Origin of the sequence: Rhodomicrobium udaipurense JA643, from assembly GCF_000636015.1 — a bacterium.
Taxonomy (GTDB): Bacteria; Pseudomonadota; Alphaproteobacteria; order Rhizobiales; family Rhodomicrobiaceae; genus Rhodomicrobium; species Rhodomicrobium udaipurense.
Genome location: NZ_JFZJ01000006.1, coordinates 1 through 56,039, shown reverse-complemented (window position 1 = coordinate 56,039; position 56,039 = coordinate 1). Strand labels below are relative to the sequence as shown.

The following is a 56,039-nucleotide window of genomic DNA, read 5'->3' as shown; positions in this document are numbered from 1 at the left end:
GTGCAGGCCACACAGAGGACACCCTGATCGACATAGGCGCGCGCCATCTCGAAAGAGACCCTCATATTGGGCGATCCATCGTCGATTCCGGGCAGCAGATGGCTATGGAGATCGAACATTTCGGTAAGCGCTCGTGACGATTTGCAGAAACTTTGTCAAAAACTTCAAAAGCACTTTAGCAATTTCAGGTTTCCATTCAAGCAGGATGAAACACCTGCGCCATAATGGAGATAAAAATCCCCAAGGAAAATAAGCCAGCACAACCTCTGCGCGAGCCGTCGACGTCTCAGTTATGCCTTAGTTCTGAATTCGCCGAAGCTTTGCATTGACCTAAGTTATGCCCAAACTTGCGCCAGCAAACGCAGGCTTAGATTTGTTTTAAATATCAAAGACGATAGTATTCTGGATTTCGCTTGCAGAGCATCCGGCGAGTAAGCCACGCTCGCCCTCGAACGCGCCACGCTCCGTCTCAGTCTCCGGAGATGAAATACAAGCGTTTACGGCGTCCGCCGAGCCGTGAAGTCACGAAACACCTCGAGCGTCTCGGCGCTCACATGATGCTCGATGCCTTCAGCGTCGCGGCGCGCCGTCTCCGGCGAAATGCCGAGCGCGAACCATCAGCCGTTTCAGCATCTTTGCAACCGTTGGCTGCGCAACACCGAGACGCTCGGCAATATCCACCTGGCGCGCTTCGCCCCGCGCGGCGATCAGATCGTCGATCAGCTCGACGTAATCTTCCACGATCTCAAGTCTATGCGCGCGCCGCGTCTCACGAAAGCTCGCGGACTGGAGATCGGCGTCGATAAGGGGATTGCAGTTTGTGTTCTGTGAGGTCATGGCGGTGAAGCAAAAAATGCGGATCTGTTCATCCTAGAACGGCGATCGGTTCCGAACGCGTGGCTCTACCGCACCGTTACCGCGTTCGTGCGCCGCGGCCAGAGCGGAACCCTCTGCCTCACCGGAAATTGTTCTCCGCGAGCGATCAAGAGCCTTGCGTGCTGACGCGGGTTTATTATAGCATAGGCTATACTTCATAGGGAGGTAAATGAATGGCTTCCGACGCGTCTTTTCCCATTGATAATGTCCCCGCCGCTGGCGGCATGTCGCATGCGGCGTTGCGGGACGCCATCGCGGGAAGGCGCGGCAGGATCGTCACCGGATGGATGTTCACTGGCCCCGCCGTCGTGGCCTCTATCGCCTATATCGACCCCGGCAACTTCGCGACCAACATCCAGGCGGGCGCGAAATACGGCTACACGCTCCTGTGGGTGGTGCTCTCGGCCAACCTCATCGCGATGCTGTTTCAGGCGATGTCCGCGAAGCTCGGCATCGTCACAGGCCGCAACCTCGCCGAACTAGCGCGCGAGCGCTTTCCGTGGCCGCTCGCCCTTGTCATGTGGATCGTGAGCGAAATCGCCGCCATCGCGACCGACCTCGCCGAATTCCTTGGCGGCGCGATCGGCTTCTCGCTGCTGTTCGGCATGTCGCTCATCACCGGGATGGCCGCAACCGCCGTCATCACCTACGGCATTCTGATGTTCAACGGGGAGCGATTCCGGCGCATCGAACTCGTCGTCGGCTTGTTCGTCGCCGTGATCGGCGTCTGCTACGTCGTCGAACTGTTCATCGCGCCGGTGAACTGGGGCGGCGCTATGGCTGGCCTCGTCACGCCGCAGATCGCGGACGCGGACGCGCTCTTGATCGCGGTCGGCATCGTCGGCGCGACCGTCATGCCGCATGCGATCTACCTGCACTCCGCCTTGACGCAGTCGCGCGGGATGCTCAACTCCGACGCCGAGCGCGAACGCGTGCTGCGCTTCTCCAACCGTGAAGTCATCATCGCCCTCGCCCTCGCCGGCGTCGTGAACATGGCTATGGTGATCATGGCGGCGGCGGCCTTCAACGCGGGCAATCCCGAGGTCGCCGAGATCGAGACGGCCTATCACATGCTGACGCCGCTCCTCGGCGGCGCGGCGGCGACCGCTTTCCTCATCTCGCTGCTCGCTTCCGGCGTCTCAAGCTCGGTCGTCGGCACCATGGCCGGACAGGTCATCATGCAGGGCTTTTTCCGCCGCCGCATCCCGATCTGGCTGCGCCGCCTCGTGACCATGGTCCCTGCGTTCGCCATCGTCGCCATGGGCGTCGGCGCGACCGAGGCGCTCGTGATAAGCCAGGTGGTGCTGAGCCTCGCGCTCCCCTTCCCCATGATCGCGCTCATTGTGCTGTCGAGCGACCGCACGCTGATGGGCCGTTTCGCCAACGGCCGCCTGACGAAGATCGCGGCGCTTGTTGGCGCTGCCGTGATCCTCGTGTTGAACGCGGTGCTGCTTTACCAGACCGCTTTTGGAGGTTGATCGCGGTTTCGTGCCCCCTACGGAAGAAAGGCTTGACGAATCCCGGCCCCTCCGTTGTCTATAGGCGTGCGGCGCGTCCCCGCCGGGGCGCGCTTGCGCTTTCCGCGCGTGTAGCTCAGCGGTAGAGCATCCCGTTTACACCGGGACGGTCGGGAGTTCGATCCTCTCCGCGCGCACCAAAGCGCTTTTTAACATTGATTTATCAGGTTTTAGACGGTGGGACAGCGATCATCATTTTTGCCCCTTGCATGCGCCGTATGCTTCGCCCGCTTGGCTTTTCGCCCTCACACAACTTGCCCTTTGCGGAGTGACTGTCATGATCGTGCTTCTGACGCAGTGCTTTCCGCCCGACATCGGCGGGATCGAGACGTTGATGGGGCAGTTCGCGCGGGCGCTGCATGAGGCGGGGGAGCCGGTCACCGTGCTGGCCGATCGAATCCGCAGCGGCGCGCCCGAACCTCGCTGGCCGTTCGAGGTGAAGCGCTTCGGCGGCCCGCGCCCGTGGCGGCGCTGGCGAAAATCCCGAGCGCTGGCAGCGATGGGAAACCCCGAAATCATTGCCGACAGCTGGAAGTCTCTGGAGGCGCTGCCGGACCGCTCCGTCGCGGCGTTCGTGTTCGCGCATGGTAACGAGGCACTTCGACGCGACGGAAAACGGGGCGAGCGCCTGCGCGGCGCCTTGGCCAGTGCGCGCACCGTTGCGGCCAATTCCCGCTACACCGCCGGGCTCCTCGCGGGGCTACATCCCGATATTCAGGTCGTGAACCTCCCCGTTCGGCGCCATGTCCCGACGAATGAGGTCGCCCGACACGGAAATCACATCGTCAGCGTCGGTCGGCTTGAGCCGCGCAAGGGTATGGACATGGTGATCCGGGCGCTGCCCGACCTGCCGCAGGCCCGCTACACCGTGATAGGCGATGGTGCCGACCGGCCGCGGCTGGAAAGTCTCGCTAGCGAACTTGGCGTTCAGGACCGCGTCGTATTCGCGGGCGCGGCGGACGAGGCACGCAAGTCGGACCTATTGTCGGCCGCCGACATTTTCGCCATGCCCGCAAGACGCGAAGCCGCCTCAGTCGAAGGATACGGGCTTGTCTATCTTGAAGCGGCCTAGTTTTCGCTGCCGAGCATAGCGGGACTCGAAGGTGGCGCATCCGACGCCGTGCTCGACGGGCAGACGGGGCTTCTGGTGGACGGTGCTGACGCCCATTCGGTACGCGACGCGCTGGCGCGTCTTGTCGACGATGCGCCGTTGCGGACAGCGCTTGGAAATGCCGCCCGCAAAAGGGTCGAAACGCTTACTTGGGAAGCCGTTCTTCCCCGATATCTCGCGCTTTTGCGCGCAGCCCCGGCTTGCGCAATATAGCTAAGCGGCGGCGGCGCGGCGGGCGGGTGCGCCGTCGAGCATGGAAAGCACCACATCGGCCGCTTTCGCGCTCGGCGTGCCTTGCGCCAGGAACATGCGCTCGCGGATCTTCGCCAGCGCCGCAAGCTGCGCCTGCCGCTCCGGCGTGTCGCCGCTGAGCAGCGGCGCGAGCGCGTCGGCGAGTTTCGGCGCGGTGCAGTCCTCCTGAAGAAGCTCGGGAAAGGCATTTTCGCCGAGCACGAGGTTCGCCAGCACCACCGAATGAACCTTGAGAAGGAAGCGGAGCCGCGCGGCGAACGGATCGACGCGATAGGCGACGACCATCGGTGTGCCCGCAACGCCGAGTTCCAGCGTCACCGTGCCGGACGCCGCGAGCGCTGCGTCGGCGAGCCGGAACGCGGTGAACTTGTCCTCGTCGCCTTCGAGCAGGTGCGGCTTGTTCGGCCAGTCCGCGATGGCTTCCTCGACCATGCCCCGGACATGCGGCACGGCAGGCAGCAGCATCGAGAACGGCCCGATCTTCTGGCCGAGCGCAAGCACCGTTTCGCCGAAGGGCTGCATCAGGCGCGACACCTCGGATGTGCGGCTACCCGGCAGTACGAGCAGCACGGGGCGACCCGGCGCGATGCCAAGCCGCGCGCGAAAACCCGTCGCGTCGAGGCTGTCGATCCACGGCGCGCGCTCGATCAGCGGATGGCCCACATAGCTGCACGGCGGCCCGCCAAGCCGCTCATGCGCGGCAGGCTCGAACGGCAGCAGCGCAAGCAGATGATCCACGTAGGGCCGCATCTTCTTCGCGCGGCCGGGCCGCCACGCCCACACGCTCGGACTGACATAATCCACGATCGGGATATCGGGCCGCTGGCGGCGGATGCGCTTCGCAATGGGATGGGTGAATTCCGGGCTGTCGACGATGATGACGGCATGCGGATTATAGGCGAGCGCCGCGTCCACCGCGCGCCAGACGCGCCGCACGAGCTTCGGCAGTCGCGCGAGGATCGCGGCCGGTCCCATCACGGCGACGTCCGACAGCGGGAAGATCGAGGCGAGCCCCGCCGCGTGCATCTTGTCGCCGCCGACGCCCGCGAACTCGAACGCGTCTGCGCCCGCCTGCGCCTTCAGCGCTTCCATGAGCTTCGCGCCCAGCACGTCGCCCGAGTGCTCGCCCGCGACGATAAAGATGCGCCTTGCCTCAGCCATGAGTCCTCCGGTCAGCCTAGTGTCACCCTATGGCGGTGATTTCGGGCTGTCATGTGGCAAGCGGCGCAGCCCACAAGGAAGCGGCGTCGCCCACAGGGGAACTGCTCCCACACGAAGGGAGGCGGCGCAGCCGACAAGAGAGCCGCGCCGCCCTCGCGACCTCAGTCCGCAACCTCCGCTTTCGCAAGTTCCACGTCGAGCCACTCCATCGCATCCACCGGCGCAAAGCGCGCCGCCTGCTCGTAATGCTGCGTCGCCTCGCCGAGCTTCGCCTTGCCGAACAGCATCGCGAGCCCGTTCGCACACTCGATATGCGCGACGGCGTAGTCGGGCGCGAGCTTCAGCGCGGCCTCATAATGCTCAAGCGCGGCCTCCTTGGTCGCGCCGAATGTGAGGCGCGCCGCCATGCCGCCGACCTTGTTCACGACGTTCGCGTGGAAGGCGCCGAGCGCGATATGCGCATCCGCGTGCTTCGGCTCGATCTCAAGGGCACGTTCGAGCGCCGCCTTGATCTTGCCGCCATGGCCTTCCGCCAGCGCCTTCGCCACCGAGATGCCCTGACTGTAGCGGCCGAGCGCCTGCGCGTAGAGATACCAGCCGTTCGCGAGGTCCGGCGCGGCCTTCTGGAGGTTCTCGGCGCGATGGACCACATCGAGAAACAGCGCGAGCTTTGCGTCGTGCTCGTGTTCGAGATAGGTGGCCTGAATATTCGCCGCCTTGTTCGCGACGTTCGCGCCGATGAGACCGAGCGACCCGCCGAGAAGGAACGCGTCCTCGAAATCGCCGCGATGATACGCCCGCCACGCATCCTGAAGAATCGCCGCCGTGTCGCCCGCGTCGCCATCCGGCGCAAGCGCGGCATGGGCCTTCACGAAAGCCGCGTCCGGGAACGGCTCGCGGTCGCCGCGATGCAGCCGCGCCCAGTTCTTTTTCAGCAACTGACCGGAATACTCGAATGTTTCACCTTCGTACCGCTTCCACTTTGTTTTCTTCGCCATCATTTTTGTTTCCTCCCTTTTTTATATAGTGCCCAGAAAGCTTGTCGAAATGAGCGCGCTCCTCTTCGCGCAAATATGGAGCGGCGAGCGAAAGACACCGCGCGACACCCTTGGCAAGAGTGTCGCCGTCCGGCTCGGCGCGCGGGTTGAGAACGAGGGCGTGACACAGCCACCACGTCGCGACGAACGCCATGCGCTCAGCCAGCGCACGCGTCTCGGCGGCATCGACGACGAGCGCGCCGGTCGCCGCAAGGCCGCTGAGCAGCGCTTCCGCCGTGCGCGTCTGCTCCTCGATCACGCGACGGATCTGCTTTTCGATGAGGCGGTGACGGGACAGCAGCTCGATCAGGTCGCGATAAAGGAAGCGGTGCCGAAGGATCGTCTCGAAGGTGAGATGCAGGAAAAGCCAGAGGTCGTCCGCCTCGACAGTGCGGCCACCCGGCAGCGCGAACGTTGCTTCGATCTCGACGAGAAAATCCTGCACCAGCTCGTCGACGATCCTGTCTTTCGACGGGTAATGATAGTGCAGATTGCCATGGCTGATGCCGACGTCGGCGGCGATGGCGGATAGCGTCACGTTCGGCTCGCCGAAGCGGTTGAAAAGCAGAAGCGCGGCGTTGCGGATGCGCTCGCGCGTCTGGCGTTTCGGCTTGTGCTCCATCGCGGGCCGCCCCTAAGGCCCATCCGCGGCGCGCAGCGCGGGTTCCAGCCTCGCCAGCGCGTCGGACAGTTCCTGCAAGGCCGTGCCGAGGCATCTGCTGCTGTCCTCCGGCGGCAGAAGCGTGAGGCTCGTGTCGCGTAGCACCGCCTCGTTCAGCGAAAGACCATGCCTTGCGAGGATCGGCTTTAACCTGGAGGCGCGGGCGCGAAGATCGGCGCGAGTTTGCTGATAGGCGTGCTCGCACAGTCGCCGCCGATCCGCATAGCTGAAGACGTTCGTGAAGAAGATCATCGCGTCGTCGCGGCGCGGCTCGAACAGCACGATGTCGGCTTCGGGATACTCATGCCGGTAGCGGTCCATGCCGACCTTCATGCGCGAATAGATCAGCGAGCGGATGGTCTGCGACATGACGGTGACGAAGCCGCCCTCCGCGAGACTCTTGATGTCGACATCCGGGTGCGGATCGTCTGCCTTGAACGGCACGAGCGGATTGATCGCGAAAAGCAGGCGCACGCCATCCCTGAGCGCGGCTGAGGCGTGCAGCGTCTTTTGCAACGCGCCATCGACGTAGTATCGGCCATCGATCAGGACCGGCGGAAAGAAGCCCGGCAGCGCCGCGCTCGCCTCCACGGCGCTCGAAATGCGCACGTGATCGAAACCCTCAGCGCCGAAGGTAACGAGTTCGGACCGGTCGAGATCGGTGGCGACGATATAAAGCTTGCGCTTCAAATCGCGGAAGTCGTCCGTGTGGCCGGGAGCGGCGGCGAGCCTTTGCAGGTAATCGCGGATGGGTTTGCTGTCGAAAAGCCCGCCCGGCAGCGCCTGCGAAAGCCGAAGAAACGACTCGAGCACGCTGCGCCGGTTCGTGCCGCGCACGTAATTCGCGATCGCCGATGCGAAAAGCGGCGGGAGCATCGCGATGCGCTTTGCATACTCGCCGAACGCCGGTTTCATGAGCACTTCGGGCTCGAAAGGGTCGTCGGCCCGATCCGTCTCGATGAAAAGCTCATGCATCTCGCGCGGCGTCATGCCGTTCGCCAGCCCGGCCGCGAAGAATGCGCCCGCGCTGACCCCGACATAGGCGTCGCACTCGGTGAGGCGCAGGCCGCAGAGCGCCTCGTCGAGCGCTACCAGCGCGCCGACTTCATAAATGCCGCCGAGGGGGCCTCCGCCCGCAAGCGCCACCCCCGTCCGCGGCGGCCCGGCGCGGACGTTTCGGGTTTTAACGACCATGGCGCATCAAGAATGCGCGCGCGTCGATGCCTTTTTGGTGGCTGGCTTCTCGGCATCCTCGGCGACGGTCTTGCCGCTGCTTTCCGCCTCCTCGTCGAGTTTCGCCGAGAGCTTTTCAGCCACCTTCGTGAGTTCGTGCACACGCTTCGAGAGCGCGTCGATGTCGTTCTTCGTCGGAACGTCGAGGCTGTGAAGCGCGCGGGCGACGCGGTCGACGAACACCTGTTCGAGCTTGTCCCAGGTGCCGGTCGCCTTGGTCTTCACGTCGGAAATGGCTTCCTGCGCCTGCTTCGACGTGCGGTTCTGCACCGCCTCGCCTTCCTTCACGAGCGCTTCAAAAAGCTTGCCGCCTTCTTCCTGCGCCTTGGCGAAGGCACCGAGGCCCGCAAGCCAGATGTTCGCGGCGGAATCACGGATCGTTTGAACGAGGTGGGTATCGCTGCCTTCACCGGCGAGTTCGTTGAGTTTCTTTCCCATTTTATCCTCCCATTCCCTTCGCTATGCGAATGGTTTTATGTATTCGTATTTATAATCTGCGCGGCCTGAAAGTCGATTGACCTCAATCAAACCATTCTAGGCTGTTCTGCCTAATCACTTAGTGGGACGGGCGACGGCGGGAAACATGCCGCGCCCGAGGGAGGGATCCATGATCTATTTCGTTACGGGTGCGAGCGGCTTCATCGGCAAGCGGCTCGTCAAGGCGTTGTTGTCCCGGACCGACGCGACCGTCTACTTCCTGATGCGAAGCCCGGATCCGGCGCGGGCCGATGCCCTGCGCAAATACTGGGGCGTGACGGCGAAACGCGCCATCGCGGTGCAGGGCGATCTGCTGAAAGCCGACCTCGGCGTGTCGGCGAAGAACGCGCATGCGCTGAAGGGCAAGGTAGACCACGTCTTCCATCTCGCCGCCGTCTACGATCTCGACGCCGACGCCGAAATCGAGATGCGCACCAACATCGAGGGCACGCGCAACGCTGTCCGCTTCGCGGAGACGATCGGCGCGCGGCACTTCCATCACATGAGTTCCATCGCCGCCGCAGGGCTCTATGAGGGCACGTTCCGCGAGGACATGTTCGAGGAGGCGCGCGGACTGGAGCATCCCTATTACGCCAGCAAGCATGAATCCGAAGGCGTCGTGTGCCGCGAATGCTCGGTGCCGTGGCGCGTCTACCGGCCGGGCATCGTGGTGGGCGATTCGAAGACCGGCGAAATGGACAAGATCGACGGGCCCTACTACTTCTTCGGCCTCATCAAGAAGATCCGGGGCGCGGTGCCGCCGTGGATGCCGCTCGTCGGCCTCGAAGGCGGGCGTATCAACATCGTGCCCGTCGATTTCGTCGTCGCAGCCCTCGACCATATCGCGCACCAGCCGGGCCTCGACGGCCGCGCCTTCCACCTCACCGACCCGCATCCGCATCGCGTCGGCGACGTGATGAACATCTTCGCCCATGCGGGACACGCGCCCGACATCAGCATGCGCGTCAATGTGGGGCTGCTGCGCCTCGTGCCGCCGGGGCTCAAGGCGGGGCTGTCGTCGATGCCGGTGCTGCGCCGTCTGCAAGCCGCGCTTCGCAAGGAACTCGCGCTGCCGAAGGACGTCTTCACCTTCCTCAATTACCCGACGCGGTTCGATTCGAGCGAGACTCAGGCGATCCTCGAACCGGCGGGCATCACGGTGCCGCGCCTCAACGATTACGCCGCCGCGATCTGGGATTACTGGGAGCGCAAGCTCGATCCCGATCTCATGACGGCGAAGACGCTGCGCAAGAAGCTGGCGGGCAAAGTGGTGCTCATCACCGGCGGCTCGTCCGGCATCGGCAAGGCCACGGCGATGAAGCTAGCGAGCGCGGGCGCAACCGTGCTGATCGTGGCGCGCGATCCTCTGAAGCTCGAAGCCGCGCGCGAGGAAGCCGCCGCGAAAGGGCTCGCGCTCCACACCTACGCCGCCGACGTGACGCAAGCCGATCAATGCGACGCGCTGGTGAAGCAGGTGCTCGGCGAGCATGGCGGCGTTGACGTGCTCATCAACAACGCGGGCCGCTCGATCCGCCGCGCCGTGGCAGACTCCTACGACCGCATGCACGATTTCGAGCGCACGATGCAGGTGAATTACTTCGGTGCGGTGCGGCTGACGCTCGGCCTCTTGCCGTCGATGGTCGAGAAGGGCGAAGCGCACATCATCAACATCTCGTCCATCGGTGTGCTGACGAGTGCGCCGCGTTTCTCGGCCTATATCGCGTCCAAGGCTGCGCTCGAAGCGTGGACGCGTGCGGCGGCGGCCGAGTATTTCGAGAAGGGCGTGCATTTCACAGTGGTGAACTTCCCGCTCGTGCGCACGCCGATGATCTCACCGACGAAGATCTACGACCACGCCGCCGTGCTGACGCCGGATCAGGCGGCGGAAATGCTGGCCGAGGCGATCCTGCACCGCCCGGCGCGCGTCGCCACCGGCCTCGGCGTGTTCGGCGGCCTTGTCGGCGCGACCGCACCCCGGCTCGGCCTTCTGGTCAACAGCGTGCTGTTCCAGCTCTTCCCCGACACGGCGGCGAAAGGAAATGGCGCCGCCGCCGACCGCGCGCCGGAACAGCACCTCACCGCCGAGCAGGTCGCGTTCTCGACGCTATTCCCCGGCGTTCATGTGTGAGGCGGCGGCAGCTTACCGATAGAACTTCCACATGCGCTGCATCGTCTTCGCGATCTCCTCGCCGGGCGGCTCAAACGGCTGGAGGTTGATGCGGATGATGCCGTCGTGCCCCATCTTCCACGGCAAGCGCATGAGAAGCCGCCAGATCGGCAGCCGCCGCCAGTCCGCGATGAGCGCGCGGCCGAGCGGCTCCCGCAGCTTGATGTGCAGTTCCTCCATGTCGAGCGTGCGCACGGAAAATGACACGAACGTCAATTCGTCGATCGAGCGCCAGGAGATGAGGCCGAGGCCGTCGACGAAAAGGCCGTACTGGTTTCCGCCGAGGCGAGGACGCTTCTCCGTGAACGGAAAGAAGTAATACGCCGAGCAGCCCGCAAGGATAGCCGTGATCGACAGAAGTTCGTAGCCCCACGTCAGCCACGCGGCGAACGTGGCCGCCGAAATGAAAGCAAGCACGTGGAAGCGCGGCACCTCGGACCGCGAGTAAGGCAGAATGAAACCGTCCTGCAAATAGTCTGGAAGGTCTGGCCGCCGCGCCATGAGCACACCCGTTTGACAACGACTGGAGAATTATCGCTTTTGATGGGCTCAAAAGCGCGCTCCAAAATCTTGTTTGAGCATGAATTATCGCAAAACCGGCGTCCGCCGTTGCGGATCATGCTCTAGTGGTCCGATACCGACATTGCATCCGTTTGCAGCACGCTCGCGAGCAATTTCGGAATCCAAAAGGGCCACTCAACTATGAGTCTAGTGGAGCTTTGAAATTGAAATTCGAGCGAGATCTCGCAGCAATCGGGAGTCAAATGTCAAACTCGCTCCACCAGACGACAGGTCAACGGCGCGAGACGCGAGGCCGTCGCAGCGGCCGAAACGGCCGTCACGCATTCCACCGGATCGTGCCGCCCAAATTAACGCGATCTTAACGCACCGGAGGCGCTGCGGGAAGCAGATAGATACATCCCGCGGACGCCGCGCCACGCCATCCGCGCAGCAGGCGTTACCGGCCGGTCTGCGCGCGATGCCTGAGCCAGTGGTCCGCCAGAACCATAGCCATCATCGCTTCACCGACCGGCACCGCGCGGATGCCGACGCAAGGATCGTGCCGCCCCTTGGTGAGGATCTCGGCGTCGTGCCCCTGCGCGTCGATGGTGCGGCGCGGCGTGAGGATCGAAGACGTCGGTTTCACGGCGAAACGCGCGACGATGGGCTGCCCCGTCGAGATGCCGCCGAGGATGCCGCCCGCGTGGTTCGACAGGAAAACCGGCTGGCCGTCTGGACCGATGCGCATTTCATCGGCATTATCCTCGCCCGAAAGTGCGGCAGATGCGAACCCCTCGCCGATTTCCACGCCCTTCACGGCGTTTATGCTCATGAATGCGGCGGCGATATCCTGATCGAGCTTGCCGTAGAGCGGCGCGCCAAGACCGGCTGGCGCGCCTTCCGCGACCACTTCGACCACCGCGCCGCACGACGAGCCCGCCTTCCGCACGCCATCGAGATAGACCGTCCAGCGCTCGACGATGCTCGCGTCCGGCGCGAAAAACGGATTGCGCTCGACCTCGGCCCAATCCCAGCGCGCGCGGTCGATCTGTTCCGCGCCGACCTGCACGAGCGCGCCGCGAATGACAATGCCCGGCACGACTTTCCGCGCGACTGCGCCCGCCGCGACCCGCATCGCCGTCTCGCGCGCGGACGAGCGGCCGCCACCGCGATAGTCGCGGATGCCGTATTTCTCGACATAGGTGAAGTCCGCATGGCCGGGACGAAACTTGTCCTTGATGTCGGAATAGTCCTTCGAGCGCTGATCGGTGTTCTGGATTTCGAGCGCGATAGGCGTGCCCGTCGTGACCTGCACGCCCGCCTCGTTCGGGAAAACGCCCGAGAGGATGCGCACGCGGTCCTCTTCCTGCCGCTGCGTGGTGAAGCGCGACTGGCCGGGTCGCCGCTTGTCGAGGAACGGCTGGATGTCGGACTCGGTCAGCGGAATGCCGGGCGGGCAGCCGTCGATCACGCAGCCGATGGCGGGGCCGTGGCTCTCGCCCCACGTGGTCACGCGAAACATATGGCCGAAGGTGTTATAGGACATGTGGCGTTTGCCTTCTGGGTCCAAACCCGGATTGCCCGGTTGGTGCGATAAACTTGAAGCGCCAGACCTTCCCTGAACATAACGAAGATTGGGAGCGGAAAGTAGCACCCTCGCAGCGCCTTTCGGCTTGGGCTTGCTTGTCAGACTATGAGGTGTTGCTTCGACGACAGCTACTGAGCCGCTTCCGTAGGCGTAGGTTGATCGGCATCTTCCATGCTTCTAAGGAACGCTTTGACGCCCTTTATTGATACCTTCGCTTCCGGGCTTAAGCTATCCCACCAGAACTTCTTCGGTGGGATCAAGCCAGCCCATTTAAGAAGGTTCTCTGTTAGGCTGTACCCCTCTGGCGCAAAAAAGCCTGCGTTTCGGCAGACGTCATCTGATTTGTATTTAAGTGATCGTGCCGTCTTTAGTTCGTCGAGTTCCATGTCTTTGTCGTATTCTGACCGAGAGTACCCGAACTCCAAGCAAGGAGGAGCTATGTAGGTCTTCGTCTTGTGATCCAATAAAACGAACGCATCCCCAGGGGTTGGAACATAAGACTTTACTTGAAAACCAAAAATCGCAAGCGCAGCAATTACGACGCAGCACAAAGCCAACGTGTTTCCAATTTTGCTCAATGAAACATTCATATTGAGCCCCAAAGTAAGACCATTTATCAAGTTTGAAATAACCTTCAGCGATCAGACACTCGAACACAATCCGACGAATCGCCTCAACGTCGGACGCCTTGCGCCAGCTCGCCGCCGCTCAAAGCCAATGCAGCGCGCCGCCCTCGATCAGCAACACCTTGTCCTGCGGGACATCGAGCTTATGCATGTCGACTGGGCCGAGCTTCATAAAGTGCGCGCGCACGACGCGGCTCGTGCCGCCATGCGCGACGACCACCGTATCGCGCTTTATTTCCGCGAGCCACGACAGCACTTGCGCCGTGTAGTTGCGAAACGACTGCCCGCCGGGCGGGGCCTTGTTCCAGCGATCCGCCTCGACGCTCGCATGCAGATCCTTCGCAATCGCGTCGATCTCCTCGCGGTTCATGCCTTCCCATTCGCCGAAGCTGATCTCCTTCAGGCGATCGTCCGTCTGGTATCCGGCTGTGGGAAGCCCCATCGCGGCGCGCATGATTTCCATCGTCTGACGCGTTCGAAGCAGCGGACTGGAGATGAAATCGAGTCGCGTCTTGTCGCTGATCAGCTCGTTGAGCACGCCGCCGTTTCGCAGCGCCTGCACGCGACCGGTCGCGTTGATCGGGATGTCGAGCCAACCCTGCACGCGGCGCGCGGCATTATAATCGGTCTGACCGTGACGAATGAAATATATGAGGGGCATGTCTCGCTGTCAGCGCTTGCAGGACAGGCTGACGCGGGCCTGCGCTTCGTTGAGGTTCGTTTCCATCAGGTTGATCTCGCATTCGACATCCTGACTGCGGAAGACCTTCCGCTCGCCGAACGCCAGGCCGAAGCCCTGCCGGTTCACCGCCACCTTCACCTGCTTCGGCCCGATGGCCTGAAGCGCGAGGCGCACGCCGATTTCGTCATACTGCTTTTCCTGATCCTTCTTCAGCATGACGTTGTCGTAGAACACAACGGCGGCCGGTTCCTGACGCGTGCTCGGCGAAACCGAAATAGCGGCGGCCGCGGGTGCGCTCACCGTCTGCGCCACCGGTGAGGAAGAAGCAGGCGCGGAGTAAGACGCAAGTTGCGTCTGGCATTTGCCGAACTGCTCCGTCGCGGCGAGGAGAAGCTGCCGGATCTGCGCGAGATCGGCGCCATCGGAAGTTGCGCCGCCGCTCTGACCGCTCGCGAGCCGGGCCTTCAGCGATTCGATCGACGCCTGAAGAATCTTGATCTGGTCCACCACGGAAACCTGCGGCTTGGCCGCCTGCGCGCTGATCGTGGCCGAAATCGCGCGAACCTCCTCCACGAGAGCCTTGGGCGTTTTCGGCTCCGCGTTCTGAAGCGAAGCAAAACCCGTGCGGACTTCCTCGACTACCCTTTTCGTGCCGCTGTCCTGCGCCTGAACCGCCGTGCTCAGCGAGCGGATTTCATCCACAAGAGCTTTCGGCGCTTTCGGCTCCTGCTTGTCCATCTTGAGGGCAAGGCCGCGAACCTGCTCGCGGATATCCGTCAGCGTGTCGGAATAGTCTGGCGCTGGCGCCACGGCACGCTCAAGCGCGGGAGCTGCGGCAACCGCATGAACCTTGGAGACGTCGGCCTTAACGCCGTCGAGCTGGCGGGACAGGGCGCGGATTTCGTCGATGACGGGCTTGGCCGTTGCGGAAGCGTCCGCCGCCGGGGCCGCGACGGGCTTGGGCTGTTCGGCGGCGAGCGCTTCGATCCTCGCGGACAAGGCGCGGATCTCATCGGTGACGGGCTTCAACGAAACCGGCGCGCCGCCCGAACCGCTCGCAACCGAAACCGGCGCGTCAGCGAGATAGGTCTTGATTTCGGCGAGGTTGCCGCGACCAGCGGAATAGCCAGCGTAGAAGCCAGCCGCGCCCGCCGTGACAAGCGAAATGACAGCGGATGCCGCCACCAGGGTCAGCGCCTTGAACGGTTCCATACTCACCTCGCGCCACATCGGCGGTCGCGCCCGCCGCAAAGCCAGTTTTACTGAAGCCTAGCTATTGGACTGAATCACGGCGATATCGGGAGCATCCTCCGCTTTCATGCCAACGACGTGATAGCCCGCGTCGACATGATGCACCTCTCCCGTTACCCCTTTGCTGAGATCGGACAGCAAATAGAGCCCCGCGCCGCCGACATCCTCAATGGAAACCGTCCGGCGAAGCGGCGAATTGTATTCGTTCCACTTCAGGATATAGCGGAAGTCGGCGATGCCCGATGCGGCGAGCGTCTTGATCGGCCCGGCCGAGATCGCGTTCACGCGGATCTTCTGGCGGCCGAGATCTTCCGCAAGGTAGCGCACGCTCGCTTCGAGCGCGGCCTTCGCCACGCCCATCACATTGTAATGCGGCATGACCTTTTCGGCACCGTAATAGGTGAGCGTAAGGAGTGAGCCACCGTTCGTCATCAGCTTCTCGGCGCGCTTCGCAATCGCCGTGAATGAGTAACACGAGATCAGCAGCGTCTTCGAAAAATTGTCAGCCGTCGTATCGACATAGCGGCCATCGAGTTCTTCCTTGTTGGAATAGGCGACAGCGTGCACGACGAAATCGAGGCTACCCCAATCTGCCTTCAGCGTTTCGAAAACCGCATCGACCGACGCGTCGTCCGTCACGTCGCACGGCAGGACGTGCTTCACGCCGACTTCAGCCGCCAGCGGCTCGACGCGCTTCTTCAACGCATCGCCCTGATAGGTAAACGCCAGTTCCGCGCCCTGGTCCGCCGCAGCCTTGGCGATCCCCCAGGCAATGGACCGATTGTTCGCGATGCCCATGATCAGGCCGCGTTTTCCGCTCATCAAAGGTGCTGTCTGGACCACGTTCGTTCCCCGATATTAACGGTGACGCATCCTACACATTAAGCCGCTCGCGTAAAGTGATAGCTTGGTGGGTGCGGACGCGATAAGTTCGGCCGTCGTTGACGCGGCGCGGGCGAGTTCGCTTGCGTGTTTACACGCCGGGCTCCAAGCGAGGCGCGTCTGCGACCAACCCCGGACCCGAAAAATGACCTCGACGACTGACGGCGATTTCACGCAGGCGAGCGATCCCCTGCCTCTCTTCGATGCATGGTTCAAGGAAGCCGAGCGGAGCGAACCGAACGATCCCAACGCAATGACCGTCGCCACCGCCGACCCGAGCGGCATGCCGAACGCGCGGATGGTGTTGCTGAAGAGCGTCGATGAGCGCGGCTTCGTGTTCTACACGAATTTCGAGAGCACAAAGGGGCGCGAGCTTCTCTTGAATCCGCAAGCGGCGCTACTTTTCCACTGGAAATCGCTGCGCCGTCAGGTGCGTGTGCGCGGCACGGTCGAACAGGTGAGCGCGGAAGAGGCCGACGCCTACTATGCCTCGCGTCCGCTTGGCAGCCGCATCGGCGCATGGGCGAGCAAACAGTCGCGACCGCTCGAAAGCCGCGCGGCGCTCGGCGAGGCCGTCAAGCATTTCGGGAAGCTGTTCGCCGGGATCGAGCCGAAGCGGCCGCCCTACTGGTCCGGCTTCCGCGTGGTGCCGCAGGAGATCGAGTTCTGGCACGACCGCCAATATCGCCTCCACGATCGCATCGTGTTCCGACGGGAGGGGCGCGACGCAGCCTGGACGAGGACGCAGCTTTTCCCGTAGGGGGTCGTCAATTCCGACCAACTTAAAGCTTGACGCAAGTTTGGCGCACATCCGTCCTTGATTCGTTCCGCAGAACGATCCGACAACATGGCTGCTATTTCGAGGTATATGCCGAACCAGCTTGCTTGCGAGCCTGAGAAAACGGAACGCAAATGTTGGAAACAAGCCGCTAGCATGGGTTATAAGGAGGCGGCGCGTCGTCGCGCCATCCGCAGTTGAGAGCATTTTTTCGATGAAAGTTACGCAGTCGTTCCGGTTCGAGGCGGCACACCGCCTGCCCTTCGTAAAGGACACCCATCCTTGCCGCCGGGTGCACGGACACTCCTATCGGGTCGAGCTTCAGCTCGAAGGGCCGGTCGATCCGGAAACCGGGTTCGTCGTCGACTTTTTCGACATCGAGGCGGCGTTCGGCCCGCTGCTCAAGCGGCTCGACCATTATTATCTGAATGAAGTCGAAGGGCTGGAAAACCCCACCGCCGAGAACATCGCCGCGTGGATCTGGGACCGCGTGAAGGACGCGCTGCCGCAACTCACCGCCGTGCGCGTTTACGAAACGCCGGAATGCTGGGCGGAATATAACGGCGCATAGCACGCGCCCGCGTGTCGTCGCCTGCGGGCGGTGCGATAACCGGCCTCACGTTGCGCGCTGACGTTGATTTTTGCATTTCGCGCACCGTCTTGCTATACCGTGATGCAGCTGTCACCAAACCGTCATCGCGGCCGTTTCCCATGCAAGAAGCTCCGAGAAAACAGAACGATATCGGCGGTTCGCCCGCTGGTGTGATCGAGTTTACCGGCCGTGAGTCGCTGCCTTGGCAAGATCGCGTCGAGGCGCTGCTCACGCTCGTACAACATCCCGCGCGCGGACTGTTCACGCCGGACGACATGCGCCGACGCATCGACAACGCCGCCGCCGAGGGCGCGACCTATCATGAGCGCGCGGTCGTGGCGTTGGCGAATGCGCTGCTCGAACGCGGTGTCGTCACGGGCGACCAACTGGCGGATGCGCTGGAAGCAGTCTCGAAACAGGGGCGGCCATGAGCGAGACGACCATGAGCCAGACGACCACCACCGATAACGAAGTCCCTTCCGACGCCTCGGGAGAAGCGGAGACACCGGCGGTGCTTGTGCCCGTCGCGCCTTCGATGCTGCCGGTCATCAAGGGCAACGAGCCGCGCTTCGGCACCGGCGACACCGTCCATGTGCGCCGCGTGATCGGTCCTGCCTATACACGCACGCCGCGTTACGTGATGGGCGCCAAGGGGACCATCTCGCGCCCGCTCGGCGAGTTCCTCAACCCCGACGACATCGCCTATGGCCGCTTCACGCCGAAGAAGATGCTCTATCGGGTGCGGTTCCGGCAGGTCGACCTGTGGCCCGACTACAAGGGCCCGCCGAACGACACTCTCGAAATCGAGCTGTTCGAGCACTGGCTGACGCTCAATCCGAAAGACAAGACCGATGATCAACTTCCTTGGTATCGTAGGGTTGCGCCGGGTCGGCGGAAGCGCCGCGCCTGAGGGTTCTACATCGCGCGCGATTGCGAAAACGCCGACAGTTGCCCCGCTCGGCTATTATGAAGCGCTCGAAGCGGCGTTGAGCGAGTTGCTCATCGCGAAGGGCCTGATCAAGGCTGTCGACATCCAGCGCGCCGTCGAAGCGTTCGACGCAGGCTCACCCGCCTATGGCGCGCGGCTCATCGCCCGCGCCTGGGTCGATCCCGGCTTCAAGTCGCGGCTTTTCGAGAACGCCAACCTCGCCGCGCGCGAGCTCGACTGCGACGCGGGGCCGGGGCGGCTCATCGTCGTGGAAAACACGCCGCATCTGCATAATCTCGTCGTGTCCTCGCTCGGCGTATCCTTCGCGCGCGCACTGCTTGGCCGTGCGCCTGCGTGGTACGAGAGCGCCGCCTACAGAAGCCGCGCCGTGCGTGAGCCGCGCCAGGTGCTCGCCGAATTCGGCACGGACATCCCGAGCTATGTCGAGGTGCGCGTCCATGATGCGGCGGCGGACCACGTCTACCTTGTGATGCCGATGCGGCCCGCCGGAAGCGAAGCCTTTCTGGAAGAAGACCTTGCCGCCCTCGTCACGCGCGAAAGCATGATCGGCGTGCAGGTGCCGCGCCTGCCCGGCCTGTTGCCGAATGAAGGTGCCGCGTCGCAACCCGAGGCTTGACGCAGGTTTCAGGCGCGCTCGGTCACTGACGCTGGTACGCTCCGCCAACGCTTGTTAGCTGTTTCGTTGCTGGGGCGGCATCGCATCAAAAGAGCGCACCAAGTCTTTGTTTTCGCATGATCTTATCGCTGAACGTGGGTCCGCTTGGACGGATCTTATTCTAGCACTTGCGGAGAAAACGTCGATCGTCTCGGCTGTCGCATTCGTCACCCCGCACAAAAAAGCAACGGCAACCGCAAGCGCGCCCAACACCGTCGCGCTTATCTTCGGATAAGGCATCGTTCGCGGAAGAAATGCATTTCATGAAAGTGTTCCCCAAACCCGGGCGGCTTCCAATCAGCCTATCCAAACCGGGTCCAACCACGCACCACGCGATCGGATGACATCGGCGCGTGGTAGAAGCAGCTTAAACCCTCCTAGACCGTTTCCGCCTCGGTATGCGAACGGAATCGCTCCGCCATTAAGCCGAAGCGATCCCGTTCCGCGCCAAGATTTTGATTTAGGCCCCGCGCCTCGTGACGCACGCAGGCCCCGCGTTACAGCACCAGCGCCTGCGCGATTTCCTCGGCCTTGCGGTTGGCGGCAGCGATGTCGCCTTCGATCTTTCGTTCTTCGGTCGAAAACGCCGCAAGCCGATCTTCCTGTGTCTTCAGGAGATCGAGATAGCGGCGGCCGAGATCGGTCCCCTGCCCTACACTCGCGAGATTCTTGCGGATGCGGTCCTGATCGTCGCTGATCTTCTTGCGCTCGCCGTCGATTTCGTCCTTGCGGTTGTTCAGCTTCGCAAGGGTGTCGACGACAACGCCGAGCTTCGCAACCGTGTCTTTCAGCGCGGGCGAAGCATTTTCCAGCCCGGAAAGCGTCGCCGCGATCTCGTCGGGCGAAAGCGACGTGAGCACGATGTTTTCAAGGTCCACGCGCTCGCGCGAGAGCGCCGTCCGCGTCGTCTTGCCTGCGGGAGCGTTCACCTTCTGGCGAAGCCGCGTCGCAGTTTCCTCGATATCCTTCGTATCGGCCAGCGGCTTCCACCCATCGGCGCGCGGCTCGTCGATGATCAACTCGCGGTCTTCGGTGGCGGGCGGCGTGATTTCGTAGTCGATGGCCCAGCGCGATTTGGTCGTCAGCGTCAGCGTGCCGCCGACCGCCTTGCCGAGACGCGCACGCGTCACGCCATGGTCGATGCGGCGAATGTCGGTGCGACCGTCGAGCGCGAAGGTCACGAAGCACGTCGCCCCTTTCGGCAGAAGCGGAAGCTGCGCATCGCCCGCGAAGTTCGCCGCGCCGTCGCCGCCCGTCTCGAACGCGGTGATGATGCCGCCCGGCAGCGCCGAAGCGCCGTCATTCGTGAGGCGCACCGCCGCCAGCGGATGACGCTCGTTCGTGTCCCGCTGATAGATGAAGGTGCGGGATGCGCTGACATCCGCATCGACGAATGGCACCATCAGCGTCGAGCCGGAGGCAAGCGTCACCTTGCCGGGGAAACGATAAAGCACCTGCGTGGCGGCTTCCTCGGCTTCGGGTGCCTGCGCGGCCGAGCCCATGGTGTGGGGGACGTAAAGGTCCGCCTCGCCATCGGCTTTCTCCATGGCGGCCATCGGCGCGGGCGCGGCGCGCAAACGCGGGGCAGCGGCCCCACCGGCGCGCCATTCCTTCCGCGCCTCGGCCTCGTCCTTCTTGGGCACGATGCGCACCCCGGCCGTGACCGGAATTTCCGGCCGGTCCACAAACACGGCGGTGTAGAGCTGCTGCTTCAGCGCGACCGGGTTGCCTGACACGAGGGTCAGTTCCACGTCCTTCCAGTCGCCGCCGGTGAGATTTTCGAGCACGCCCCAGCCTTGCAGGCGCGCCTTGCCGCCGTCTTTCGAGAGCACGAGTCGATAAGCCGTCTTCCACACCGGCGCGGCCACCACATAGCTGAACGCGGCCGCCTTCGCGTCGCCGGTCAGCGAGATCGAAAGCGTGCGCAGATCCTTGGCGCGGTTGCCCGCGAGACCGGTCAGCGCCTTGTCCACCTGGGCACGCGTGGCGGGATCGGCGAAGCGCAGCGCGGTGAGGTCTTCAAGGATCGCCTGAACCATACCTTTGGGCGTCAGCAGCGTGAGACGATGGCGTTTGACGACGCCGCCATTATTCGGAAGCTGTGCCGTCTCGTCTTCGACGCGAAAGATGCGGCCCGTGGCGTTTACACTGCCTTCGATCTCCACCTCAGCGCCGACGAGCGCGTTGAGGAGCGCGGCTTGCGACGCGAGTGCGGACTGATCGAACGGGAGGTCGCGGAAGAGTTCGGCGAGCGGCGTCTTGCCGGGGAGACTTACGGCGCCAAGCGTACCCGGTGCGGCGAACAGGGTGAGGCTCTTCAAAACGTCGTCGACCTGGTCGACACGGACGGGCAGCGACAAGGCCGCGCCCGGAGCCACCTCGCCCGCATGGGTGAATTGAGCGAGCCCGCTCGAAGACAGCACGACGCGTTTCAAGGGCAGTTCCGACGCTTCCGCCATGGTGGAAAGTCCTGCAAAAATTGCTGCTACGATTATCGGTTTCATGGTTTCGATCCAGGCAATTGCAGTGATGAACACGCTGGCAAAATGCTCCGCGAAAAGGGTGCGACTGCGGCGAAACAGCGGAACGTAGGGGTCTTTTGGTGACGCTCGGCGGGGGCGCGCGGGCAAAGATACCTCAGGCGCGCCGTTACAGCGTCGGGTTGCCGCGCGATGAGCTGCGACCCTTCTCGACAGCAGGCGACGAAACAGGCCGCAAAAAAGGCGCGGAGATCGTTCCGACCCCGCGCCCGAAATATCCGCCTACCAACTGGAGAGCGCCGAGCCGCATGGCTCCGCGTCGTTCTAACCGCCGAGCCGCCCACTGATATGCGACAGCACGAAATAGATGCGGCCCTCTTCCGAAGCCAGCCTCGACTGCACGCTTCCACCGCGCGGGTCGCTGCGGCTCAGATCCTGTAGCATCTTCTCGAAGTCGCCGAGGTAGCGCTCGACGATGGAGCGGAAAGTCTTGTCTGTCTCGTAGCGCCGCAGAACGCGGTCTACAACACCCTGCGACTGACGGCTGTAAAAGCCGCGTTGCTTGAGGATCTCAACTTCGCCACGCTTCAGGCGCTGCCAAACTTCCATTACGCGCCGCTCGTCGATGCACGCCGCGATGTCGCCCATCGTGAAGTCTGTACCGAAATCTCCCGCTTGAGGAGCGGCGGCGGGACGCGGTGCGAAGGAACCGGGAAGCCCAGCCTGTTCGTCCTTGTCGAAGAAGCTGCCGTCGTCTTCAGAGGCACGGGCGAGCAAATCGCCGAGGCTCCAGTTGCCGCGCCGCTCTGCCGCAGGAGGCTCCTGATAGACAGTCTGGACGGGCTGCGGTTGCGGCTGGGGAGGGACGGGAACGGGATCGGGCAGAGCCTGGCGCGCTGGCGGCTGCTCGGGCCAAAGCGCCTTTTCAGACGGCGGCTGACCGAAGTCGTATCCCTGACGCTGCGCTCCGAACGAAGGATCCTGCTGCTGCGGCGGAAGTTGCTGCTGCTGAACCGGCTCGCGCCTGTCGGGCGTGGAGACCGCGCTTGAATAGGCATGGCGGTTGGCGAGATCGGAAAGCGCGTCAAGCGCCGAAAGCTGATCCTGAAGAGCCCGCCGCATCGCGCCCGCGCTCTGCTTCGCCGTCTCCGGCAAGCCCTTCGCGTGTCGCTGAAGCTCGTTCTGTGCCGTTTCGAGATCGACGGTTGCGCGCCGCGTATTATCGCGAACCACGCGGGTCGTGTCGGAGAACTTGGAAGACAGAGCGGTAAGCTGGCTCGAAACCTGATCCGAGAGCGACGTGAAGTTGGCCTGCAACTCGGACACGGCCTTCTGAGTGTGCTCCTGAGCATCGACGCGGAGCCGCTCGATTTCGCGGATAGCCACCTGAGACTTTTCGGCCGAATCCTTGGCCAGAAGCTCGGTCACCTTGCGCGCGCGTAGCTCGGCCTGACTGAGAGACTGCTCCAACATGTTGGAATAGCTGTTCATCATGCGGTCGAGTTCGGTCGCGCGGGTGGACAGCGTCTCCATCAACTTTGTGAAGGCGACCTGCCGGTGCTCCATCATCGTGTCGACCTTTGCGTTCGACATTTCGAAGGTGCGTGACGCTGTGGCGAGTGCGTTGCCCTGGTCCTCGAAGCGCTTCGTGAGGCCGCCGAGCTGCGACACGAGGTTCGCGGACACTTCCTTGAGGACGCGCGCCTGATTGGTCAGAGCTTCGGAGCCGCTGTTCGATCGGACCGCCAGTTCCTCGACCGCGCGCTGGATATTGACGGAGCTCGACGTGACCGCGCGCTCAATGGACGACGCCTGCCGCGCGAGCATGTGCTCCATCGACCCGGAGTGCTTGTCCAGCGTCTCGCGGATATTCGTCGAATGCTTCCCGACCGACGTTTCGAGCGCCTGCGTACGTGCCGCGAGCGCCTGGTCGAGCTGCTTGGCGCGCTCCGACAGGTTGACTTCGAAATTGTGCGTACGGCGGGAAAGGATCGTTTCAAGCCCCTGAATGCGCTCGGCCAGCGTCGTGTCGATCGAGCGCGAATGCTCGCTCAGCACGGTCTGAAGCACGGAGGTCTTGTCGGTAAGCGTGGCGTCGAGAGACTGGGTCTTCTCGGCAAGCGCCGTTTCGAGCGCGGCAAGGTTCCGCGTCGCGCCGTCGATGATGCCGCTAAGGCGCGTCTGTTCAGTGCCTAGCTTTTCGAGGAGCACGGGAATTTCTCGCCCCACGCGCTCGCTCATGCCGATGACCGACGTCACGAGGCTGTTGCCCTTGGCGGAAATCGCGGCTGCCGTGCGGTCAGACGTCTCCTGAATGGCGCGCGTGACTTCGAGGCTCGAAACGCGCAGCGCTTCCGCGGCCTGCGCGCCATGCTTCGTAAGCTGGTCGGTGATCCGTGCGCCGCGTTCCGCGAGCTTTTCGTCGATAGCCACGCCCGCAGCCGTCACAGCGGCGGTGATCTTCTGGCCTCGGGTCGCGAACGCCTCCGACATCGTGTTGCTGGCGTGGCCGAGCGACTGCGTCGCCTTTTCGCTCGCGGCGGTTATCTCGCGAGTCACTTGCGTGCCGATGCCGCGCAACGCCTCGCTGACGCGTTCGCTGTTGTTCGCCAGCGCCTCGCGTTCGCTCGCAAGCTCGTTGATGAGATTGCGGATGCGGTTTTCGTTCTCGGTGTAGGAACGTTCGAGCGCCGCGACTTCATTATGAACGAGGGCTTCCAGTTCGCCGGCACGACCGAGCGCCCGGGAAATGGCGTCGTTCATTGCCGCGACCTGACGACGGACCGTCTGGCCCAGCGACGCAACCGATTGCTCCGCCATGCGGTCGGGCTCGGCGAGGCGCACCGCGACCTCGGTCATCGCCGACGACATGAGGCGCAGTTCCTGCGCGCGCCAGACGAGGATGGCAAGGAACCAGAACAGGGCGATCGGGATGACGACCGTGGCGACCACGCCGAAGACGGCCGGGTTCGCGATCATGTCCGCCGTGGTTTCCGCGCCGTCGAAGCTCTTCTGGAAAACGGCCCACGACACGAGCATGCCAAGCGCGAACCAGACGCCCGACGCGACAAGCGCGATCAGGAAGGGGGAACGCGAAGGCCTCTGTTGCAAGGCGTAGATGAGGCCGCCGATGGACGGCATGTCGTCGTTCGCCGGACGAGCGGCGACCCGCTTCGCGCCGCCCGAGCGGGCGGGTGCGTTGGACGAGATGTGGACGGTATTGTCCTCTGAATCCGGCGGCATGCGGCGCGGCTGGCCACCGCGCGGGCCAGGCTGCTGACCATCGCGGTTCGCGGGCGGACGAGCGTCCTGCCCTCGGGCAGCCGGATTTTTTTCGGGAGCGTTGCCGCCGGAGACCTTTTCTTTCGCCTCGTCCTCAGGCTTGAGGTCGATCGGCGTCTGAGAGATCGCTTGTTTTTGACTCATCAGGCCGTCCTGACAGCATGTAGTGTGAACGAGATTCCGCCTGCGTCGTAAAAAACACATCTTACGACGCTACGCATCGACTCCAGGCAGATCGTCATAGCCCCTCAAAAACCGCTTCGATAAACGTCACGAAATTCCCATCCGATAGCATGGCTAGCGGACTTTTGAGGCTAAAAAAAGATTACCCGAAGACACACATTTTTAATGAAACATCCAAACTTTTCCACTGAAACAACGCGTATTTAACCAGTGTCATAGTGCGATTCGATCCGCGATGATGAAGGCAGAAGCGGCTCGTGCCAGAAAACCACAGGTTTTTTTTCCGTGAAGGACAACCTCTGCCCTTGAGCGGGCTATCCAGTCTCAATCGCGCAACCGCTCGATTGGCTCCCGTGAATCTTTACCCATCTTTCCTACACACAAGAACACGCCAAGGGATTGCGGGCATGATCAAGGTCACGTTCATCGAACATAACGGAACGGTTCATACGGTCGACGGCGAGCCGGGCCAGACGCTGATGGAGACGGCGGTCAAGCATGCCGTCCCCGGTATCGTGGCCGAATGCGGGGGCGCGTGTTCCTGTGCCACCTGTCACGTCTATGTCGACGACACCTGGAAGGAAAAGACGGGCGCGCCCTCCGAGATGGAAGAGGATATGCTAGACTTCGCGTTCGACGTGCGGGCATCGAGCCGCCTCAGCTGCCAGATCCGGCTCAAGCCTGAGCTTGACGGACTCGTCGTGCGCATTCCAGAATTCCAGAACTGATGCAGGCGGGACTGCATGTTGTCGTGCTCCAAGGCGCATACGTTCGCTTGATGGCGCGCGGCAACGTGGAGCAATTATATGCGCCAGAGCACTAGGAGAGAATGGCCTTGGATATGATTGTCGGGTCGGGCGTCGATGGCGCACCGGCGGAAATCGAGACGGATGCGCTCATCATCGGTGCCGGGCCGGTCGGCCTTTTCGCCGTGTTCGAACTCGGACTCGTCGACATCAAGGCGCATGTGATCGACATCCTCGACAAGCCCGGCGGCCAGTGCGCGGAGCTTTACCCCGAGAAGCCGATCTACGATATCCCCGCGCATCCGACGATCACCGGGCAGGCGCTCACGGACCGGCTGCTCGAACAGGCACGGCCGTTTGAACCCACGTTCCATTTCGGGCAGCGCGTCGAGTCGCTGAAGAAGGTCGACGGCGGCTTCGAGGTGGAAACCGATCTCGGCACACGTTTTCGCGCGAAGGTGGTTGTGGTGGCGGCGGGCGGCGGATCGTTCACGCCGAAGCGCCCGCCTCTCGCGGGGATCGAGGGCTTCGAGGGCGCATCGGTTTTTTACGCGGTTCGCAAGATCGACGCATTCCGCGACAAGGCGGTTCTGATCGTCGGCGGGGGCGATTCGGCGCTCGACTGGACGCTGAACCTTCAGCCGATCGCCAAGAGCGTGACACTGATCCATCGCCGCGACGAGTTTCGCGCCGCGCCCGATTCGGTGAACAAGCTGCGCGAGCTTCTCTCGGATGGCTCGGTGCGTTTCATTCAGGGTCAGCTTACGAAGCTGAACGGCGATAGCGGTGCGCTGCGTTCGGTTACGATTCGCGGGCCCGTCGGCGGCCTGGACCTGGAATACGAGGTCGAGGCCGAACGGCTCCTGCCGTTCTTCGGGCTGACGATGAAGCTCGGCCCCATCGCAAACTGGGGGCTCAATCTCAACGAAAACCAGATCGCCGTCGATACGGCGCGGTTCGAGACGTCGGAGCCGGGCATCTTCGCCATCGGCGACATCAACACCTATCCCGGCAAGCTGAAGCTCATCCTGTCGGGCTTTCACGAGGCCGCGCTCATGGCACAGGCCGCGCAGAAGATCGTCTATCCGGGCAAGCGCTCGGTCTTTCAATACACGACATCGTCGTCGAGCCTCCAGCGGAAGCTCGGCGTCATATGAAAATCCCGCGAGTCGCCTCGCGGGATTGTTCAGATCGCATTAGCTCCGAACGCCGAAGCCTATTTACCCGCCTCGATTTCGGCGAGCGCCTGCCCCGTCAGTTCGAGGAGCTTGCGACGAAGCTCCTTGTCGTCGACGGCGACGCCCTTCGCCTTGAAGTCCGTCAGAACTTTCGCGATCACATCCTCGTCGCCCGGCTCAAGAAAGTCGGAGCGGATCACATCCTTGACGTATGCGTCGGCGTCGGGGCCAGAAAGCCCCAGCTTTTCCGCCGCCCAGACGCCGAGATAGCGATTCCGCCGGGCCGTCGCCGTGAAGCGCAGATTCTCGTCGCGGGCGAATTTTGCCTCGAAAGCATTTTCGCGGTCGTCGAATGTCGTCATGGTCGGAGCCTCCCTCGGCCACATTTTGCGAGGCCCTTTAACAGAGGCGCCCGCGAAGCCATCTTTGATGAATGCCTTGCGTGAATACTGTAGCATGGATAGCGTTCGCTGGCTCGAAGTCAACATGGCCACCCGCGGAATTTGGAATCGATCTGGATTTGGGACGCGCGGCGCGTTTTCCCAGCCGTTTTCGTGTGGACGCGTGACAACGCACCAAATATGCGCTTGTAGTACCGAAATGACATCCGCCCTGATAATTTCCTTCACGAGAAGGGGGTCTCCCATGAATAACCGCCGCCGCCGCATCTACGAGGGAAAGGCGAAGGTTCTTTATGAAGGACCGGAACCCGGCACCCTCATCCAGCACTTCAAAGACGACGCCACCGCGTTCAACGCCCAGAAGCATGAGCGCTTCGAAGGCAAGGGCGTGCTGAACAATCGGATTTCCGAGTATATTTTCAGCCGCTTGAACGAGATCGGCGTGCCGACGCACTTCATCCGTCGCCTCAATATGCGCGAGCAGTTGATCCGCGAAGTGGAGATCATCCCGCTCGAAGTCGTGGTGCGCAACGTCGTCGCGGGGTCGCTTGGCACGCGCCTCGGCCTCGAAGAGGGCATGCAGCTTCCGCGCTCCATCATCGAGTTCTATTACAAGGCCGACAAGCTGAACGACCCGATGGTGACGGAAGAGCACATCACCGCGTTCGGCTGGGCCGCGCCGCAGGAAATCGACGAGATGATGGCGCTCGCGCTGCGAATCAACGATTTCCTCTCCGGTCTGTTCCTCGGCATCGGCATTCGGCTTGTCGACTTCAAGGTCGAGTTCGGCCGCATTTACGATCCCGACGGGCAGGTTCGCATCGTACTCGCCGACGAGATCAGCCCCGATTGCTGCCGCCTCTGGGACATCGAGACGAAGGACAGGCTCGACAAGGACCGCTTCCGCCGCGACATGGGCGGGCTTCTCGAAGCCTACTCCGAGGTTGCAAGGCGGCTCGGCATCCTGGTCGACAACCCCGCGCCGAAGCCGTCAGGCCCGGTGCTGGTGCAATCGAAATAGCTGGTGCAGTGATTTGACATTTGAGCTTGGGTCGCGACGATGCCACTCGCTCAGATGTCAAATTCCTCCACTAGAATCGAAAAGTCGCTCGTGGTGCCGGTGAGACCGACGATTGCTCACAAGGTGCCGCGAGCTTAAACAAATGTCGGAATCGGACCAGACTCGAAGACCATGGCGGAGACGAGAATGAAGGCGCGCATCACCGTAACCCTCAAGAACGGAGTGCTCGACCCGCAAGGGCGCGCCATCGCGAACGCGCTTCACTCGCTGGGCTTTGGCGGCGTCGAGGACGTGCGCCAGGGCAAGCTTATCGAGGTGGAACTGAAGGCGGCGGACGAGACGTCGGCGAAGACCGAGCTTGACGCCATGTGCCGCCAGCTTCTCGCGAACCCGGTCATCGAAAACTACAGGGTCGAGCTTCTATGAAGGCCGCCGTCATCGTATTCCCCGGTTCGAACTGCGATCGCGACGCCGCCGTCACGCTTGAAGCCGTAACGGGCGTCAAGCCCGCGATGATCTGGCACGGCGACGAGGCCCTGCCGAAGGTTGACCTCATCGTGTTGCCGGGCGGCTTCTCCTACGGCGACTATCTCCGCTCGGGTGCGATGGCCGCACAGTCGCCCATCGTGCGCGCGGTGAAGGCCGAAGCGGAGCGCGGCGTCGCCGTGCTCGGCATCTGCAACGGGTTCCAGATCCTCACGGAGACGGGGCTTCTGCCCGGCGCGCTGATGCGCAACAGCGGCCTCAACTTCATCTGCCGCGACGTGGACCTGACGGTGGAACGCGCGGACACGGCATTCACGAACGCCTACACGCAAGGCGAACGCGTTACGATCCCCATCGCACACAAGGACGGCTCCTATTTCGCGGATGACGAGACGCTGGACAGGATCGAGGGCGAAGGACAGGTCGTTTTCCGCTATGCGACCGCTGAAGGCGGAAGCGGGAATCCGAACGGCTCCCGCCGCGACATCGCTGGCCTTATCGACCGCACCGGGCGTATCATGGGGCTCATGCCACACCCGGAACGCGCCGCCGATGCAGCGCTGGGCGGAATCGATGGGCGCCGCCTGTTCGAATCGCTTACACGGACTTTGAACTAGCGGTCCGATTTCGAAATTTACAAACGGCAGCACAGAGTTCGAGAGCAAACGTCGGAATCGAAGGACCGCCAGCAAGAATTTGTTTCTCGTGGAGCTTTGAAATTGACATTTGAGCGCGAGCGTGTGGCAGGCTGGACTCAAACGTCAAATTCGCTCCACCAGCGAGCCAGAACTTTTGCGTCTCCAAGGTCAACCGCTCCAGCGAAAGGATCGCCATCATGAGTTTCGACGACGAAGTTGATGAAGTGAAGCGCGAGATGCAGACCGCAAAGCTCGACCCCGAGGCTCGCCGCGAGACCGCCGCGAAGCTCGTCGAGCGCCTGAACGAGCAGATCGCCTCGAAGCGGCTGGACTTCGTCCTCGCCGAAGCCGAGGGCGACCCCATCGTGCAGATCAAGTACAAGCCGGACAGCGAGACGCTCGCCAACGTCTATATCCACGAGGACGGCAGCATCACCTTCCAGGCTGCGGGTGCCTCCGAAGACGCGGACGACGATGACGACGATTCGGGCTACTTCCCGAGCTATGTCGAATATATGGACGAGGAGGAATTCCTCGAAGATGCGTACGACATGCTGAAGGTCGGCGTCGCGGAATATGAACTCGACCGCGAGCAGCGCGCCGTTTGAGCCTTCGCGCGCGGATCGTCTCATTCATGGCCGGGGTTCGCCCCGGCCATGCGTTCCAACCTTGATCGTCCGGGCGAATGCGTCAGGGCGCATCGGGGTTTTGCCGATCAGCGTGTTCGCACTCGATAAATCGGGTTAGGTGCGCGTTGATCTCTGTTTGAAGAAACGACCTCGCCTCAAACCGGGCATGCCCGCCCAGCGGGGAGATGGGTCGCGCCGTTAAAGCGGCCCGCGTACAGGATCATCTCGATGCCCGCCACCGATACCTCCGTCATCGCCACCGAAGAACTGGCCGCCGCCCACCGCATGGGCGCCGAGGAGTTCCGCCTCGCCTGCGAGAAGCTCGGCCGCGCGCCGAACCTCACCGAGCTCGGCATCATCTCGGTGATGTGGTCGGAGCATTGCTCCTACAAATCGTCGCGCGTGTGGCTGAAGAAGCTGCCGACAACCGGGCCGCATGTCATCTGCGGACCGGGCGAAAACGCGGGCGTGATCGACATCGGCGACGAGCAGGCGATCATCTTCAAAATGGAAAGCCACAACCACCCGTCCTTCATCGAGCCCTATCAGGGGGCGGCGACGGGCGTCGGCGGCATCATGCGCGACGTGTTCACCATGGGCGCGCGGCCCATCGCGCTGCTGAACGCGCTGCGCTTCGGCGAGCCGGACCACCCGAAGACGCGCCATCTCGTGGCGGGCGTCGTGGCCGGTATCGGCGACTACGGCAACTGCATGGGCGTGCCGACCGTTGGCGGCGAGACGAATTTCGACGCGCGCTACAACGGCAACATCCTCGTCAACGCGATGTGTGTCGGGCTGGCGGACGCGAACCGCATCTTCTATTCGGCGGCGGCGGGCGCGGGCAACCCGGTCGTGTATGTCGGCTCGAAGACAGGCCGCGACGGCATCCATGGCGCGACCATGGCCTCCGCCGAGTTCGACGACAATTCACAGGAGCAGCGCCCGACCGTGCAGGTCGGCGATCCATTCGCCGAGAAGTTGCTGCTCGAAGCCTGCCTCGAACTCATGGCCGAAGACGCGATCCTCGCCATTCAGGACATGGGCGCGGCTGGCCTCACCTCATCGTCCGTCGAGATGGCGGCGAAGGGGGGCTCCGGCATCGAACTGAATCTCGACCTCGTACCGCAGCGCGAGGAAGGCATGACGGCCTACGAGATGATGCTGTCGGAAAGCCAGGAGCGCATGCTGATGGTGCTTCGCCCCGGCTCGGAGCCGCTGGCGGAGCGCATCTTCCGGAAATGGGAACTCGACTTCGCTGTGATCGGCACGACGACCGACACCGGCCACCTCGTGCTGCGCCACAAGGGCGCGCTGGTCGCCGACCTGCCAACCGGCATCCTCGCGGACGAAGCGCCGATGTATAATCGCCCCATCGCGCCGAAGCCTGTGCCCGCCGTCGTGTCCGCGGAGGACGTGCCCGCGCCGAACAGCCTCGGCGACGCGCTTACCGCGCTCATCGGTTCGCCGCACCTCGCGTCGCGCCGCTGGATCTGGGAGCAGTACGACCACATGGTCATGGACGACACCGTCGTGCGTCCCGGCTCGGACGCGGCCGTGGTGCGCATTCACGGCACGAACAAGGCCGTCGCGCTTACGACCGACGTCACGCCGCGCTACTGCTACGCGGACCCGTTCGAAGGCGGCAAGCAGGCCGTCGCGGAGACGTGGCGCAATATCACCGCAGCGGGCGGCAAGCCGCTTGCCATCACCGACTGCATGAATTTCGGCAACCCCGAGCGCCCGGAGATCATGGCCGAGTTTGCCCGCGCTATCGAGGGCATGGGCGAAGCCTGCCTCGCGCTCGAATACCCGGTCGTGTCGGGCAATGTCTCGCTCTACAATGAAACGAACGGCGAAGGCATCCTGCCCACGCCCGCGATTGGTGGCGTCGGCCTCATCGCCGATGTGTCGCGCGTGGCGACGGTTGCGCTGAAGCCCGGCGACGATATCGTGGTGCTGATAGGCGCGGAAACCGGCCATCTCGGGCAGTCGCTCTATCAGAAACAGGCGACAGGCCGCGTCGAAGGCGCGCCGCCGCCGGTCGATCTTGCCGCCGAAAAGAAGGCAGGCGATTTCGTGCGCCGCCTCATCGAGGCAGGCATCACGGGGACGGTGCACGATATTTCGGACGGCGGCATTCTCGTCGCGCTGGCTGAGATGGCAATCGCCGGCACGCGCGGGCTCACCTTTGCCCCGGCTGACGGTCTCGCACCGCATGCGGCCGCTTTCGGTGAGGAGCAGGGCCGCTATCTCGTCGGGGTGTCGCGCGATGAAGCGGCGCGAGTGCTCGACGAGGCGAAGGCTGGCAGCATACCCGGTCGCATCGTGGCGGAAGTCGGCGGCGATGCCATCGTGATCGGCGGCGAAAAGCCACTCCCGGTCGGCGAGCTTCGGCGCGCGCATGAGGACTGGTTCCCCGCGTTCATGGGCGGCAAGCGCTAGCGCGGCGGACTTTTGCGGGGAACCACCGGGCGGGGATCGAGCCACGCGATGCAATCCCGCGGGATTGCCTCCAACCCGGCGAGCCAGTTTGGCCTACTGGTGCCAGTGAATTTTACATTTGATTCACGCCCGCTGGTGGCACCGCAAGTTGCCAATGCTCTTGAGGCGCATACATTTGCCAGGAGTGTGCAGCAAATGTGGAGCAAACGTATGCGCCAGAGCACCGGACATCATTCAATCCGAACGGGCTTTGCAGAGTTAGCGCCGAATGACGACCGTGGCCGGGTCGCTGCGCCGTTCCCACTTCACGCGCTCAAGTTCGGGTGTGCTGGCCTCTTCCAGCGGGTAGCCGACACAGAAATAGCCGATGAATTGCCAGTGCGGCGGCACTTCGAGGTCGCGCGCCACGCGGACGGGATCGAGGATCGACACCCAGCCCATGCCGATGCCTTCGGCGCGCGCGGCAAGCCACAGCGTATGCATCGCGCTGACGACCGAATACGCGACCGTTTCCGGCATGGTGCGGCGGCCAACGGTGCGGCCTTTCTCCGGGTCCGGCTCGGCGAAGGCGGCGAGTTGCACGGGGGCCTCGCGAATGCCCTCAAGCTTCAGCGAGGCGTAAAGCGATGCGTTGTCGCCCGTGTAGGACGACAGCGCCTCAGCGTTCGCATCCTCGAAATTGGCGGCGATCAGCCTGCGCTTCTCGGCACTTTCCACGAGGACGAAGCGCCACGGCTCGCTGAGGCCGACGGAAGGCGCAAGACAGGCGAGACGCAACAGACGCTCCATCGCGCCATCGGGGAGCGGGTCGGTCCGGAAGCGCCGCACATCGCGCCGCCACACAATGAGATCCTCAAGCGTTGCGCGAAAGCCCTGGTCGAAAACCGGAGGCGCGCCCATGTCCGTCCGCATGTCCCTCACTTCTCCAAACGCGTCAGGATCGGGCTCACGTCGTAGCCCGCTTCAGCCGCCGTTTGCACGATATCCTGTGCGGAACGCCTCCCAGCTTGGGAAAGGGACCAGAGCAACGTGGCGCGTGTGCCGGAGCGGCAGAAAGCCAGCGTCTTGCCCTTGCTTTCATCGAGCGCCTTGCCGAAAGCCGCTGCGTCCGCATCCGTGATCGCGCTCGGGCTTGTGATCGGGATATGGATGGCCTTCATGCCGTTCGCCTCGGCGGCCTTCTTTATTTCGGCGAATGTCGGTTGATCGGGCGCCTCGCCATCGGGCCGGTTCGAGATGATGGTGGTAATGCCTTGCGCGGCGTAGGCCGGGATGTCGTCCAGCCGGATTTGCGGCGCGACGGAGAGTGTCTTCGTCAGCGGTCTCGCGGGGATGGACGCGCTCTTCTCCGCGATGAAATGAACGTCGGACGGACGCGCCAGGTCGGGCTGAGTTGCGGTCGCAAGCAGATAGATCCCTAAACAGGCCTCACAGATCATCGGCGTACTCCCTTTGCGATGCGGTCAGCTTTATATAGCGCTCTTTCGAGACGCAGCCACCGTGCAAACGGCGACCATCTGGCGCGGATCGGGGCCGAAGCCCCGTCTCTGTGCCGCATCCCAAGGCTGGCCGTCTAGCCTTGCGAGCATCGCCCGCTTCTCGAACCTACTTTTCGAGGCGCTGATAGACCGGGCTGATGTCGTATCCGGCGCGCATGGCCGTCAGCGCGATCTGCTGCGCGGGGATTTTGCCTGCCTGCGAGAGCGACCAGATGAATGTGCTTCGCGTGCCGGAGCGACAGAAGGCGAGCACGGGCTTTTCCGCCTCGGCCAGTTCCTTTTCGAAGATCTCGGCATCGGCGTCGCTGATCGCGTTGGCCGCGCGGATTGGGTGATAGATCGTCTTGATGCCGTTCTCCCGGGCGACCTTGTCGATTTCGATGAAGGTCGGCTGACCGGGCGACTCGTTGTCCGGACGGTTGCAGATGATCGTCTTTATCCCTTTTGACGCGATTTCGGGAATATCCGACGGCTCGATCTGGCCCGCGACATCAAGATCATCCGTGAGCTTGTGAAGTTCCATGCAACTTTATTCCTTTCATCCATCGGATTTACGATCGAAAGGAAAACATATGCTTCGCCTTTGCAGATCTCAACTGCTTTGAAGCCGTCCAAAGACGAATATCGGTGATCGCAAATTGATGCGTTGCGCCGTCTCGCGACAGCGGTCGCGATGGCCTTGGGAAATGACAGGCGCCGCTCCATTTTACAGAATGCCGCGGGGATGCTAAACCGCAGGAAATTCCACGCAAAACGGCAGCGCCGGATCTGATCCCCGGCGCGCAAGGATTCATAGATGGCCATTATCCGGCAGAAGACGGGGCTTACCTTCGACGACGTGCTTTTGCGTCCCGGACATTCCGAGGTGCTGCCCTCCGAGACGGACGTCACGACTTTTCTCACGCCCACAATCAAGCTCACCATCCCGATCATCTCTTCCGCCATGGACACCGTGACCGAGGGGCCGCTCGCCATCGCAATGGCGCAGGCCGGCGGCATTGGCGTTATCCACCGAAATCTCAAGCCCGAAGAACAGGCGCAGCATATCCGCCAGGTGAAGAAGTTCGAGAGCGGCATGGTGGTGAACCCCGTCACTATCGAGCCGACTGCCACGCTGAAGGACGCCCTCGAACTGATGAAGGCGCACGGCATCTCCGGCATTCCGGTGGTCGAAGGCGTCGCGAACGGCAATGGCGCGCCCGAAGGCAAACTCGTCGGCATCCTCACCAACCGCGACGTGCGCTTCGCGAGCAACCCTTCGCAGCCCATCCACGAGCTGATGACGAAGGAAGACCTCATCACAGTGAGGGACGGCATACCGCGCGATGAGGCGAAGCTCCTGCTTCATAAATACCGCATCGAAAAGCTGATCGTTGTCGATGACAAATACCGCTGCATCGGCCTCATCACCGTGAAGGACATCGAGAAGGCCGAGCGCTACCCCTACGCCAGCAAGGACGAGCAGGGCCGCCTTCGCGTGGCGGCGGCGTCATCGGTCGGCGAAGACGGCTTCGCGCGGAGCGAAATCCTCATCGACGCGGGCGTGGACGTGCTTGTGATCGACACGGCGCACGGCCATTCCCAGCGCGTGCTCGACGCCGTGGCGCGCATCAAGAAGCAGACGAACTCGGTGCAGATCATCGCAGGCAACGTCGCAACGGCGGAAGGCACCAAGGCGCTGATCGACGCGGGCGCGGACGCGGTCAAGATCGGCATCGGGCCCGGCTCGATCTGCACGACCCGCATCGTGGCGGGCGTCGGCGTGCCGCAGCTCACCGCGCTGATGGAAGCCGCCGAGGCGGCCGACAAGCACGGCATCCCGGTCATCGCGGACGGCGGCATCAAATATTCCGGCGACATCGCGAAGGCGCTCGCGAGCGGCGCGTCGTCGGTGATGATCGGCTCGCTGCTCGCGGGCACGGACGAAAGCCCCGGCGAGGTCTATCTCTATCAGGGCCGCTCCTACAAGGCCTATCGCGGCATGGGTTCGCTCGGCGCGATGGCGCGCGGCTCGGCTGACCGCTACTTCCAGGCCGAAGTGAGCGACACGCTGAAGCTCGTGCCGGAGGGCATCGAGGGGCAGGTGCCTTACAAGGGGCCGGTCGGAAGCGTGCTGCATCAGCTCGTCGGCGGGCTTCGCGCGGCGATGGGCTACACCGGCACGCGCACGATCAAGGATCTCCACGAGAAGGCGGAGTTCATTCCGATCACCAACGCGGGCCTGCGCGAGAGCCACACGCACGACGTGACGATCACGCGCGAGTCGCCGAACTACCCGATCGGCAACCACTAAGAACGGAGTGATATGCGATGGCGTAGCGTACGCGCCATCGCATCGTTAAGCGCGTCACGGTTTCGAACCGTAAGCTCATCGACCCGGCGGAGTTCCGCTATCTCGGCGGACTTTTCGTGATTCACTAACGCGCGCCGTCGTAGAACTCTCGCAAGCGACCCGCGGTTCTGGTCGAGCATGAGCGTGTCGCAAAATCTGCGTCCCATTCGGCTCCTGGTCGGGATCGACCGCGTTCGAATCGACTGATGCCGCGCCGCGCTGGCCTTACGCCCGGCGACCATGAAAGGCGTGCGCATCGCCCGGCGAGGCTGCGCAAAAGAAAAGGATAACACGGATGGTCTCTGCGAATATCCTGCCTGTTCTTCTGCTCCTCGCCTCCAACGTCTTCATGACATTCGCCTGGTATGGTCATCTGAAATTTACCGACCGGCCGCTCTGGATCGTGATCCTGGTGAGTTGGTTCATCGCATTTTTCGAATATTGCCTCGCGGTTCCGGCGAACCGCATCGGAAGCACGGTCTATTCCGGCGCGGAACTGAAGGCGATGCAGGAAGTCATCACGCTGATCGTCTTCGCAGTGTTCGCGATCACCTATCTCGGCGAACGGTTCACGATCAATCACGTCATCGGTTTCAGCTTTATCGCTCTCGGCGCCTTCTTCGTTTTCAAAGCTCCGATATCGTAAGACGCTGGTGGTGTGCATAAATTTTTGGCGCTTGGACGCGCGCCCAGAAGCGGGCTATATCAAAAGTCAGAGAAATCTCAACGCCACAGGTTGCATGGCCTTCAATCCGTTCCGCTCCGTCAAGCGCTTCCTGAAGCCCTATTCCAAGGCAATGGGCGGCAGATACCGTCTTTGGCGGCATAAACTCGACGCGCGCGCGCCGGAACGCATCAGGCGACGAGCGAACAATGTGCTCGACTATTTCGACCTGTTCTTCATGGATCACCACTTCTTCCGCTCGATCTATTCGAACCGGCATCAGATCGCGCCGGGCGTTTGGCGTTCCGCGCAGCCAAGTCCCTCGCATATCGCGTGGCTCGCGAAGCGGGGCATCAAGACCGTCGTCAACCTGCGTGGAGAGCGCGATTGCGGCAGCTACCGGCTTGAAGCGAATGCCTGCGAGCGTCATGGCATTCGGCTGATAAATTTTCAGCTCCAGTCGCGAATGGTTCCGCGGGTCGACGTGATCCGGCAGGCGCGCGCGCTTTTCGACGAGATCGAGTATCCCGTGTTGTTCCACTGCAAGTCGGGCGCGGATCGCGCCGGGATGATGAGCGCGCTGTTGATACATATGAAGGAGGGGCAGCCCATCGAGCAGGCCGCGAAACAGCTCAGCCTCAAATTCGGACACATCCGAAGTTCCGAGACGGGTGTTCTCGATTATCTCTTCGAGCGCTACCTCGCCGACAACACGGAAGAGCCGATGACCTTCTTCGAGTGGGTTGAGACGCGCTACGATCCGGGCGAGATCAAGCGTGGCTTCAAGCCGAGCCACTGGGCGAATTTCGTGGTCAACCGCGCCCTCCAGCGGGAATAGAAGCGGCGGGGCGGCAGCGTTCGAACGGCTTCCGCAACCGTTGTCTTTGTCTCCGGCATGGCTTGTCGGGCCCGTGTCCAACCCGCGTCAGACGCGGCGGCACCGCGCTTCGTGCAATGCGTGGGGGCGCATCGCAATGGATAGCGGGTTCGCAACAAGACGCGCGTCGCATCAGATAAGCCTGCGTAAAATCGAACTCGACCTGACGCAAGGAAGCTGATCGACAACCGAACCACAGTGTCGTGCCGCGTCTGATTTACGGCGACGCTTCAATCCGCAGCGGAACAACGTCGCATTCAGCGAACCGCGCAAAGCCTCATTGCACCGTCAGGCCGCGCTCTCTTCCGACGCCCTCTCCTGCTTTCCGCCAACCGCCGCGATGTGCTTCGCATAGTCTTGATCTTCCGGCGTGAGCATCTGCGACTTGCAGAACTGCGCGTAATCGCCGTCGCGCGCCAGAAGCTCGGCGTGCGTGCCCTTCTCGGTGATGCAGCCATCCTCCATCACGCAAATCATGTCCGCGTTCTTCACTGTGGAAAGGCGATGCGCGATGACGAGGGTGGTGCGCGACTCGCTGAACTTGGCGAGGGCTTCCTGCACAAGCCGCTCTGATTCGGCGTCGAGCGCGCTCGTCGCTTCGTCGAGCAGCAAAATGGGTGCGTCGCGCAAGATCGCGCGGGCGAGCGCCACGCGCTGACGCTGGCCGCCGGATAAACGCATGCCCCGGTCGCCCAGACGCGTGTCGTATCCCTCGGGCAATCGCTCTATGAAATCGTGCGCGTTGGCTGCCTTCGCGGCGGCCAGGATCTCGTCGTGCGTCGCATCAAGCCTGCCGAGCGCGATATTGGCCGCGACCGTGTCATCGAACAAGGTGATGTCTTGGCTCACGAGCGCCATCTGATCGCGAATCGATTCGACCTCGACCTCGCGGAGGTGCTGACCGTCAATCAGGATGCGGCCGCTCTGCGGATCGTAGAGACGCGGCACGAGATTAAAAATCGTAGACTTGCCGGCGCCGCTCTTGCCGACGAGCGCCACTGTCGTGTTCGGTTCAATCGTGAGCGAGAAATCCCGGACCGCGTTCCGTCCGTCATTATTATACGAGAACGAGACATTCTCGAACTCGATCCTGCCGCCCCCACTGAGCGTGAGCGGCTTGGCGTCCGGCGGCGAGACGACGCTCGGCTTCTCGGTAAGCACCTGATAGAAGCGCTCGGCAGCGGCAAGCCCCTCCTGAATGCGGTTGTTGAGGTTGCCGAAGGAGCGGATCGGTTGCGCCGCCATGAGGAGCGCCGCGATGAAGCCGGTGAAATCGCCGACCGTCTTCGAATCCTGCGAGATACGGTAAGCGGCGAGCCCAACGACACCCGCGACGGCAAGCCCGCCGAAAACTTCGAGTATCGGGTTCAGCGCCGCCTTGACGCGGACGGTCTTGCGCTGAAAATCCACCGCTCTTTCAAGCTGGTCGCTCACGCGATCGTAGGAATATTGTTCGAGGCGGTAAGTCTTGATCAGCCGCAGCGATGATAGATGCTCGATCAGCACGGCGGTCGTGTTGCCGATCTGCGCCCAGCCATGCGAGGCATATTTCCGCACGATGCGCCCGACCTGGGCGATGGGGAAAGCGGCCAGAGGATAGAACAGCAAGATGACGAGCGTCATCACCCAGTCGAGATAGAGCATCGAGATAACGAGGGAGAAGACGGTCAGCACATCGCGAATCGCGACCGTGAACACCGCCATGATAGCGCTTTGTACGGTTCCGAGATCGCCATTGACGCGCGTGACGAGGTTTCCGGGCGACTCACTGCTCAACCGCGCGAAATCGGCCTGCATGAGATGCGCGTAGAGGCGCTTTTGCATGTCGAGGCCAAGCGTGATGCTGATTCGGTTGGTATAGACCGCTTGCAGATAATCCAGCAGCCCCTTCAGCGCCGTCACCCCCACCATGGCGAGCATGATCATCCAGAGATAGTTCATCTCGCCCTTCGCGAGCAGGTCATAGGAATATTTGATGACGATGGGATAGAGGCCGGTCACGCCAGCGAGGATCGAAATCAGAATGAAGGCGCCGACCAGCCGCCAGAGGTATTTCCTGACGTGATCGGCCCACAACTGGCGTATGAGCCAGAACGAGCTTTTATGGACCGGACGATTTTGTGGACGTTTCGACATGTAACCGCGCGAGATTGAGGCGCGGTTACATGGCCGCGCACAAGCCTTGGCGTCAGCTTGCACAAGTGCCGTTCGCTGTCAAACGCCGCCCTACCGGAGGTTGATAAGTGCGGGGATATCGCCTTGGTTGGGCCGGATGGGGTTTCGCAACCCGCCACGGACAAACGGCGGAGGTCAACGCGCCGCCCAGTCAAAAAGAAAACGGCCCCCGAAAGGGCCGTTCGAAGCGATAACAGGGTAGCGCTACCAGCGCGAGCCCCAGCGCCAATGGCTGTGACGGGGGCCATGGCCCCAACCCGGGCGCGGACCCCAACCCGGGCCACGCCAGCCAGGACCGCGCGAACCCCAGCGCCAATGGCTACGGGCGCGGTTATGAAAGCCGCCCGAACCCCAACGCCAGTGCTGGACCTTCACCACCGCGTCGGCCTTCGCAACTTCGCTCTGGATAACCGAGGCTTGAGAAGAAACGGGAGCAGCCTGCACCGACGCCCCAAACAGAGCCGTGCATGCGACCGCAATCGCAACGACGTATTTCTTCATTTCAACAGACCCTATTTAAACGCTCCTTTTCTCGGCACACTGAGTATATGGTATGCAAAAAAGAAATCCAGCCCCCGCGACCATGACAATTTTTTTAGGAAAAGCGGCGAGTTCCGTCACAGAAGCACCGTAACCTCGCCAGAATTCCTGTTGGACGCTTTAGCAAGCGACATGTTATTTTTTTTCTTTCGGAATATCAATGACATGAGCGTCGCCACCGCTCGCGCGTTACTCGGAACCGCGCAAAATAAAACCCGCGGCCAAGCGAGGAGCTCAACCGCAGGTCATCAGATCGCTATGCGTTTATTTACACTGCAAAGCATGCATCAATTCGGGCGTGGTTCGCCCTAGCGGCGCGAACCCCAGCGCCAATGGCTGCGCGCGCGATTGTGGAAGCCGGGGCCACCCCAACGCGGACCGCGCGAGCCGGCGCGCCAATGGCTACGGTCGCGCTTGTGAAAGCCGCGCGAACCCCAGCGCCAGTGCTGCACCTTCACCGTAGCGCCCGCCACGACGGCTTCGGCCTGAAGCACCGGGGCCAAGGACGAGGCCGGCGCGGCTTGGGCAGAAAGACCAAACAGCGCGCCGAACGTAATGGCGGCCGCAAATGCAAATGCCTTCATAAGAAAATTCCCTCTCGTGATCGTTACGTTGGTGAGTCTACGGAAAAACACCGCTCAAAGCTATCAGTTCCAATCAACATTAATTTTACTACAGTTTGCCGTTCGCGCACCTCCTCGCCGCATTGCAATGTTAGTTAGCGCTGCCGAGAAAGAAAAAGAGATGCTTTATCATGACGGCTTACCGCCAATTCCTCTCCAAGGCTTTCGCCTGCGTTTTCCCCACACTTCTTTTGGCTACGCCGTTAACCGGCGTTGACGCCGCAACGCTCAAGCTTCGCACGAACCAGCAGATCATCGAGGATCTGACGCGGCAGGAGCCCAAGATCGACATGGCCAATGTCGATGCCGTGTTCGCGGCCGTGTTCGAGGCGCTGCCCGAAAAAGCAGTCGTGTATCCGACCGAGAGCTATTATTATTTCAGCTTCCCCTATAAAGGCATCGTCTATGCGGGCAATATCCGCTTCGACGCTTGGGACCAGTTCGATGGGAAGGTGCATTTCGCCTATTTCCCCGAATATGCCTTCTGGCGGAAGCCGCTCGATCCCTCCTACAAGAAGCTTGGCAAGGAAGACGGCGTAGACGTAAAGCAGATCGACAAGCTGCATTACACGGTCACGTTCAAAGGTAAGACGGTTGCGTTCGAATTGCCCGACCTGTCGAAGACGAAGCCCGCGCCGGGCGTTGTTCGAGACGACGAAACCTATATCGGTCCGATATGGGACGAGTCCGGCGTGAAGTTCGACCTCGTGTTCAACAAGCCGTCGAAGACGTTCCTCTACGTGCTGAACGATGCGCCGAAGGTCGATCAATATGAAGACGCGACTATACCCGGCGTGACGGTCGGCCACCGGACGAGTTTCGCGTTCTACAAGGACAAACTCGCCGACCGCCGCATCCTCATCGGCGTGTTCATGGGCAATACGCAGCTCAACAACTATTTCGACGGCCCCTTCGACCAGTTGCCGGACAATTTCATCGAGGGCGATGCGCTTCGCGACGCGCTGATCGAAGTCGAACCGAGCATGAAGGGCAAGATGGACCGCTACGGCTCCGATCCCAGCGGCGAAGTTCGCTACGCGATCACGACCTACATGTATTATGGCGATGTCGAAGATCTGAAGCCGATCGTCGATTGCGCGGCGAAGGAAACCGACGCGCCGAAATATTACGCCTGCTTCGACGCCAAACAGCCGGGCGAGGACGGCCCAGAGCAGGGCGACGGCAAGGGCGATGCGTCTGGCAGGGAGGCGACAGCCGCTTCCGAGCCGGCTGAACCGGCCCCCTCCGAAAAGAAGAAGACGAAGTAAACAAAAAGGCGGCCGGATTGGCCGCCTTTTTTGCGTTCGTAGATCTCACAAAGCGCGAGACTTCTGTGTCTGCTTAGCCGTGCACTGGAACGCGGATAGGTAATTACAGCGTCGTGCCGTAAATCACTTCGGCAGGACGCTGTAAGTTTCGGTTGTCTTCGCGGCGTCTAATCAAGTCCGATTTGACGCAGGCCAATTCAATGCGCGCCGCGCAGGATGCTCCGCCCCGCGAACACGGCCGTATCGCCAAGCTCTTCTTCGATGCGGATGAGCTGGTTGTACTTCGCGATACGATCCGAGCGCGATAGCGAGCCGGTCTTGATCTGGCCCGCGTTCGTCGCCACCGCGATATCGGCGATGGTCGAGTCCTCGGTCTCGCCCGAGCGGTGCGAGATGACCGCCTTGAAGCTCGCGCGCTGGGCGATGTCCACGGCGTCGAGCGCCTCGGACAGCGTGCCGATCTGGTTCACCTTCACAAGAATCGCGTTGCCCGCGCCCTTCGCGATGCCCTCGCGCAGACGCTTCGGGTTCGTCACGAATAGGTCGTCGCCGACGAGGTTCACCTTGCCGCCGATTTCGTCCGTGAGCGCCTTCCAGCCCTCCCAATCGTCCTCGGCCATGCCGTCTTCGATGGAGATGATCGGATAACGCGAAACGAGGTCGCGGTAGAGCGCCACCATCTGGCCCGCGTCGAGGCTCTTGCCTTCGCCCGCCAGCTCATACTTGCCGTTCTTGTAGAACTCGGTCGAGGCCGGATCGAGCGCGATGGCGATCTCCTCGCCCGGCTTGTAGCCCGCCTTCTCGATGGCGCGCACGACGAAGGTCAGCGCCTCGTCGGCCGACTTGAGGTTCGGCGCGAAGCCGCCTTCGTCGCCGACGTTGGTGCTGTGACCGCCGTCCTTCAGCAACTTCTTCAGCGTGTGGAACACCTCCGCGCCCCAGCGCACGGCTTCAGCAAGCGTCGGCGCGCCGAGCGGCGAAATCATGAACTCCTGAAAGTCGATCGGATTGTCGGCATGCGCGCCGCCATTGATGATGTTCATCATCGGCACCGGCAGCACGCGGGCGTTGACACCGCCGAGATAGCGATAGAGAGGCGCATCCGCCGCGATGCTCGCCGCCTTCGCGACTGCAAGCGACACGCCGAGGATGGCGTTCGCGCCGAGGCGGCTCTTGTTTTCCGTGCCGTCGAGGTCGATCAGCGTCTGATCGATGCGGCGCTGGTCCTCGGCGTCGAAGCCCTGAAGCGCGTCGTAAATCTCGCCATTCACCGCGTCGACGGCCTGAAGCACGCCCTTGCCGAGATAACGGGCGCCGCCGTCGCGCTTCTCGTTCGCCTCATGCGCGCCGGTCGACGCGCCCGACGGCACGGCCGCGCGGCCAACGGCGCCGTCTTCGAGCATCACGTCCACTTCGACGGTCGGATTGCCTCGGCTGTCGAGTATCTCGCGGCCGATGATGTCAGTAATGGCGGTCATGTAAACCTCGTGGAAACGAACGTGAGCGGATTTGCGTCCGGCTGGAAACTCGCGGTTGTCATAAAGGACTCGCACGCCCTCTTAAAGCGGTTTAATCGGTTAGCATGACAGGTACACCCGAAAGCGCGACGAAAAGTCTTGTTCTTCTGTCAGGCGGGCAGGATTCCGCCGTCTGTCTTGCCTGGGCGTTGACGAATTACGCGCAAGTCGAAACGCTGGGCTTCTCCTACGGCCAACGCCACAGCGTCGAACTCGAATGCCGTCCGAAGCTGCGCGAGGCCATGGCGGCGCTCTCGCCCGAATGGGCGGCGCGGCTCGGCCCCGATCATGTGCTCGACCTTTCGATCCTCGGCGCGGTGAGCGATACGGCGCTGACGTCCGACGCGGAGATCGCGTTTGGCGCGAACGGCCTGCCCAATACCTTCGTGCCGGGCCGAAACCTCCTGTTCTTCACACTAGCCGCCGCGCTCGGCTATCGACGCGGCATCCGCGACCTCGTCGGCGGCATGTGCCAGACCGACTATTCCGGCTACCCCGACTGCCGAGACGAAACGCTCCAGACGCTGGCGTCGGCTATAAACCTCGGCACGGACGAGCAATTTCGCATCGTGACGCCGCTCATGTGGCGCACCAAGGCCGAAACCTGGGCCATGACGCACGCGCTCGGCGGCAATCCACTTGTGGATATCGTTGCAGAACATTCACACACTTGTTACAAAGGCGATCGCGATCACCGGCACGAGTGGGGTTATGGATGCGGAACGTGTCCAGCCTGTGATCTTCGCGCCAAGGGTTATTATGCCTGGCGCGACATGGTGGCTTCGCAACAATAAGACGGCATGTACACGGTCAAGGAAATCTTTCCAACGCTTCAGGGCGAAGGCGCGCAAGTTGGCCGCGCGGCCGTTTTCCTGCGTTTCGCGGGCTGCAATCTCTGGACCGGCCAGCACAAGGACAAGAGCAAGGCGTTCTGCCGGTTCTGCGATACGGATTTCGTCGGCTATGACGGGCCGAATGGCGGCAAGTTCGAGACCGCCGACCAACTGGCCGACATCGTGCTCGGCATGTGGAATTCGCTGACGAAGGGCAAGACCGCATCGCCCTACGTGGTCTGCACCGGCGGCGAGCCGACGCTTCAACTCGACACCCCGATGATCGATGCACTGAAAAAGCGCGGCTTCACCGTGGCCATCGAGTCGAACGGAACGCGCCCGGCACCGCGCGGCCTCGACTGGATCTGCATCAGCCCGAAGGCGGGCGTGCCGCTCGCCCAGCGCGAGGGCAACGAACTGAAGCTCGTCTATCCGCAGACCGGCGCGCTGCCACAGCTCTTCGAGCGGCTGAAGTTCGAGCACTTTTTCCTTCAGCCGATGGACGGCCCGCAGCATCGCGATAACATCGAGGCCGCCATCCGCTATTGCATGGCGAACCCGCCATGGCGGCTTTCCATGCAGATGCACAAGCTCGTCGGCATCCGCTAGCGCTGCGGTGAAATCGCGGCGCGCAAGCTGGCGCCTCAGCCGTACGGATCGCCCTCTGCCGGCGCTGATCCGCATTGCTCCGCGTGAGACCTCGCGGCCGCGCAGGTATCCATATTTCTGAGCACGGCGTCGAGAAGCCCCGGAAAGCGCGCGTCGATTTCCCCGCGCCGAAGCGCCGTGATGAAGCACACGCCTTCTTTACGCTGCGCGATGATCCCCGCCTCACGCAGGACGCGGTAGTGATGGGATTGCGTGGACTTCGCGATATCGAGGCCCGTGACCGCCGCGAAGCAGGCGAGTTCGCCGCGTTCGGAGAGGTTCCGCACGATGTGCAGCCGCACAGGATCGCTCAAGGCGTAAAGCACCGCTTCGAGCCTGAGCGGGGCGCATGTTTCGCGGATGGGATCGTCCTCGGCCATGGCCTAAAGATGGCGCGCCAGCAGCCGAGTTCAACGCTTCGAAACCATGGATCAGGCCCGCTTGTGCCGCGTTTTCGCCACACCGCGTCGAGCCGTGAAGGCGAAGCCCTGCCCTTGCCTCGCGCAGCAGTGTTGTTGTGCGTTCAATGCGATGGCGGTTGACGCAACAGGCGCGGCTTTCCATAGTCCGCCCGACAACCTTTTGCCCAGAACATCCCGTCAGCACGAAACCCGAGACCCATGACCACCGCCGACACCCTCGCCGAACTTGCGCACACCTCCAAGGCATGGCCCTTTGAAGAGGCGCGCAAGCTCTTGAAACGGCTTGAGAAGGCGGACCCGGCGCGCGAAGTCGTGTTCGAAACGGGCTATGGCCCGTCCGGCTTGCCGCATATCGGCACGTTCGGCGAGGTGGCGCGCACGTCGATGGTGCGGCACGCGCTCGAAGCGCTGAAGCCCGGCGTGAAGACGCGGCTCGTCTGCTTCTCGGACGATATGGACGGGCTTCGCAAGGTGCCGACGAACGTGCCGAACCAGGAGCTTCTGCAAGCCGCGCTCGAAAAGCCGTTGACCGCCGTACCCGACCCGTTCGGCACGCATTCGAGCTTCGGCGCGCATAACAACGCCCGGCTGCGCAGCTTCCTCGACAGCTTCGGCTTCCAGTATGAGTTCCTGTCGGCGACGGAGTGCTATCGCTCCGGCATGTTCGACGAGACGCTGCTTCGCATGCTCGCCGTCTATGATGACGTTATGGCGATCATCTTGCCGACGCTAGGCCCGGATCGCCGCGCCACCTATTCGCCCTTCCTGCCGATCTCGCCGAACTCGGGCAAGGTGCTGCAAGTGCCGATCGAGGCGCGCGACCTCGCCGCCGGAACCATCGTTTACACCGATCCCGACACCGGCAAGCGCGTCGAAACCCTCGTCACCGGCGGCCATGTGAAATGCCAGTGGAAGGCCGATTGGGCCATGCGCTGGGTCGCGCTCGGCGTCGATTACGAGATGGCGGGCAAGGATCTCATCGACAGCGTGACACTCTCGTCGAAGGTGGCGCGCGCGCTCGGCGGCCGTCCGCCCGAGGGCTTCAACTACGAGTTGTTCCTCGACGATCAGGGCCAGAAGATTTCGAAGTCCAAGGGCAACGGCATCGCGGTAGAGGAATGGCTGGCCTACGCCACGCCGGAAAGCCTCTCGCTGTACATGTTCCAGAAGCCGAAGACGGCGAAGCGGCTTCACTTCGACGTCATTCCGAAGGCGGTGGACGAATATTTCACCCTGCTCGGCGCATTCCATAAGGAAACGCCGCAAAAGCAGATCGAAAACGCCGTCTGGCACATCCATGGCGGCACCCCGCCGCAACATAGCGTGCCGTTAACCTTCGGGCTGCTGCTCAACCTCGTCAGCGCGTCCAACGCCCACACGAAGGACATCCTCTGGCAGTTCGTGAAGAACTATGCGCCGGAAGCGAACGCGGAAGACTTTCCGGAGCTCGACCGGCTGATCGGCTTCGCGATCCGCTATTTCGAGGAGCAAGAGAAGCCGTTCAAGGTGTATCGCGCGCCGAGCGATCTCGAACGCGCCGCCATGCTCGACCTGAGCGAACGCCTTGCCTCCGCCGACGCATCGCTCGACGCCGAAGCCTTGCAGGGCATCGTCTACGACGTCGGCAAGTCGCACCCGTTCGAGAATTTGCGCGACTGGTTCAAGGCGCTTTACGAGGTGCTGTTCGGCGAGAGCGCGGGGCCGCGCTTCGGCTCGTTCATCAAGGCGTACGGCATCGACAACACGCGCGCGCTGATCGCGGAACGGCTCGCCATCGCGAAGTCATAATCGGTTGGCAATTATCGGTCGAGATTAAGTCTTTATTCTATTGAGAAAGGATTATTCCATGACGTTTTCGCAGTGGCTGTTTTCATTTGAGGGACGCATTGGCCGGGGAAGATTCTGGGCCAGCCTCGGCGTTCAGTTACTCATCGGCTTGGTAATGACACTTCTTCTTTTGTCTGTAAATCCCACTATTTTAAACGATCCTCCGAAGTTAAATCCTGCCGGATCACTTATATATTTGGCCTTTTCCATCTTTTCAACCTGGATCACGCTCGCCGTTGCTGCCAAGAGATCCCATGACCGCGGCAGATCTGCTTGGTTTTTGTTGTTGTACCTGATTCCGATTGTCAATATATGGGCTCTCATCGACCTCGGTTTTCTGAAAGGTGAGGTCGGCCCCAATCGTTTCGGCGCCGATCCTCAAAATCAGGCCCCTGTTTCTTCGGCTGCGGTTAGGGTGGAACCGCAGTTGCACTCATAAAGGCGCATCGGGCGAGATGGTCAGCATCATCTACAAGCTCGTGACGCGCGGCGAATGGGAAGCCGCGCGCGCGGGCGGCGTCTTTGCAGGCTCGGACGTGGATCGCCGCGATGGGTTCATCCACTTCTCGACCGCAGATCGCCGCGATGGGTTCATCCACTTCTCGACCGCAGCGCAGGTGTCCGAGACGGCCCGGCGGTATTTCACGGGCGTGCCGGACCTCATGCTCGTCGCGGTGGATTCGGACATGCTTGCCGCCCTTCCCTCGCTCACCCTCGATACGGCTGCCGCGCGGAACGCCTCCGAAACCGGCCAACTCCGCTTCGAGGCCTCGCGCGGCGGCGAACTGTTTCCACACCTCTACGCACCGCTGCCGTTTGCGGCTGTCATCAGCGAAACCGACATCCCGCTCGGGCCGGATGGCGCGCCGCTCATCCCGAAAGATCTCGCGTCGTGAGCCTGTGGCGGGCAGCGCAGGCGGGGCTGTTCCTCCTCGATCCCGAAACGGCGCATGAGGCATCGCTGCGCGCGCTCGAAGCGGGCGTCCATCCGCGCGCCGCACCCGACGATCCGCGTCTTGGCGTCGACCTCTTCGGCCTCCGCTTCCCGAACCCGGTCGGCGTGGCGGCCGGCTACGACAAGGATGCGCGCGTTTACAATCCGCTGTTCGCCATAGGCTTCGGCTTCGTTGAGGCGGGCACGATCACGCCGAAGCCGCAGCCCGGCAATCCGCGCCCGCGCTCGTTCCGGCTCATCGCCGATCGCGGCGTCATCAACCGCTTCGGTTTCAACAGCGAGGGCCACGCGGCGGCGCTGAAGCGGCTCGCCGCGCATCCGCCGCGCGGGCTTCTTGGCGTGAACATCGGCGCGAACAAGACGAGCGGAGACCGCATCGCGGATTATGTCGCGGGCGTCGCCACCTTCGGGCCGGTGGCGGCGTATCTCACGATCAACATTTCCTCGCCGAACACGCCGGGCCTGCGCGATCTGCAGGCACCAGACCAACTCGCGGCGCTGCTCGACGCGGTGATGGATGCGCGCGCAAAACTTGCCCGCAAGGTGCCGGTGCTCGTCAAACTCGCGCCCGATCTGCACGACGACGATATCGCGCCGACGATGCGCTGCCTCACCGATCACGGCGTCGATAGCGCGATCCTCACCAATACGACGCTGTCGCGCGAAGGCGTGACCGACCGTCGGCGCGGCGAAACCGGCGGGCTGTCCGGGCGGCCGCTTTTCGCGCGCTCCACGCAGTTCCTCGCGCGCTGCTTCATCGAAACGGGCGGGCGGCTGCCGCTGATCGGCGTCGGCGGCATCGATTCCGGCGAGACGGCGCTGGCGAAAATCCGCGCGGGCGCATCGCTTGTGCAGCTTTATACCGGCCTCGTCTATGAAGGCGCCGGGCTTCTGCCCGCCATCAAGGCCGCGCTTGTGGCAGAAACCGTCGCCTCGCGCGCGCCGCTCGCCGCGCTCGTTGGAGCCGATGCGGAGAAATGGGCGGCATAGTTAGCGCTCGTTTCCTTTCTCAACGCATCCGATCTCACAGCTCTTTCAGCGTTGAAAACGCCGCAAACACCCAGCCTCGCGCAAGCTTGGCTCGCGACACTCTCCGTGCGCGAAAGCACCCGGAACAAAAGCTGGTTGCGGCGATTAGTCCGATGCAATCCAAATCTCGACAGATTTGCGAGTCACAAGATTGCTTACCATTATTGCGACGCCATACGCCTCGCATAGTGTAAATCTGGCTTTGGTCGCCTCTCGTATACATTGGCTATACGAACAAATACGGCGAATTTTAGCGCAAATTTGCGGCTAATATTCCGGAGCCATGTTCGAGGACTGTTCATGTACAATCTTAAACGCGGGTTTGCGATCGCGGTTCTGCTTGCTGCGACTTCGTGCTATCTTGGTAGTCATGTATCTGCTTACGCCTCTCACGATCCCGCCGCCGGGCAAGGCATGACGATGAGCACCTTCAAGAAGACCATGACCACCGTTTTCTGGGTGGGCGAAGACGCGAACGACGACAACGGCCATATCCACAATCACGCCAGCTATTGGGATCCGCATTGGCTCAAGAGCTTCGGCGGGATCGACAGCCCGAAACACCGCAAGGGCTTCATGCCCGCCGGATTCAGACCGAAGGAAAATCCCTTCTACATAGCGCTGCCCTTCGCCGAGGTGGACCAGAACGGCAAGCTGAAGCCCGTGGCGAAGAAAATTCCCGGCTTCGGCGAGGGCAAGCCGCTCACGAAAAACCGCTGGGTGGAAGTGCGCTACAGGGGCAAGTCGGTCTATGCGCAATGGGCAGACGTTGGTCCGTTCGGCGAAGACGATTTCGATTGGGTCTTCGGCTCGGCGGCCAAACCTCGCAACAAGGAAGGCGAGAAGGCCGGCCTCGATATCTCGCCCGCCGCCGCTCAATATCTCGGCATGTCCGACAACGACAAGACCGAATGGCGTTTCGTTGAAGAAAACGAGGTGCCGGACGGCCCGTGGAAGACCATCGTCACGCGGTCGTAGTAACTGACGCTCGGTCGACGGAGGCGGGCTTGGCGCGTTACTTTTGATGACAAGAGCTAACGGTCTAGGTTTTATTGTGAGCTTATCGAAAGACCGGCGTCTACTTTTGCCGATTATGCTCTCCAGATCCGATCGGGTTGAGTAAACCTGATCGATGAAACCGTCTCCAATTCAGGAAACAGTTTTACCAATCGGATTGCGTTGAAAACGGTGCGGGCTCCGGGCCTCTTTGGCGCCCCCGCCGCTATTTCAGCCGGACGCCGCAGCCCGCCACCATGAGCCACGCCTCGCTTGCCGCCGCCGCCGTCCGCTGGCCGAGGAAGCCCGCGAGATCGCGGAATCGGCGCAGGTCGGCGTCCATCGGCACGAGGCTCCAGCCCACCTCATCGCCGATTATTACCGTCGGCCACGGCGCGGCGCGGAACCCATCAAGCTCGCGGCTCCAGGCAGCGAGAATCGCATCGTCGCTCATGCCCTCGCGACCGCCAAACCCCGTGCGGAAAGCGAGCCACGTCACGAGGCTGTCGATCAACACACAGGACGGCGCGGGATCGAGTGCTGCAAGCGCCGCCCCGATGTCGTCCGGCGCTTCGAGCGTACGCCATGTCGCGGGCCGCTCGTCCTGATGGCGGCGAACGCGCTCGGCCATCTCGGCGTCGGCGGGATCGCGCGCATAGGTGGCGACAAACGCGACGCGGTCGCCGTAGCTCTCAGCGATATCGACCGCGCGGCGGCTCTTGCCGCTCCGCACCGGTCCCGTGAGAAAAATGATGTCGCCCATGGTGGTCCTACCTGAACGCGTCGAGATCGAAACTCTGCCTGAATGCGAGCGCCAGCGTCGCCGCGTCGAGCGGGTCGACGCGCGGCAAGCGCCCGAGACGGCGCGCGCCGCTGAAGGCCACCACCGCCGCTTCCTCTTCTTCCGCCGGATCGCCGAGAAAGGCAACGCCGTGGATGGGGATGCCGCGCCGCGCCAGCGCTTCGAGCGAGAGAAGCGTGTGGTTGATCGTGCCGAGCGCCGTCCTCGCGCAAAGGATCACCGGCAGGCCCATGCGCGCGAAAACGTCGACGGTGAGAAGCCCCGGCGCCAGCGGCACGAGCAACCCGCCTGCGCCCTCAACGACGAGCGGCCCGTCGACATCCGGCAATTTGAGGCGCGCGGGCTCGATGGTAACGCCCTCGCGCGCCGCCGAGATATGCGGCGAGGCGGGGAGCGCGAGCCGGTAGGCTTCGGGCAGGATGCGCGTCGGCGGCAGGCCGGAGAGGCGGCGAACGGTGTCGCTGTCGGTCTCTTCCTCAAGGCCCGATTGCACCGGCTTCCAGTAGAATGCGTCGAGGGCACGGCCAAGCGCCGCGCTGAACACGGTCTTGCCGATGCCGGTGTCGGTGCCCGTCACGATGAAGCCCGCGCTCATCTCTGCCTCTCGGGATTATGTAGGATCGAAGGAACTTGCTTGCGGCCAACTGCGGGCGGGGGCCGAAATACCCGCGCTCGGGAGAGCGGTCAGGGACGCCTCCCGACAAACTGAAATCTACATGGATGTCGTGTAGCCACTATGCGCCAACCGGCTCGCGCAAAGCCAAAGGCCGTGGCCTACTCAACGGCTAAAGCGGACTGGAGATCATCGCCGCGCGTGCTGGCTATCCAACCCTCCGGCTCAGGGCGACGGCGGCGACGCACCATGCGCGGCTTCCCCGTCATCCTCGTCGGGCAGTTCGGCGAGTTGCACACCGACGACGCAGATATCGCCGTCGAGCACGCAAACCGACACAGGTTCGAGGTCTTTTCCAACGCACGGCCCGTCGAAGCATTTGCCGGACGCAAGCTCGAACAGTGAGCCATGCTTACCGCAAACGATATTCTTCGTTCCCGGCTCGAAAAACTGGTTGGTTTCCCAGTCGAGATTGACGTTGTTGTGCGGACAGCGGTTCACATAGGCGAACACCTGCTTGTCCCAGCGCACCACGAAAATGGGCCACGGCTTTTCTGCGCCATCAACGACGCGCACAAGCTCGAAACCGCGTCCGCGGCGGTTCGGGATGTCCGACACGGAGCATATGGCGTAGGCGACAGTCATCGAGTTTCCCTCCACCGCATCAGTAGCGTTTCATCTCGATGCCGTGCTTTTTCAGCGCGTAACCGACCTGACGCGGCGTCAAGCCGAGGATGCGCGCGGCCTTCGCCTGAACCCAGCCTGTCTTTTCGAGCGCGTTGATCAGCGTGTCCTTACTGAGTTGCGCATAGCCGCCATCGGCATCCTCATGCGCATCGCCGCCGTTTCCGTGCGAAGCACCATTATGCGTCTTCCCGTTATGCGAAGCGCCATTATGCGATACGCCGTTTCCGTTCGAGGCTCCGTGCGCGTGCCCGTTTCCGTGCCCGTTCCGGCCTTCCAACGGCTCCGGCGCAGGCGGCGTGTAGGGCGAGGGAGCGGATGGCGGGTTCACGCGCGGCTGACTGCTGTTGCCCTCGGTAAAGCGATGCTGCTGAGGCGGCATATAAGTCACCTCACCGCTCGCCGGGCCCTTCCACAGCATCGACGACAGGCAATGTCCGTGCTGACAGGCAAAATCGGCCGCGTGGATCTCGTCGCCGAGCGTCATCGCGGCGGTGCGCCGGATGCAGTTTTCCAGCTCGCGGATATTGCCGGGGAAGTAGCACTTGCACAGCACATCCATCGCGTCCGGGCCGAAGGTCAGCTGATAGCCGTTCTCTTCGGCGAAGCGGCTGAGGAAGTGCTGGGCGAGTTCGGGGATGTCGCCCTGCCGCTCGCGCAATGGCGGCAGCATGAGAGGCACCACGTTGATGCGATAATAGAGGTCGGCGCGGAACTTGCCATCGGCGACCATCTGTTCCAGCGCGCGGTTCGTAGCGCAGACGAGGCGGAAATTGATCTTCAGCGTATGCTGGCCGCCGACGCGCTCGAACTCGCCCTCCTGAAGGATGCGGAGAAGCTTCGCCTGGAACGAGGGCGAGATTTCGCCGATCTCGTCGAGGAAGATCGTGCCGCCGTCCGCCAGTTCGAAGCGGCCCTTGCGAAGGCCGACAGCGCCCGTGAATGCGCCCTTCTCGTGCCCGAAAAGTTCGGACTCGATGACGCCTTCGGGCAGCGCCGCGCAGTTTACCTTGACGAACGGCTTGCCCTTGCGGCGCGAAAGCTCGTGGATCGCGCGGGCGAAAAGCTCCTTGCCGGTGCCGGTCTCGCCGCGAATGAGAACCGGCGCATTGGACTTCGCGACCTGTTCGATGCGCTCCGTCACCGCGCGGATGGCGCGGCTTTTGCCGAGGATGCCCGTCACCTTCGGTGGCGGCGCCTTGGCCTTGATGTTCGACAGTTCCTTGGCGAGGCGGTGCTGCTCGTGAATGAGGCGCTCGCGGTCCTCGGCGACGACGCGGTGCAGTTTCAGCGCCTGACCGACGAGGTTCGCCACCATGGTGAGGAAGCGCACATCGTGATCGATGCGCACGTCCATGCTGCCTTGCCACACGCGTTCGATGGCGAGCGTGCCCACCACCTTGGCATCGACGCGGATCGGCACGCCGATAAAGGTCTGGACGACGTTCGGCCCGGCGCTGCCGAGGCGCTTCCAGCCGGCGAACGACGGGTGAAGGGCGCAGTTCTGCACCACCAGCGGCGAGGCGGTGGCCACGATCTGGTCGATGACGGCGAGCGGCAGATCGCCATCTTCGTTTGAGTCGATGCTGGCTTCCGTCGATGCCGACACCTTGATCTCGGGATCGCCGGCCTTGTCCAGCAGCATGAGCGTCGAGAGCCTCATATCGAGGAACGAACTCATGACCGAGACGACATTGTTGAGCATCACCCTCAGGCTTGAGGGCGAGGTCACGATCTTCGAGATCTCGTAGATGCCGCTCAGCGCTGTGTCGCTGTATCTCACGCTTCCCGGAACCGTGACGGTGCCCGCCGGTGCGGAAGATGTCATAAATAACCTCATCCGACAAACTGAGGCTGGGCCGAAGGCCAACCCACGAGCTTGCTTGGTAGTTTCGCGTTTGAAGCTATTATAACAATGGCATGCGACAATGTCGCGTCTATAGAATAGTCAATTTCCCGCCCGCCTAACCGCCCACCTCGCGAAAAAACGCGAAAAAATGTAGCACTAACAACGGCTAAGGCGGAGATTGCCTCATAAGCGGGCAAAAATTATTTTTTGATCAATTCCAGGCTACGTTGCCTTGGCGGTCGCGTAGCCCGTTCCCGATTTGGGGGTCAAAACCGGTAGTCCGTTCTCAACGCGGTGCTGAGAACGGTGGTCCGTTCTCAGTGCGGGGCCGTGAGATTGGTTTCCTCGGGAAGCTGCTCGCCCGCCTTGTGCAGGGCCATCCACCGCTTCAGCTCCGCGACGTGCTCTTCTTCCTCGGCGACAAACTCCTTCGCGAGGACTTTGATCTCCGGGTCGGTCGTCGTGTCGTAGACGTGCTTATAGAACTGATAGCCGCGAATTTCGGCGTCGAGCGCGATTTCAAGCGCCTGCTCGCGACCGATCATTGGGTCGGTTCCCCATATCGCCGCCGCTTCGGGGCTTTCCAGGTCCGGCCATTCGAAATCGCCCGGGGCCTTTTTGGGAATGTCGCGATAACCGGCGCGGGCCATGGCGTCGCCCATGTGAAGACGCGAATAGTCCGAAAGCTGGCGGAAGAGCTTTCCCACTTCACGATTGCCAGCGCCGTCCATCGCGTCGGCAAGTTGCGCGAAGCGAAGCGTGGCTTCCTGTTCGAGCTTGATTGAATAGGCGAGAAATTCCTCGACGGAATCCATGATCAGTCCCCTTGTATCTGCGGAAAAGCGCCGGCCCGGCAGCACTGAACTGCCGGTGCGCTGTACGCGACCCTATTATAATCGAAATTCCGGACGCGTTCCCAAGTAATTCTGAGGGCGAGCACCGCGCATGACGACGCTCGCGCCAACCGGAAGCCCGGCTGCTTTCGGAGACCCCCCGAAAGCGCCGCGTCTGGCTTCCCGCTCTTAGCCGAACTTGAACAGAATGCCGTAGCCGCCGCGAGGATACGTCCACGTCAGCGCGCCCGAGCCTTCCGCCAGCACGCGACAGGTGCCGCATTCGAGGCAGCCATCAGGGCTCACCTCGACCTGACCCTTCCCGTTTATGTCGTAACAGTGCGCGGGGCAAAGCTTGACGAGGAGCAGAAGCTCCTTCGACGGCTTCTCGTGCGGCGCGACAACGATATGAGGGCGCCCGGCATCGACGAGATAGCGGTTCTGATAGAGCTTCTCTTCGACTCGCACCGTTGGTGTCTCAGCCATTCCAGTGTTCCTTTCCTGTTCCCGACCGACCTACTAGCGCCACGACCTTGCGAGCTTCCAGGCGTCGCTGGCGAGACCTCTCACC

54 protein-coding genes, 1 tRNA gene and 2 pseudogenes (1 of these 57 running past the window's edge) are annotated in these 56,039 nt (G+C 62.6%); 28 read left to right on the top strand and 29 right to left on the bottom strand.

Going from position 1 to position 56,039, the window contains the following annotated elements; genetic code table 11:
• Both T281_RS02130 and T281_RS02125 read right to left on the bottom strand, forming a co-directional pair.
• Positions 1 to 119, bottom strand: the start of a protein-coding gene (locus T281_RS02130) for a tyrosine-protein phosphatase (RefSeq protein WP_037233397.1). The gene continues 721 nt to the left of window position 1, outside the view; only the first 119 of its 840 coding nucleotides appear in the window; it begins with the start codon at positions 117 to 119; its stop codon lies beyond the left edge, outside the window.
• Positions 120 to 497: 378 nt separating this feature from the next.
• Positions 498 to 837, bottom strand: a pseudogene (locus tag T281_RS02125) (manganese-binding transcriptional regulator MntR).
• 212 nt (positions 838 to 1,049) lie between these two features.
• On the opposite strand from T281_RS02125, the gene T281_RS02120 reads away from it, so the two are divergent.
• The 3 genes and pseudogenes from T281_RS02120 (at position 1,050) to T281_RS17325 (ending at position 3,717) form a co-directional block, all read left to right on the top strand.
• Positions 1,050 to 2,354 carry an Nramp family divalent metal transporter gene (locus T281_RS02120; RefSeq protein WP_081796531.1) on the top strand — a complete coding sequence of 435 codons (1,305 nt, stop codon included), beginning with the start codon at positions 1,050 to 1,052 and terminating at the stop codon, positions 2,352 to 2,354.
• Between the two features lie 104 nt (positions 2,355 to 2,458).
• A tRNA-Val gene (locus tag T281_RS02115) sits at positions 2,459 to 2,533 on the top strand.
• Between the two features lie 137 nt (positions 2,534 to 2,670).
• Positions 2,671 to 3,717: pseudogene (locus T281_RS17325) on the top strand (glycosyltransferase family 4 protein).
• On the opposite strand, the gene lpxB reads toward T281_RS17325, so the two are convergent.
• The 5 genes from lpxB to T281_RS02085 all read right to left on the bottom strand — a co-directional run bounded on the left by lpxB (position 3,718) and on the right by T281_RS02085 (position 8,286).
• Entirely contained in the window at positions 3,718 to 4,917 is a 1,200-nt protein-coding gene (gene lpxB, locus T281_RS02105; protein ID WP_037233394.1) for a lipid-A-disaccharide synthase, read from the bottom strand.
• 161 nt (positions 4,918 to 5,078) lie between these two features.
• Positions 5,079 to 5,918: a tetratricopeptide repeat protein gene (locus T281_RS02100; RefSeq protein WP_155955002.1), complete on the bottom strand. Its 840-nt coding sequence runs from the start codon at positions 5,916 to 5,918 to the stop codon at positions 5,079 to 5,081.
• Positions 5,878 to 6,576, bottom strand: a complete 699-nt coding sequence (locus T281_RS02095; protein WP_052036921.1) for a TetR/AcrR family transcriptional regulator — start codon at positions 6,574 to 6,576, stop codon at positions 5,878 to 5,880. Before T281_RS02095 ends, T281_RS02100 begins: the two co-directional genes overlap by 41 nt.
• Before the next feature lie 12 nt (positions 6,577 to 6,588).
• Positions 6,589 to 7,809 (bottom strand): patatin-like phospholipase family protein, encoded by a 1,221-nt coding sequence (locus tag T281_RS02090; protein WP_052036920.1) that lies wholly within the window; start codon positions 7,807 to 7,809, stop codon positions 6,589 to 6,591.
• Between the two features lie 6 nt (positions 7,810 to 7,815).
• Positions 7,816 to 8,286, bottom strand: coding sequence for a phasin family protein (locus T281_RS02085; RefSeq protein WP_037233391.1), 471 nt, complete (start codon positions 8,284 to 8,286; stop codon positions 7,816 to 7,818).
• A 169-nt stretch (positions 8,287 to 8,455) separates the two neighbouring features.
• Between T281_RS02085 and T281_RS02080 the strand changes: the two genes are divergently transcribed.
• Positions 8,456 to 10,453 (top strand): SDR family oxidoreductase, encoded by a 1,998-nt coding sequence (locus T281_RS02080; protein WP_037233388.1) that lies wholly within the window; start codon positions 8,456 to 8,458, stop codon positions 10,451 to 10,453.
• Positions 10,454 to 10,465: 12 nt separating this feature from the next.
• On the opposite strand, the gene T281_RS02075 is transcribed toward T281_RS02080, so the two are convergent.
• From T281_RS02075 to fabI, 6 genes are all read right to left on the bottom strand, one after another.
• Entirely contained in the window at positions 10,466 to 10,993 is a 528-nt protein-coding gene (locus T281_RS02075) for a hypothetical protein (RefSeq protein ID WP_052036919.1), read from the bottom strand.
• A gap of 457 nt (positions 10,994 to 11,450) precedes the next feature.
• A complete protein-coding gene (gene aroC / locus T281_RS02070; protein ID WP_037233385.1) occupies positions 11,451 to 12,539 on the bottom strand; it encodes a chorismate synthase in 1,089 nt (362 codons plus the stop codon).
• Positions 12,540 to 12,709: 170 nt separating this feature from the next.
• The gene (locus T281_RS02065; RefSeq protein ID WP_037233382.1) at positions 12,710 to 13,171 is read right to left on the bottom strand and encodes a hypothetical protein; all 462 of its coding nucleotides are present in this window, start codon (positions 13,169 to 13,171) and stop codon (positions 12,710 to 12,712) included.
• A 118-nt stretch (positions 13,172 to 13,289) separates the two neighbouring features.
• Positions 13,290 to 13,868, bottom strand: a complete 579-nt coding sequence (locus T281_RS02060) for a histidine phosphatase family protein (RefSeq protein WP_037233379.1) — start codon at positions 13,866 to 13,868, stop codon at positions 13,290 to 13,292.
• A 9-nt stretch (positions 13,869 to 13,877) separates the two neighbouring features.
• The gene (locus T281_RS02055) at positions 13,878 to 15,101 is read right to left on the bottom strand and encodes a hypothetical protein (RefSeq protein WP_155955000.1); all 1,224 of its coding nucleotides are present in this window, start codon (positions 15,099 to 15,101) and stop codon (positions 13,878 to 13,880) included.
• A gap of 57 nt (positions 15,102 to 15,158) precedes the next feature.
• Positions 15,159 to 15,983 (bottom strand): enoyl-ACP reductase FabI, encoded by an 825-nt coding sequence (gene fabI, locus T281_RS02050; RefSeq protein WP_013418141.1) that lies wholly within the window; start codon positions 15,981 to 15,983, stop codon positions 15,159 to 15,161.
• A gap of 184 nt (positions 15,984 to 16,167) precedes the next feature.
• Here fabI and pdxH point away from each other — a divergent pair, with 184 nt between their 5' ends.
• From pdxH to T281_RS02025, 5 genes are all read left to right on the top strand, one after another.
• Entirely contained in the window at positions 16,168 to 16,782 is a 615-nt protein-coding gene (gene pdxH, locus T281_RS02045; RefSeq protein ID WP_037233372.1) for a pyridoxamine 5'-phosphate oxidase, read from the top strand.
• 232 nt (positions 16,783 to 17,014) lie between these two features.
• Positions 17,015 to 17,371 carry a 6-carboxytetrahydropterin synthase QueD gene (gene queD, locus T281_RS02040; RefSeq protein ID WP_013418139.1) on the top strand — a complete coding sequence of 119 codons (357 nt, stop codon included), beginning with the start codon at positions 17,015 to 17,017 and terminating at the stop codon, positions 17,369 to 17,371.
• 140 nt (positions 17,372 to 17,511) lie between these two features.
• On the top strand, positions 17,512 to 17,823 hold the full coding sequence (locus T281_RS02035) for a hypothetical protein (RefSeq protein WP_037233368.1): 312 nt from the start codon (positions 17,512 to 17,514) through the stop codon (positions 17,821 to 17,823).
• Positions 17,820 to 18,302 carry an SH3-like domain-containing protein gene (locus tag T281_RS18090; protein ID WP_199502298.1) on the top strand — a complete coding sequence of 161 codons (483 nt, stop codon included), beginning with the start codon at positions 17,820 to 17,822 and terminating at the stop codon, positions 18,300 to 18,302. Before T281_RS02035 ends, T281_RS18090 begins: the two co-directional genes overlap by 4 nt.
• A complete protein-coding gene (locus T281_RS02025; RefSeq protein WP_037233365.1) occupies positions 18,244 to 18,957 on the top strand; it encodes a nitrile hydratase subunit alpha in 714 nt (237 codons plus the stop codon). The genes T281_RS18090 and T281_RS02025 overlap by 59 nt, the downstream gene beginning before the upstream one ends.
• 536 nt (positions 18,958 to 19,493) lie before the next feature.
• Here the strand turns inward: T281_RS02025 and T281_RS02020 are convergent.
• Together T281_RS02020 and T281_RS02015 are read right to left on the bottom strand one after the other, a co-directional pair.
• Positions 19,494 to 21,455: a DUF4139 domain-containing protein gene (locus T281_RS02020; protein WP_037233362.1), complete on the bottom strand. Its 1,962-nt coding sequence runs from the start codon at positions 21,453 to 21,455 to the stop codon at positions 19,494 to 19,496.
• 345 nt (positions 21,456 to 21,800) lie between these two features.
• Positions 21,801 to 24,902 (bottom strand): hypothetical protein, encoded by a 3,102-nt coding sequence (locus tag T281_RS02015; protein WP_037233358.1) that lies wholly within the window; start codon positions 24,900 to 24,902, stop codon positions 21,801 to 21,803.
• Positions 24,903 to 25,348: 446 nt separating this feature from the next.
• Here T281_RS02015 and T281_RS02010 point away from each other — a divergent pair, with 446 nt between their 5' ends.
• A complete protein-coding gene (locus T281_RS02010) occupies positions 25,349 to 25,669 on the top strand; it encodes a 2Fe-2S iron-sulfur cluster-binding protein (protein WP_037233355.1) in 321 nt (106 codons plus the stop codon).
• 101 nt (positions 25,670 to 25,770) lie between these two features.
• Positions 25,771 to 26,844 (top strand): NAD(P)/FAD-dependent oxidoreductase, encoded by a 1,074-nt coding sequence (locus T281_RS02005; RefSeq protein ID WP_037233352.1) that lies wholly within the window; start codon positions 25,771 to 25,773, stop codon positions 26,842 to 26,844.
• 59 nt (positions 26,845 to 26,903) lie between these two features.
• Here T281_RS02005 and T281_RS02000 read toward each other — a convergent pair whose 3' ends face one another.
• Complete coding sequence (locus T281_RS02000; RefSeq protein ID WP_037233413.1) at positions 26,904 to 27,227, bottom strand: DUF1476 domain-containing protein; 324 nt, start codon at positions 27,225 to 27,227, stop codon at positions 26,904 to 26,906.
• Between the two features lie 283 nt (positions 27,228 to 27,510).
• On the opposite strand from T281_RS02000, the gene purC reads away from it, so the two are divergent.
• From purC to purL, 5 genes are all read left to right on the top strand, one after another.
• On the top strand, positions 27,511 to 28,287 hold the full coding sequence (purC, locus tag T281_RS01995) for a phosphoribosylaminoimidazolesuccinocarboxamide synthase (RefSeq protein ID WP_013418129.1): 777 nt from the start codon (positions 27,511 to 27,513) through the stop codon (positions 28,285 to 28,287).
• 186 nt (positions 28,288 to 28,473) lie between these two features.
• Entirely contained in the window at positions 28,474 to 28,713 is a 240-nt protein-coding gene (gene purS, locus T281_RS01990) for a phosphoribosylformylglycinamidine synthase subunit PurS (protein WP_037233411.1), read from the top strand.
• The gene (gene purQ / locus T281_RS01985; RefSeq protein WP_037233347.1) at positions 28,710 to 29,390 is read left to right on the top strand and encodes a phosphoribosylformylglycinamidine synthase subunit PurQ; all 681 of its coding nucleotides are present in this window, start codon (positions 28,710 to 28,712) and stop codon (positions 29,388 to 29,390) included. Before purS ends, purQ begins: the two co-directional genes overlap by 4 nt.
• Positions 29,391 to 29,608: 218 nt before the next feature.
• A complete protein-coding gene (locus tag T281_RS01980; RefSeq protein ID WP_037233344.1) occupies positions 29,609 to 30,019 on the top strand; it encodes a hypothetical protein in 411 nt (136 codons plus the stop codon).
• A 249-nt stretch (positions 30,020 to 30,268) separates the two neighbouring features.
• Positions 30,269 to 32,482: a phosphoribosylformylglycinamidine synthase subunit PurL gene (gene purL, locus T281_RS01975; protein WP_037233340.1), complete on the top strand. Its 2,214-nt coding sequence runs from the start codon at positions 30,269 to 30,271 to the stop codon at positions 32,480 to 32,482.
• A gap of 258 nt (positions 32,483 to 32,740) precedes the next feature.
• Here purL and bluB read toward each other — a convergent pair whose 3' ends face one another.
• The 3 genes from bluB to T281_RS01960 form a co-directional block, all read right to left on the bottom strand.
• On the bottom strand, positions 32,741 to 33,394 hold the full coding sequence (gene bluB / locus T281_RS01970; protein ID WP_155954997.1) for a 5,6-dimethylbenzimidazole synthase: 654 nt from the start codon (positions 33,392 to 33,394) through the stop codon (positions 32,741 to 32,743).
• Positions 33,395 to 33,399: 5 nt separating this feature from the next.
• Positions 33,400 to 33,921 (bottom strand): protein tyrosine phosphatase family protein, encoded by a 522-nt coding sequence (locus T281_RS01965; protein ID WP_081796529.1) that lies wholly within the window; start codon positions 33,919 to 33,921, stop codon positions 33,400 to 33,402.
• Positions 33,922 to 34,087: 166 nt separating this feature from the next.
• Positions 34,088 to 34,504 carry a protein tyrosine phosphatase family protein gene (locus T281_RS01960; protein ID WP_037233334.1) on the bottom strand — a complete coding sequence of 139 codons (417 nt, stop codon included), beginning with the start codon at positions 34,502 to 34,504 and terminating at the stop codon, positions 34,088 to 34,090.
• A gap of 273 nt (positions 34,505 to 34,777) precedes the next feature.
• On the opposite strand from T281_RS01960, the gene guaB reads away from it, so the two are divergent.
• The 3 genes from guaB (at position 34,778) to T281_RS01945 (ending at position 37,815) form a co-directional block, all read left to right on the top strand.
• A complete protein-coding gene (gene guaB / locus T281_RS01955; protein WP_013418777.1) occupies positions 34,778 to 36,274 on the top strand; it encodes an IMP dehydrogenase in 1,497 nt (498 codons plus the stop codon).
• A 334-nt stretch (positions 36,275 to 36,608) separates the two neighbouring features.
• Complete coding sequence (locus T281_RS01950) at positions 36,609 to 36,959, top strand: DMT family protein (RefSeq protein ID WP_037233330.1); 351 nt, start codon at positions 36,609 to 36,611, stop codon at positions 36,957 to 36,959.
• A gap of 94 nt (positions 36,960 to 37,053) precedes the next feature.
• On the top strand, positions 37,054 to 37,815 hold the full coding sequence (locus T281_RS01945; protein WP_037233409.1) for a fused DSP-PTPase phosphatase/NAD kinase-like protein: 762 nt from the start codon (positions 37,054 to 37,056) through the stop codon (positions 37,813 to 37,815).
• Positions 37,816 to 38,142: 327 nt separating this feature from the next.
• Here T281_RS01945 and T281_RS01940 read toward each other — a convergent pair whose 3' ends face one another.
• Entirely contained in the window at positions 38,143 to 39,990 is a 1,848-nt protein-coding gene (locus T281_RS01940; protein WP_037233328.1) for an ABC transporter ATP-binding protein, read from the bottom strand.
• A gap of 372 nt (positions 39,991 to 40,362) precedes the next feature.
• On the opposite strand from T281_RS01940, the gene T281_RS18600 reads away from it, so the two are divergent.
• Positions 40,363 to 40,881 (top strand): hypothetical protein, encoded by a 519-nt coding sequence (locus tag T281_RS18600; RefSeq protein WP_155954996.1) that lies wholly within the window; start codon positions 40,363 to 40,365, stop codon positions 40,879 to 40,881.
• On the opposite strand, the gene T281_RS01935 is transcribed toward T281_RS18600, so the two are convergent.
• A complete protein-coding gene (locus tag T281_RS01935) occupies positions 40,878 to 41,153 on the bottom strand; it encodes a hypothetical protein (RefSeq protein WP_037233325.1) in 276 nt (91 codons plus the stop codon). The genes T281_RS18600 and T281_RS01935 overlap by 4 nt on opposite strands.
• Positions 41,154 to 41,323: 170 nt before the next feature.
• On the opposite strand from T281_RS01935, the gene T281_RS01930 reads away from it, so the two are divergent.
• Entirely contained in the window at positions 41,324 to 42,460 is a 1,137-nt protein-coding gene (locus T281_RS01930; RefSeq protein WP_037233323.1) for a hypothetical protein, read from the top strand.
• Between the two features lie 197 nt (positions 42,461 to 42,657).
• Here the strand turns inward: T281_RS01930 and eno are convergent, their stop codons facing one another.
• Positions 42,658 to 43,938: a phosphopyruvate hydratase gene (gene eno, locus T281_RS01925; protein ID WP_037233320.1), complete on the bottom strand. Its 1,281-nt coding sequence runs from the start codon at positions 43,936 to 43,938 to the stop codon at positions 42,658 to 42,660.
• A gap of 104 nt (positions 43,939 to 44,042) precedes the next feature.
• On the opposite strand from eno, the gene queC reads away from it, so the two are divergent.
• Both queC and queE read left to right on the top strand, forming a co-directional pair.
• Positions 44,043 to 44,771, top strand: coding sequence for a 7-cyano-7-deazaguanine synthase QueC (gene queC / locus T281_RS01920; RefSeq protein ID WP_037233318.1), 729 nt, complete (start codon positions 44,043 to 44,045; stop codon positions 44,769 to 44,771).
• 6 nt (positions 44,772 to 44,777) lie between these two features.
• A complete protein-coding gene (gene queE / locus T281_RS01915; RefSeq protein ID WP_013418786.1) occupies positions 44,778 to 45,419 on the top strand; it encodes a 7-carboxy-7-deazaguanine synthase in 642 nt (213 codons plus the stop codon).
• 35 nt (positions 45,420 to 45,454) lie between these two features.
• On the opposite strand, the gene T281_RS01910 is transcribed toward queE, so the two are convergent.
• Positions 45,455 to 45,838 (bottom strand): ArsR/SmtB family transcription factor, encoded by a 384-nt coding sequence (locus T281_RS01910; protein WP_052036918.1) that lies wholly within the window; start codon positions 45,836 to 45,838, stop codon positions 45,455 to 45,457.
• A gap of 240 nt (positions 45,839 to 46,078) precedes the next feature.
• Here T281_RS01910 and T281_RS01905 point away from each other — a divergent pair, with 240 nt between their 5' ends.
• The 5 genes from T281_RS01905 to T281_RS01885 all read left to right on the top strand — a co-directional run bounded on the left by T281_RS01905 (position 46,079) and on the right by T281_RS01885 (position 50,669).
• On the top strand, positions 46,079 to 47,668 hold the full coding sequence (locus T281_RS01905) for a lysine--tRNA ligase (RefSeq protein WP_037233317.1): 1,590 nt from the start codon (positions 46,079 to 46,081) through the stop codon (positions 47,666 to 47,668).
• A gap of 58 nt (positions 47,669 to 47,726) precedes the next feature.
• On the top strand, positions 47,727 to 48,146 hold the full coding sequence (locus T281_RS01900) for a DUF805 domain-containing protein (RefSeq protein WP_052036917.1): 420 nt from the start codon (positions 47,727 to 47,729) through the stop codon (positions 48,144 to 48,146).
• Between the two features lie 16 nt (positions 48,147 to 48,162).
• Positions 48,163 to 48,603, top strand: coding sequence for a DUF952 domain-containing protein (locus T281_RS01895; protein WP_037233315.1), 441 nt, complete (start codon positions 48,163 to 48,165; stop codon positions 48,601 to 48,603).
• Positions 48,600 to 49,652, top strand: coding sequence for a quinone-dependent dihydroorotate dehydrogenase (locus T281_RS01890; RefSeq protein WP_037233313.1), 1,053 nt, complete (start codon positions 48,600 to 48,602; stop codon positions 49,650 to 49,652). Before T281_RS01895 ends, T281_RS01890 begins: the two co-directional genes overlap by 4 nt.
• Before the next feature lie 453 nt (positions 49,653 to 50,105).
• Positions 50,106 to 50,669: a hypothetical protein gene (locus T281_RS01885; protein WP_245269128.1), complete on the top strand. Its 564-nt coding sequence runs from the start codon at positions 50,106 to 50,108 to the stop codon at positions 50,667 to 50,669.
• Between the two features lie 244 nt (positions 50,670 to 50,913).
• On the opposite strand, the gene T281_RS01880 is transcribed toward T281_RS01885, so the two are convergent.
• The 6 genes from T281_RS01880 to T281_RS01855 form a co-directional block, all read right to left on the bottom strand.
• Positions 50,914 to 51,450 (bottom strand): bifunctional adenosylcobinamide kinase/adenosylcobinamide-phosphate guanylyltransferase, encoded by a 537-nt coding sequence (locus tag T281_RS01880; RefSeq protein ID WP_037233310.1) that lies wholly within the window; start codon positions 51,448 to 51,450, stop codon positions 50,914 to 50,916.
• 7 nt (positions 51,451 to 51,457) lie between these two features.
• Positions 51,458 to 52,084, bottom strand: coding sequence for a dethiobiotin synthase (bioD, locus tag T281_RS01875; RefSeq protein WP_037233308.1), 627 nt, complete (start codon positions 52,082 to 52,084; stop codon positions 51,458 to 51,460).
• Between the two features lie 243 nt (positions 52,085 to 52,327).
• Positions 52,328 to 52,747, bottom strand: a complete 420-nt coding sequence (locus T281_RS01870; RefSeq protein ID WP_037233406.1) for a Rieske (2Fe-2S) protein — start codon at positions 52,745 to 52,747, stop codon at positions 52,328 to 52,330.
• A gap of 19 nt (positions 52,748 to 52,766) precedes the next feature.
• Positions 52,767 to 54,614: a nif-specific transcriptional activator NifA gene (nifA, locus tag T281_RS01865; protein ID WP_037233306.1), complete on the bottom strand. Its 1,848-nt coding sequence runs from the start codon at positions 54,612 to 54,614 to the stop codon at positions 52,767 to 52,769.
• Positions 54,615 to 54,952: 338 nt separating this feature from the next.
• Positions 54,953 to 55,450: a ferritin-like domain-containing protein gene (locus T281_RS01860; RefSeq protein ID WP_037233303.1), complete on the bottom strand. Its 498-nt coding sequence runs from the start codon at positions 55,448 to 55,450 to the stop codon at positions 54,953 to 54,955.
• Positions 55,451 to 55,657: 207 nt separating this feature from the next.
• On the bottom strand, positions 55,658 to 55,954 hold the full coding sequence (locus T281_RS01855; RefSeq protein ID WP_013418797.1) for a ferredoxin family protein: 297 nt from the start codon (positions 55,952 to 55,954) through the stop codon (positions 55,658 to 55,660).
• Positions 55,955 to 56,039: the final 85 nt, after the last annotated feature.

Coding starts and splice junctions, on each gene's coding strand:
- T281_RS02120 (WP_081796531.1), top strand. CDS start 1,050: ATGGCTTCCGACGCGTCTTTTCCCATTGATAATGTCCCCGCCGCTGGC.
- lpxB (WP_037233394.1), bottom strand. CDS start 4,917: ATGGCTGAGGCAAGGCGCATCTTTATCGTCGCGGGCGAGCACTCGGGC.
- T281_RS02100 (WP_155955002.1), bottom strand. CDS start 5,918: ATGATGGCGAAGAAAACAAAGTGGAAGCGGTACGAAGGTGAAACATTC.
- T281_RS02095 (WP_052036921.1), bottom strand. CDS start 6,576: ATGGAGCACAAGCCGAAACGCCAGACGCGCGAGCGCATCCGCAACGCC.
- T281_RS02090 (WP_052036920.1), bottom strand. CDS start 7,809: ATGGTCGTTAAAACCCGAAACGTCCGCGCCGGGCCGCCGCGGACGGGG.
- T281_RS02085 (WP_037233391.1), bottom strand. CDS start 8,286: ATGGGAAAGAAACTCAACGAACTCGCCGGTGAAGGCAGCGATACCCAC.
- T281_RS02080 (WP_037233388.1), top strand. CDS start 8,456: ATGATCTATTTCGTTACGGGTGCGAGCGGCTTCATCGGCAAGCGGCTC.
- T281_RS02075 (WP_052036919.1), bottom strand. CDS start 10,993: ATGGCGCGGCGGCCAGACCTTCCAGACTATTTGCAGGACGGTTTCATT.
- aroC (WP_037233385.1), bottom strand. CDS start 12,539: ATGTCCTATAACACCTTCGGCCATATGTTTCGCGTGACCACGTGGGGC.
- T281_RS02065 (WP_037233382.1), bottom strand. CDS start 13,171: ATGAATGTTTCATTGAGCAAAATTGGAAACACGTTGGCTTTGTGCTGC.
- T281_RS02060 (WP_037233379.1), bottom strand. CDS start 13,868: ATGCCCCTCATATATTTCATTCGTCACGGTCAGACCGATTATAATGCC.
- T281_RS02055 (WP_155955000.1), bottom strand. CDS start 15,101: ATGGAACCGTTCAAGGCGCTGACCCTGGTGGCGGCATCCGCTGTCATT.
- pdxH (WP_037233372.1), top strand. CDS start 16,168: ATGACCTCGACGACTGACGGCGATTTCACGCAGGCGAGCGATCCCCTG.
- queD (WP_013418139.1), top strand. CDS start 17,015: ATGAAAGTTACGCAGTCGTTCCGGTTCGAGGCGGCACACCGCCTGCCC.
- T281_RS02035 (WP_037233368.1), top strand. CDS start 17,512: ATGCAAGAAGCTCCGAGAAAACAGAACGATATCGGCGGTTCGCCCGCT.
- T281_RS18090 (WP_199502298.1), top strand. CDS start 17,820: ATGAGCGAGACGACCATGAGCCAGACGACCACCACCGATAACGAAGTC.
- T281_RS02025 (WP_037233365.1), top strand. CDS start 18,244: ATGATCAACTTCCTTGGTATCGTAGGGTTGCGCCGGGTCGGCGGAAGC.
- T281_RS02020 (WP_037233362.1), bottom strand. CDS start 21,455: ATGGCGGAAGCGTCGGAACTGCCCTTGAAACGCGTCGTGCTGTCTTCG.
- T281_RS02015 (WP_037233358.1), bottom strand. CDS start 24,902: ATGAGTCAAAAACAAGCGATCTCTCAGACGCCGATCGACCTCAAGCCT.
- T281_RS02010 (WP_037233355.1), top strand. CDS start 25,349: ATGATCAAGGTCACGTTCATCGAACATAACGGAACGGTTCATACGGTC.
- T281_RS02005 (WP_037233352.1), top strand. CDS start 25,771: ATGGCCTTGGATATGATTGTCGGGTCGGGCGTCGATGGCGCACCGGCG.
- T281_RS02000 (WP_037233413.1), bottom strand. CDS start 27,227: ATGACGACATTCGACGACCGCGAAAATGCTTTCGAGGCAAAATTCGCC.
- purC (WP_013418129.1), top strand. CDS start 27,511: ATGAATAACCGCCGCCGCCGCATCTACGAGGGAAAGGCGAAGGTTCTT.
- purS (WP_037233411.1), top strand. CDS start 28,474: ATGAAGGCGCGCATCACCGTAACCCTCAAGAACGGAGTGCTCGACCCG.
- purQ (WP_037233347.1), top strand. CDS start 28,710: ATGAAGGCCGCCGTCATCGTATTCCCCGGTTCGAACTGCGATCGCGAC.
- T281_RS01980 (WP_037233344.1), top strand. CDS start 29,609: ATGAGTTTCGACGACGAAGTTGATGAAGTGAAGCGCGAGATGCAGACC.
- purL (WP_037233340.1), top strand. CDS start 30,269: ATGCCCGCCACCGATACCTCCGTCATCGCCACCGAAGAACTGGCCGCC.
- bluB (WP_155954997.1), bottom strand. CDS start 33,394: ATGCGGACGGACATGGGCGCGCCTCCGGTTTTCGACCAGGGCTTTCGC.
- T281_RS01965 (WP_081796529.1), bottom strand. CDS start 33,921: ATGATCTGTGAGGCCTGTTTAGGGATCTATCTGCTTGCGACCGCAACT.
- T281_RS01960 (WP_037233334.1), bottom strand. CDS start 34,504: ATGGAACTTCACAAGCTCACGGATGATCTTGATGTCGCGGGCCAGATC.
- guaB (WP_013418777.1), top strand. CDS start 34,778: ATGGCCATTATCCGGCAGAAGACGGGGCTTACCTTCGACGACGTGCTT.
- T281_RS01950 (WP_037233330.1), top strand. CDS start 36,609: ATGGTCTCTGCGAATATCCTGCCTGTTCTTCTGCTCCTCGCCTCCAAC.
- T281_RS01945 (WP_037233409.1), top strand. CDS start 37,054: ATGGCCTTCAATCCGTTCCGCTCCGTCAAGCGCTTCCTGAAGCCCTAT.
- T281_RS01940 (WP_037233328.1), bottom strand. CDS start 39,990: ATGTCGAAACGTCCACAAAATCGTCCGGTCCATAAAAGCTCGTTCTGG.
- T281_RS18600 (WP_155954996.1), top strand. CDS start 40,363: ATGAAAGCCGCCCGAACCCCAACGCCAGTGCTGGACCTTCACCACCGC.
- T281_RS01935 (WP_037233325.1), bottom strand. CDS start 41,153: ATGAAGGCATTTGCATTTGCGGCCGCCATTACGTTCGGCGCGCTGTTT.
- T281_RS01930 (WP_037233323.1), top strand. CDS start 41,324: ATGACGGCTTACCGCCAATTCCTCTCCAAGGCTTTCGCCTGCGTTTTC.
- eno (WP_037233320.1), bottom strand. CDS start 43,938: ATGACCGCCATTACTGACATCATCGGCCGCGAGATACTCGACAGCCGA.
- queC (WP_037233318.1), top strand. CDS start 44,043: ATGACAGGTACACCCGAAAGCGCGACGAAAAGTCTTGTTCTTCTGTCA.
- queE (WP_013418786.1), top strand. CDS start 44,778: ATGTACACGGTCAAGGAAATCTTTCCAACGCTTCAGGGCGAAGGCGCG.
- T281_RS01910 (WP_052036918.1), bottom strand. CDS start 45,838: ATGGCCGAGGACGATCCCATCCGCGAAACATGCGCCCCGCTCAGGCTC.
- T281_RS01905 (WP_037233317.1), top strand. CDS start 46,079: ATGACCACCGCCGACACCCTCGCCGAACTTGCGCACACCTCCAAGGCA.
- T281_RS01900 (WP_052036917.1), top strand. CDS start 47,727: ATGACGTTTTCGCAGTGGCTGTTTTCATTTGAGGGACGCATTGGCCGG.
- T281_RS01895 (WP_037233315.1), top strand. CDS start 48,163: ATGGTCAGCATCATCTACAAGCTCGTGACGCGCGGCGAATGGGAAGCC.
- T281_RS01885 (WP_245269128.1), top strand. CDS start 50,106: ATGACGATGAGCACCTTCAAGAAGACCATGACCACCGTTTTCTGGGTG.
- T281_RS01880 (WP_037233310.1), bottom strand. CDS start 51,450: ATGGGCGACATCATTTTTCTCACGGGACCGGTGCGGAGCGGCAAGAGC.
- bioD (WP_037233308.1), bottom strand. CDS start 52,084: ATGAGCGCGGGCTTCATCGTGACGGGCACCGACACCGGCATCGGCAAG.
- T281_RS01870 (WP_037233406.1), bottom strand. CDS start 52,747: ATGACTGTCGCCTACGCCATATGCTCCGTGTCGGACATCCCGAACCGC.
- nifA (WP_037233306.1), bottom strand. CDS start 54,614: ATGACATCTTCCGCACCGGCGGGCACCGTCACGGTTCCGGGAAGCGTG.
- T281_RS01860 (WP_037233303.1), bottom strand. CDS start 55,450: ATGGATTCCGTCGAGGAATTTCTCGCCTATTCAATCAAGCTCGAACAG.
- T281_RS01855 (WP_013418797.1), bottom strand. CDS start 55,954: ATGGCTGAGACACCAACGGTGCGAGTCGAAGAGAAGCTCTATCAGAAC.